Genomic DNA, 54,803 nt, shown 5'->3' with positions numbered 1-54,803 from the left:
GTCGTACATCTTAGTAGTTCTATAAAAGTAGCTAATGCAAAGCCCTTCTAATGTCAAACCACGCGCCAAGCTATTTCCGCCAACTGCTATAACTCTCAATCCATGCTCTTTGTATGCACTATAATCTAGGCTTGCCGGTCCGCTTTTCTGGTTTACAGATATAGTCTGGATTGGCAAGGTTGAGGCTATAAGCTGAGATTGAACTTGTTTCCAAGATATCTCTAGATCTGAAAAATGGCGTTGAAATTCATTGTAAAGTTTTTTTATGGATTGATTTTTTATTGCGTCATCGAAAGGCAGGGAGGCGTAATTTCTAATGTCTCCCTGTAATAGTCGAACTTGGTGGTCTAAAATGTCTCGAACTTGATCTTGTAATGATGTGAAGTGACTTACATTTATCAGCATGGAACGATGCTTAGGCATGTCAATGCGAATATCCATAAGTGCGTTAACCAAAAAGAAACAAATGACAGCATCTATTAATGATGGAGGGAGTTCCTCCACAATGCTGTCAGAGGTTTGGCCTCTAGGAAAGTATTCTTCTGCGTCATTTATTATCTCTAGACATTTAAGGTCGGCGCCATCGCCGAAAATTCGGCTTGCACCAACGTAGTTTGTTGGAGCATCTAAAGTATAAATAAAGTCGCGGGGGAATAAATCATCTCCTTCTATATCATTTGTCGTTTCGGGGTTGATGAATACGTTCGCAAAAGGGGTCGCCGTGAATCCAACGTAACTGGATCTCGGAAAAACTTTTAATAGTCCGCGAATGCCAGAATTTATAGCGGTCGCTTTTTTAGGGTTTGTATTTATGGACGCGTTATCTGCTTCGTCATCGATCAGTAGTAAGGGGATGTCGATACTTCCACCCACACTCGCGTTGTAGTTAACTAGCCAGTCTGCAAGGTTTTCGAGAATTCGCTTGTTCTTTTTTACCACAAGAAGAACAGGCTCTCTGTAGTCACGCAGCCTAAATCCTAACTGATTTACTGTTGTGGCTTTGAAGTCACCTACTGTAGATGTAAAAACACCAGCTGACCGCGCGGCATTAATTAGTCCTACACCTATTTCTTTTCGATGACGTTTCCTGTTATTTACGACCCCTGAGCTATCAAGACCAACAAAGCCTGCGTCTAAACGCTCTTGGGTCTGTCGTCTCAAGCTTTCTAATGTCCCCGTCAAAAGAATGACTAACTTATATCCTGCATCTGCGGCTTTACAGATTAGGCCAGTGTAGTTTGATGTTTTTCCAGATTGCACATCGCCCATAACCAAGCCTCTGCGAGGCCACCCTACACGACCAGACGGATCACCCATTAAGTCTAGGATTTCATCCGTAACCTTATCTAGAGAGTTAACAACCTTGGGGCCCCAGCCTTGCTTCAAAAGATCTGTTTGATACCGACTCCAATAAAATGGGTCAATTTCAGATTTTTTCGCTCTTAGCCAAGGATTGTGTTCATCGTAGACACAGTCCCCTAACCCCATATCAACTGTAAGGGCCTCGTGAAGTCTCTTAATGATGATTTTAAATTCTTCATCTGTAACGGTATAAGGTGGAATTACTCTTAAGGTCGATGCCAGATCAAAAATTGCACCTTCAGTTGGAACTCCATCTACTGTTAATGCTGTAATTACTCCTAACTCCAAGCGTCGAGCATTTGCTGATAATTTTATTTTGATTGATTCATTCATGACTCATACTCTTCAATAATTTTTTTTGTCAGCGCTGGATATAGATTGAATGGTTCAATTAAATGGAGAGACATTAAAAGCTGTCTTTTTGCTGATGAGTCATTTGGCATGTTTCTCATGAGGTCCGCGATCATTTTATTAATATTTTCGATCGCGCTATCGCTGGCAAAATCTGGTCTTACGTCACTCGCCATTCTGTTATAGAGGGCGTCTGCGGGAAATGAGCTTTCAATAATTCCGAGGATTAAGTTAAATCTTGATTTTTCCTCATTTTCAAGAGAACTGGAGAATTCTGATATGATTGGGTGGTTTCGGTTTATGTCAAATCGGACACCTGCTCTATCGACAACCTCATTCCAACCTGGAGTTGCTTCAGAGTCGGATATTTTTCGACCTTTAAAAGAAATTGTTCGCCCGCTTACAGCTCTAATTCTATCGACTGTTCGCTTTAAATTTAACCGAACTACTTCTGGGGGATGAGCTGCAGATTTCTTGATGTCTAAGGTCCAAAGATGGTCAAGTGCGTTCGGGATATCAACCCGTACGCGAGCGAGCTTGCTAAGCTCATCCTTTCGCGCTAAGCGAAACCAAGTTCCCCAAATAATTAACCGTCTATTTCTATAGATATAGAAGCCTTGTTGGCTTCTAACTCCCTCACTTCCACCAATTGTTTTTAGATCGTCGTTATTAAGCTTGCTAATGTGTGGCAAAATAAAAGGTTTTACGACGACTTTTTTACCTTCAACTGTGAAAGTTTCCTCGTCCAAAGGTTGAGTTGCTTTATGATTGACGAGGAAGGGGTCAAATGGCGAAACTGCGGAGCCATTTATATTCATTAGAACTTTAGCTTTACCGGTTTCTTTCACTAGAAAACGATGAAAAACGAGCGATAGGTGCTTGCGAGCCTCCAGCATTTTTGCACCCAAAGCACTTTCTGGGTCCGCCTCTCCAACGAGCAACTTGTCGAGGTTTTGCCATAATACGAGCGTTCCAGATTTTTGTGACAAAAGTTGCCTAAAGTGAGGTAGTGCTTGGCAGTCTGACTCTTCCAGTTGGAGCATTACCCAAGCCCCCTTTTCGATGACGATATCAAGATCCCAACAAAAGGCGCTTATACTTGCATTTTGCTTTGATATGACGGTCATCCGCCGGCATTGAGATATAGAGGCGGTCTTTAGTCCTAAGCCATAGCGGCCCATATCGTCACCCCCCCTTTCCATAAGGGGGTTTCTGCTCCCATGCCGCATCGCGCACTGCAATGCTTCATGCGACATTCCTTTTCCGTCGTCTATGATCGCTATATAAGGGTTATTGGTAGGGCGAAATTCGATATGGATTTCTTTTGCGTGGGCGGAGATGCTGTTATCTATTAAGTCCGCCAAAGCAGAGTCCAGCGTGTATCCAATTGATCGCATTGACTCGAGCAACGATGCAGCGTGGGGAGGGTGCTGGACCTCTCTCATCGTGTCTGCTTCCCATCATGATGGACGCTAGTCAAAACGGTCTCAAACAAAAGCATCCTTGCCACCTGCGATCTGACGTTGATTCCTTACTTCCTGCCACCTGTTGTGTAGCAGGACTGTCGATCAGAAAAGTCGGTAAGGAATGATATTTATTGGCCACTATTCTCAGCACAAATTGACGTTTGTAGCAAGCCTGAATTATCGCCTGTATTAATGCTATTACTAGACTTTAGCTGATCGTGGACGCCATCTCCTCTGAGTGATGCAGATCAGAGGATTCTCCCTTAATGATTCGTTCAACCACTTTAGCAATTTTTCTCGCAAGAAGAGGAGGAACAGCGTTACCAACTTGATGGTATTGCTGTGTGCGGTTGCCCAAGAAGAAGTAATTATCTGGAAAAGTTTGTAATCTTGCAGCTTCTCTAACGGTCAAGCTACGGCATTGATTAGGGTCGTAGTGAATGAAATAGTGGCCATCTTTCGATATATGGCTTGTAATTGTAGAGGCGTGTTGGTTGTCAAGTTGAACCCTGAAGCGATCGCTAAATTTACCGCTTTCCCAGTTCTTGTGTTGAGGCGCTAACCCCGGAAGGTTGAACTCTTGGTGGCCTTTGGGAGAATAGTGATGGGCTTGCGCAAAAACAGAAGCATAAATATATCGCTTAAGATCTGTGCTCATATGGCTTCTTGCTTCATGGTTAAGCCAAACCCCTAATTTTTCGTCTAAAAGCCATGAATTCAGCTCTTCCGACTGTACAGTTCCAAGCCAAGAGTCTGTTTTTCTAACACGTAATCCACCATTGTTTAATCGGCCGCCTGAGAAGGAGTCTCGAAATATTTTCAATTTAATTTCGAGATTAATATCTTTTTTTCCAGAGGCGAGCAGATCTGAATGTAGTGACTCTAGATGTTTTAGTATTTCAGCGCACCACTGATCCGGAGTGTCGTTTCCCCTAGAAAGTGTACTGCGTAGCGGAGGTAGATTTCCGAGAACCTCTCCAACCGTAACTGGTCGGGTGGTTTCTAACTTGTGCTCGCTTATCCTATCTACATAGTCCTCTGAAACACCAACCAAAATAACTCTGTGACGGCCTTGGGGGATACCGTAATCTTCAGCGCGTATTACAAAGTTACTAAAGTCTATAGAATTTGGCTCCATGCCTGATTCATAAATATCATCCGAGACTAAAGAGCATATTTTATATTTCGTACCAGGCCCGTCCTTGATTCCTAGGGCCGCGTCAGGATCAGCGAGGTCTTGGAGGATCTGGGGGAAAATTTGCTTGCCGCCAACTTTCGAGGAAAGAATGCCTTTAACATTTTCCATGACAAATACTGCAGGGCGTTTGCTTTGAATTATTCGAAGATATTCGCGGTAAAGAAAATGACGATGATCATCCTCAGCTTTATACTCTGAATTTCCTTTGTTTCGTGCGCGTCCTACAATTGAATAAGCTTGGCAAGGTGGGCCGCCAATTAACACCCAAGGCTTGCTGGTATCTAGTCGGCCTTCTAAGATGCGATCTAGGTCAGCATTTCCTTCTGCACTTCCGAGTTTTATCTGACGAGCTTCTGTGTCCGCATGTTGCCATTCCTTATAGCTATTCGACGTCCAAGGTTGTGAGGCACCTGCTGTTTCGCAGTAATAATAATAGTCGTCAAGGGCTGCTGGGTTGTACTTTTTCAACGCACGATAAAATGCACGGAGTCTTAGCGTAGACCGAGCGAACGGATCCACCTCTGCGGAGACTAGTACATCAAAGCTATTGCCCTCATTGAGTGAGGAGAACCCTTCACCTAGCCCACCTGGGCCGGCGAAGAGGTCCACGACCTGTAAGGGGTTGCTACAATTCATGAGTTACATCTGCCAAAGGTCAACGAAAGTGGATGTTGTAGATAAAGCAACAAGATCAAGGATGATGGCTGCGATAACGGGGAAAAATACTCAGCCTGAACTTGCGTTGCGTCGTTTTCTTCACTCTATGGGCTACCGATTCCGTCTGCACCGCAAGGACCTCCCTGGAAAGCCAGATATTGTAATGCCCAAGCTACGTACCTGTATATTTGTACATGGGTGTTTTTGGCATCGCCACGCGGGGTGCCGATACGCTACTACACCTAGGACTCGGAACGAATTCTGGGCAGCGAAATTTCTCAGGAATGTGGAGAGAGATCGAGAAAATGTTTATGCACTGGAGTCCTTAGGTTGGAGGGTCGTGGTCGTCTGGGAATGTGAGATCAAGCAAGGCATCGAATTTCTGTCTGGGCTGCATCAAACCCTTCAAAATCAGGAATTGGATCTCCATGAAGGCCCCTAAGCTCAAACGAGGACTGATTCCCGAGTTCCGTTGCTAGCTAGCCTCGGGAGCTCTACGCTGCTTTGGATGCAAATTTGTTATGGCACTTTGCTCGTATGTAAACGATGAGTAGATCTCTTCGTGTTTAGTCGAGCCTTGGTCTGTAGCACAGTGGAGCTTTCCAATGTTTTTCATGCTTCTCCCTGACATTGTCCTGTTACTTTTTGTGGTGGACTTTAGGTTAAAGCAGGGCTCCTAAGAATTCGAAGTAGGTCGTCAATTAAGAGTTGTCAAAGCGAAAATAATCATGTGTGTGCGCCTATTTTTGTTGGTATAAGCCGGCCTATGGCCGGCTTTTTTGGTTGAAAATCAACCGCTGACAGCTCTTGTCCCAATTACCTCCATGACATCTCGCACATCTTGAAGTAGCAACCGGACAGTATTGGTCACAGTGCCAAGGTCCTTGTCGCTGGTATCTCGCAACGTAGCGCAGGCCATCAGATTCAGATAATCGAGCGCAGTCACTAAACGCTCACTCGCACACGCATGCAAATCCACCAACGGCGCCTGGCTGTCTACAAACAGCACCGGCCCATCGCTGGCGATTGGGGTCATGGGAATAAATCGTTCGGATAGATCTTGAGTATTCATGGTGTCGTTTCTTCCAAGAAAATGAAAAATCGCCACCTGTTGCTGCGAATCAACTGGGTGGCAGCTGTACGCGGGTTCGCAGACCGAGGAAAGAAACAAACCCGGCAGACCCGAAGGTCTCCCACGCACAGCTGCCATAAACGAAACGCAGGCGAAGTTTGCCTGAGTTGGCAGTGACTGTGTTGCTTGAATCTTTCTGTTGGGCTGCGAAACCCTGCCGCTGACAAAATTCAGCGAACGAGAAAACTATAGGGACAGGGCAGGTCCGGGACAATGGCGCTTCTGTAGGAACGGTCTCTATTGCGAGTAAGGACCGGCTGAACGCTCCAGGGAATTCATATCCGCTATGCCTGACCCATAACTGTATGGGCCTTTCAGCTTGGTAATCGGCAGCAGAGTGGGGCCCCCACGGCAATTGTCCAACAGCCTGTTGGACCATTTCAGATTCGGGCCAGGCCTCGGCAAATCCATCTGACCTTCAATCGATTTTGCTATCCTGCGCCCCTTTTCCCCACCGCAAGGAACGCAGGCATGACCCAGCCCATTGGCAGCAGTTCACAAACAAGGGCTGGCCAACAGCGTCACCTGCCACACCTCCTGTTCCGCCTGACCGCAGCACTCTTGCTCGGCCTCGGGCTAATCACCCCAACCGCCCAAGCCAACCCCACCACCACCTACCGCGGCACCCTCGGCGACACTCCGGTTGAACTGGCGCTCACCTACGACTCCCAATACGGCGGCGGTATGTCCGGCTACTGGTTCTCCGAATCCGAGCGCCTGCCCATGGCGTTGGAATCCACGCCTTTCCATCCCGGCTCCGCGCTCTTGATCAACATCATGGACAACCCGACTCTGCCGGCGACGGCGGTGTCGTTGCAGCCGTTCGCCGAGGGGGCGCAGGCGCTGCAGGGCAGTCTGGTGGATCTGCGCACGGGCACGCAGCAGCCGTTGCAGTTGCAGCGGGTGACGCGTTTTGGCGGCAGTCAGCGGGAGGCGTTTGAGGGGGAGTTGCTGCAGCCGGTGTTCGATCGGGATTTCTATTTCAGTGTGCATGCCGCGCGCAAGGCCGGGGAGGAGGTGGCGCGGGTGGACAGTATTCGGGTGATGAGCCGCACCACCGGGCGGCGGGTGCAGGAGATCAGTGGGCAGTGGTGCCTGTCGCCGGTCGGTACCAGGACGCTGACTTTCGGGCATTTCCAGGCCGAGGCGCGGATTGATTTTCAGGCTCAGAATTATCGCCTGGCGGAGTCGGATGGCCGGCTGTGGTGCTCGCCCACTCAGTACTACCTGTACAACCGTGAGCGCCGGGAATACTTGCGCCATCCGCAGTTGGAGCAGTTCGCGGTGGAGGGGGATCTGCGCTTTTCCCCCGGTGGCCAGATGGAGTTCAGCAAGCAGGATTTCATCAATTACGACCAGCGCACTCGGCGTTGGGATTATTACCGGGTGATCAGCCCTGATCGGCTGGAATATCTGTCGTCGGGCGAGGAGCGTTTCTGATGCGCGGGTTTGATGTTGCTCGGGGGCTGGTGGTGCTGGTGTTGGCGCTGTGGCTGTTGCCAGCGCAGGCGTCCCACGGGGTGTATGAGGGCACGGTGGGCAAGCTGGCGGTTGTCTTGACCCTGGGCAGCCAGAATGCGGTCTACCAGGGCACCTATGCCTATCAGCGCTATCGCACGCCGATCCGCCTCAAGCCGACCTTCAGCTACAGCAACAAGACGCTGGCCATGGATGAGCTGGACGAGCAGGGCTTGCCGGTGGCGCGTCTGCAGTTCAATGACTTGATGAACTCCCGCCAGCAGGAGCAGGTGCGCGGCACCTGGACCAGTTATCGCACGGGCAAGACCTTGCCCATTGCGCTGAAGCTGGTGGGCCTGGTGGATTCGGATCGCTCGTGGCCGCAGCCGGTCACCACGCTGCTGCAGAGTGCTTCCACTAAACGCTGGTATTTCCAGGTGCCGATGCCGGGCAATGATCAGCGGATCACGACGGTGGAGGTGATGGACAAGGCCAATGGCAAGTTGTTGCAGAGCCTGGCGGTTGCGGCGCCGGGGTGTCGCAACCTGGGGGTGGATACCTTGCAGGTGCAGGCTGAGGGGGAGCAACTGCGGATTGGCTTTCAGGACTGCACGTTGCCGGGGTTTGCGTGGAATGCGGGCAGTGGGCGTTTTGAGCCGTTGCCCTGAGGCAGGGGATGGAAGCGCTGGGTAGCAGGACAAGGGTCAGGTGTTGAACGTGGAAACTGTGGAGCCCCGTATGGACGACAAGCAATCCCCTGTGCTGATTCAGGTGTACATGGCCGATGACGATGGCGCCGTTCGCGAGGAGCTGCTGGCGCGGCAGATTGATGAGCATACCTACGAGTTGCTCTCCTCACCGGGTCTGGCGCAGAACCTGGCGCGGGGCGATATCGTTTCCATCCGCAATCCCGATGCGCCGGCGCAAGTGCTGAAGCGGGGCGGGAATTTCTGCATTCAGATCTATGCCGATTACATTGATCCGGCGGTGATCAGTGCGCTTGAAAACGAGGTCGCTGGTGAACTGGGCGGAACCCTGGATGGGCTGTTCGAGGGGAACCTGTCATTCACTGTTCCCGCGAGGAATGGCATGGACCGTATCAACGCGGTGTTCGATCGCTTCCGCGAGCAAACCGGGATCCAGTGGTACTACGCCAATGTCTATAAAAACCTCGATGACGATGAGGACGAGACGCTGTTGAACTGGTGGTTGGACGTTTGATCATCCTTGGAGCTGGAGCCAGAGCGACCAAGTAACCGATCAAGCAGGTTGGCAGCTTCGAGTCATTGCAGAGTGACGCGCCTTGGTTTACCACGGCTCTCTTGAGGACACCTTCGCCGGTAAATCGGCTCCGAGCCTGTAAGGCAAATCTGTATTTTCGGTAAGCAGTGGCTGCCCTCGATGATTGCGGCCACCCTCGGTGATGAGTAGATCAAACGTCCACCCCTTGCGATGCCTGGTTGCGGCAGGGGTATTGGTCTTTCCAGCGCCAGCAGGTTGTGTCGGACGAATGCCTGTCTGTTCGTCTGTACGGCCTTGCCGTAGATGGTGGAGCCATGTATACCGTTATCGAAACCGAGGTCTTCAAGCGCTACGCCGAGCCTATATGGAATGACGCCGAGCGCTTGGAATTCATCACCTGGTTGGTCGCAGACCCATGGGTTGGAGACGTCATCCCCGGTACCGGAGGGCTGCGCAAGGTGCGCTGGTCTTGCAGTGGCATCGGCAAGCGCGGCGGCACACGAGTCATCTACTACAACCTGCTTTCGGAAGGTCTTATTTGGTTGCTGATCGTCTACACCAAGGCGAAGTTAGACAATCTGCCCATCGGCTTTCTGAATCAATTGAAAGAGGGAATCAGTCATGGACCATGAACTGCAGCAGTTTCAGAAGGATTTGCTGACTTCGGTGGGCCAGATGAAAGCCGGCAAGGCGGCGCGTGCAACGGTGGTAAAACTGTCCGGGGCGGCAGAGGCCCGGGCTAAGGTGGGGCTCTCTCAGAGTGCGTTTGCCACGCTGTTGGGGGTCAGCCTGCGTACACTGCAGGATTGGGAGCAAGGCCGGCGCCAGCCGACAGGCGCGGCTCAAACGCTGCTGCGTGTGGCCAGCCAGTACCCTGAAGCCTTGCGGGCTTTGCAGCCGGTTTGATGGCGAGTAGACCAGGCGCTGACAAGTCGGTCTTGATGACCGGCTTTTTTGTGCATGCCTGACAGATTCGCATAGTCACTGGTTTGCCAGCGAAGGTGTCCTTGAGACCGCCTTCGCCGGCAAGCCGGCTCCTACAATACAGCGGCTAACTTGAGAGGCGTATTCTCGCTGGGCAGTTGGCGCTGCATCAGAAATTCACCGAAGCACTCAACCGAGCCGTCAGCGGCGCGCCCTGGAACAGGTAGTCGTCGCCCATGTATTCCCCGGTGTCGCGCCAGTAGCGCTTGTCGAACAGGTTGTCCACGGTCAGGCGAAACACGGTGTCGTAACCGTTGATGCGCGTGCTGTAGCGGCTGCCGATGTTGAAGATGGCGTAGGCGCCGGTGGCGACGTTGCCCTGGCGGTCGGCGTATTGGCTGCCGCTGTATTGCATGCCGCCCAGCAGGGCCAAGCCGTCGAGCCAGGGCAGGGCGTAGTCGCCCTGCAGGCTGGCTCGCAGGCGCGGGACGTTGAGGGTCTGGTGCCCCTCGTAGGCCGGGGTACCGGTGCCCTCCACCCGGGAGCGGATCGCCGCGACGCTGGCGGCAATCTGCAGGCGCTGGGTGGCCCAGCCGTTGGCGGAGAGCTCCAGGCCAGTGTTCTTTTGCTGGCCTTGCTGGACGTAGGTGAAACCGCCGGAGGCATCGGGGCGCGAGTACTGGTAGGCCTGGCGCATCTGGAACAGGGCGGCGGTAAAGCTCATGCGCTGCCAGTCGTACTTGACCCCGGCTTCGATCTGCCGGGAGACGGTGGGGGCGAGGGTCTCGCCATTGTTGCTGGCGAACCAGGGGGCCTGGCCACCCAGGGACAAGCCTTTGCTGTACTGGGTGTACAGCGAAATGTTGTTGATCGGTTTGTAGATCAGCGCGGCCTGGGGCAGGAACACATAGCGTTGGGTGTGGCGATCGCGCACGCCGTCCTTGTCGAAGCTCTCTTCGTCGAGGCGTACTTCGCGCCCGCCGAGGACGGTCTGCCACTGTTCGTTGAAGCGGATGCGGTCGCTGAGGAACAGGCCGTATTGGCGGCTGTCCAGGCGTCGATGAGAGTCGCCGAGCGGGCCGTCGTAGGGGGCAAAGTGCTCGGGTTCGCTGCCGATATTGCCACTGCCGTTGCCGTTGTCGACGCGGTGCATGATCTGATCGCGATTATCCACTACCCGACGAAACGCACTGGTCCCCACGCTCAACTCATGGCCCAGGCCAGCGGCGTCGAAGCGGCCATTGAGCACCGCCTGCACTTCATCGTTGCGCCGGGTGTCGTCGGGGCTGCGGAAGTCGTAGATGTCGTAGTTGCCTTCGGGGCTGAAGTAGTTGCCGTTGGCATTGATGCAGCCGGTGGTACAGCCGCCCCAGGCAAACGAACTGTAGTCATCGATCACCACCTTGCTGCGCGACGCACTGAGGTTGCCCTTCCAGTCATCGTTGAAGCGGTACTCGAAGTTGCCGCCGATGTTCAGCGATTCATTGGTCACCGGCTTTGACCCGCTCTGGTGCCCCAGGAGTCTTTTCGGCGAGGCGTGGTGGGGCAGGCTGGAGCCCCCCAGCAGTTGATAGCCCGGTGCCGAGCGCTGCTGCTTGTTCTGGTATTCGATGTCCAGTTGCAGCAGGGCGTCGGGGCTGATGTTCCAGTCCAGGGCCAGGGAGGCGAAGTCGCGCTGGCCATTGGTGTGCTCGACGTAGGAGTGCAGGTCTTCATGGGCCAGGTTGGCACGCAGGCCGAACTGCTGTTCGCTGCCGAACCAGCCGCCGACATCGGTGGCCAGGTAGCCGCTGCCGCGGTCGTCGGTGGAAACGGTCACCGAACGAATGTCCGTGGGCCGCTTGGTCACGTAGTTGATCAGCCCGCCGGGCTCGCTGACCCCGCTTTGCAGGCCGGAAAGGCCCTTGAGCAATTCCACCCGCTGCTTGTTTTCCAGGGCGACGTTCTGCTCGCCGGTGATGGTGCGGTTGTTGATTTTGTAGCTGCTGGCGGCATTCAGCGAGAAGCCGCGCACCTCGAAGTTTTCGTAGTAGCCCACCGGCGCGTAGCTCTGGCCCACCGAGGCATCGTTCTTCAGCACGTCGCTGAGCAGCCGGGCCTGCTGGTCGAGGATCATGTCTTCATTGATCACGCTGATGGAGGCCGGGGTATCCAGCAAGGGCGCTTCGCTGAAACCACCCACCGAGGCGCTGTCGACGCGATAGCCGTAGGGCTCTTCGCCGCTGACGGTCTGGGTCGGCAACTGGGTGCCCGCGGCGTTGGCCACGGCGCTGCTGCCGGCCAGCAGCAGGCCCAGGGTCAGGCGGTTGAGGGGCAAAGCTGAGCTGCAGGTGCGCGCGGGGGCAGTCGGGTGAATCCGGCTCATGAGCAATCCTAGAAGGCGACGCGGCCCCATGGCAGAAGCCGAGGGAGGTTCCTGGGAAGGCTAGGAGCGTCGACCTGCGTGTGTAGTGAGGAACAGCGGGGGAGCCCTGCGAGCATCAGGCCGGGGCCTGGCGGTTGCCGCTGGGTACTGTCGGGCAGGCGCCATCATACAAGCTGCAGCGAGGGGGTAAAGGCGGGAAAGGTAGAAGATCGCGTGGCGGGAGTGGCCGCTTCAAGTCCTTGCGTAACACGGCGGTGGGCAATCCTGCTCGGGCTCCGGGTGGCCCATCTGCAGGTACTTGATCCGCTCCTCCATGGAATCGACCTTGCGCAGCAGCAGGCTGATGAGCTTCTCATTCATCTCGCGGGTTTCATCGACGACCAGGGATTTTTCCAGGCGGTCGACGATTTCATTGTTCATGCTGCGGTTTTCTCGTTTGGCAATGTGTTTGAGCTGGTTGTGCAGGTCGCCTGGAAGACGAACGATGAACTTTTGCAGGGAGGAGCACATAGCGGACCTCAGAGTAATGCCAAAGAGCAGCATCATAAGAATGAGGCAGGCTTGCTTGCTTCAAGAAAATTCTTAAAAGAATGAAAAAAACGGCGCTTTTTCATTAGGAAGGTTCTGATTCGCACTAGAACCGGCCTCTAATCCGATTAAAAAGCGGACCTGATCCAGGTCCGTTTTACACCGGGGTCGTTCAGCCTATGATGTGGCCACCGAGCCTCAACGGCGATCCAGCCACACCGTCTGCGCATTGCAGAATTCGCGTACGCCAAAGTGCGACAGCTCGCGCCCGAAGCCGCTTTTTTTCACTCCGCCAAAGGTCACCCGGGGGTCGCTGGCGCTGTAGCCGTTGATGAACACGCCGCCGGTTTCCAGCTCGTCGGTCATCTGCCGGGCCCGTTCCAGGTCCTGGGTGAAGATCGTGGCGGTGAGGCCGAACTCGCTGTCGTTGGCCAGTTCCAGGGCGTGTTGCGCATCCCGGGCGCTGATGATGGCGGCCACCGGGCCGAACAGTTCCTGCTTGAAGGCGGTCATCTGCTCGGTGACGTTGGCCAGCACCGTGGGTTGGTAATAGTTGCCTGCGCCTTCGACCTTGTCGCCGCCCAGCAGCAGGGTGGCGCCTTCGGCCAGGGTCGCCTGGACCTGCTGGTGCAGCTCGTCACGCAGGTCGAAGCGGGCCATGGGGCCGATGTAGGTGTCGCTGGCCAGCGGGTCGCCCATGACCAGGGCGCGGGTGGCTTCGACGAATTTGCGGGTGAAGGCCTCCACCACCCCGTGCTCGATGATCAGGCGCTTGGCGGCGGCGCAGACCTGGCCGGTGTTCTGGTAGCGGCCGATCACCGCGGCCTTGACCGCTTCGTCGAGGTCGGCGTCGTTGAGCACGATAAAGGGGTCGGAACCGCCCAGTTCCAGCACGCACTTCTTCAGCGCGGCGCCGGCCTGGGCGCCGATGGCGATGCCGGCGCGCACGCTGCCGGTGAGGGTCACGGCGGCGATGCGGCGGTCGGCGATGGCGCTGGATACGCCTTCCGGGGTGACGTTGAGCAGCTCGAACACGCCCTCAGGGAAACCGGAGCGCTGCATGGCGTCCAGCAGCAGGTAGGCGCTGCCCATGACATTCGGGGCGTGCTTGAGCACGTAGGTGTTGCCCGCCAGCAGCGCCGGCACCGCGCCGCGCAGCACCTGCCAGATCGGGAAGTTCCACGGCATTACCGCGAGGATCGGGCCCAGTGGCCGGTACTCGATGCGTGCCTTGTCGTTTTCTACCAGGGTCGCTTCCGGGGCCAGCATGGCCGGGCCGTGCTCGGCGTACCACAGGCACAGCTGGGCGCACTTTTCGATTTCGCCCCGGGCCTGGGGCAGGGGCTTGCCCATTTCCAGGCTGATCATGCGGGCCATGGCCTCGCTGTTGTCCCGCAGGGCCTGGGCCAGTGCGTTCAGGCGGCTGGCGCGCTCGGCGATGCTCTGGCGTTTCCACTGGGCGAAACCAGCGGCGGCACGGCTCAGCGCGGCGTCCTGCTCAGCCTCGGACTGGTAGGGGTAGGCGCCGATCTGCTCGCCAGTGGCGGGGTTGATCGACAAGGCGTGGGTGTGGCTGGAAACAAGGCTCATGGCACCGTCCTGCTCGGGTGGGAATGGCAGCAGGTTACGGTGCTGGATCTTTGCTGAAAACTGAATAATATTGAGCAAGTCGTTCACGTTTGGAGAATGCCGTGGATCTGGTCCAGCTGGAAATTTTCAAGGCCGTTGCCGAGCAGGGCAGCATCAGCGCCGCCGCGCAGCTGATCCACAGGGTGCCGTCGAACCTGACCACCAGGATCAAGCAACTGGAGCAGGACCTGGGGGTGGAGCTGTTTATCCGCGAGAAGAGCCGCATGCGCCTGTCACCCGCCGGCTGGAATTTCCTCGACTACGCCCGGCGCATTCTCGACCTGGTGGCCGAGGCGCGCCTGACCGTGGCCGGCGAGGAGCCCCAGGGACCGTTCGCCCTGGGCTCGCTGGAAAGCACGGCGGCGGTACGCATCCCGGCGCTGCTCGCGGCCTACAACCAGCAGTACGCCAAGGTGGAACTGGACCTGTCCACCGGCCCCTCCGGGACCATGATCGACGGCGTGCTGTCTGGCCGCCTGGTGGCCGCCTTCGTCGACGGCCCGGTGCGCCACCCGGCTCTGGAAGGGCTGCCGGTGTTCGAGGAGGAAATGGTGCTGATCGCCCCGCTGGGCCATGCGCCGATTACTCGGGCGCGGGAGGTCAACGGCGAAAGCATCTACGCCTTTCGCGCCAATTGCTCCTACCGTCATCACTTCGAAAGCTGGTTCACCCAGGACGCCGCGGTGCCGGGCAAGATCCATGAAATGGAGTCCTACCACGGCATGCTGGCCTGCGTCAGCGCCGGCGCCGGGCTGGCGCTGATGCCACGCAGCATGCTGGAAAGCATGCCCGGCTGCGCCACGGTCAGCGTCTGGCCGTTGTCCCCGCGTTTTCGCTTCCTGCGCACCTGGCTGGTCTGGCGGCGCGGCACCGTGTCCCAGAGTTTGAGCAGTTTCGTGAAGCTGCTGGAGGAGCGTGGGGCGGTGCTGGCTGAGGTTTGAGGGGAGCGATGTTCAGCGCCTGCTCAAGGCCAATCGAGCGGCAAACAGTACGAAGATCATCCCTGTGGTGCGGTCCATCCACTGGATCACCTTTTCCCGCTGCAGCACACCGGCCAGGGGCCGGGTGGCGGCGATCAGCAGTAGCGACCAGACCAGCCCCAGTACCACGTGAATGCTCACCAGGCCGAAGGTCCAGGCCACCAACGGCTGGCCCTGGGGAATGAACTGCGGCAGAAAGGACACGTAGAACACTCCCACCTTGGGGTTGAGCACATTGCCCAGCATGCCCTTGAGAAACCAGTTGGTGCCGGGGTCGCTGTTCGCGCCTGTGGGAGCAAACGAGTGGCGCGGGCGCAGCAGCATGTTCAGTCCCAGCCAGGCGAGGTAGGCGGCGCCGCAGTACTTCAACAGGTTGAAGGCCAGTTCCGACACCGCGATCAAGGCCCCCAGGCCGAAGGCCACAGCCGCGCCCCAGATCAGGCAGCCGGCATTGATGCCCAACGCCGCGCGCAGCGCCTGCCGCCGGCCTTCCACCGTGGCGGTGCGCAGCACCAGGGCGGTGTCCAGGCCCGGGGTCAGGGTCAGCAGCGTGGCGGCCAGGGTGAAGGCCAGGAGATTCTCAGTGATGGACATGGGGCAGGGTTTCAAGCTTTGGGGTTGGCGAACGTTAGCACAGCCGTGGGGTGCCAATGCGCGCCACGGGTGCGGGTGATCACGGAAGGGGCGGTGAATCTGTAGGAGCGAGCTTGCTCGCGATGATTTCCAAAGCGCCGCCTGTTCCCTGCAAGTGCGCGTTATCGTTGACGTCCTTCGCGAGCAAGCTCGCTCCTACGAGAGGGCGGCGGTCAATAGGGGCCGCGGGGTTCAGGAATGCCCAGCTGCTGTTGCCGGGCGTCGAGCTGTTTGTCCACGGCGCGTTTGCCACTGAGCAGCTTGAGGTGCTGCACGCTGGCCGGTAGGTGGCTGTCGATCAGTGTCAGCAGATCCAACTGTGGGGCCTTGATGATGCGCAGGTCAGCGATGTTCGAGGTTTTCAGGCCGCTGAGTTCCCCCAGGGTCTTGAGGTTGATCAGGCTCATCTTGCGCAACTGCGGCGCCCCGCCAAGGTCCAGTTGGCTCAATTGCGCCTGGTCCTCGATCTTCAACACTTCAAGCAGGGGAAAGCCATCCAGGTCCAGGCGGTTGAGGCCGCGCACCCGCATGATCTCCAGTTCCTTGACCTGGGGATTGCGCAGCTCCGGCATCTGCTCACGGCTGCCGAAAGTCACCGAGAGGCTGTGCAGGCCGGTCATGCCGGCGACCATGCCCAGGGGCGTCTTGGCCGGCATGCGGTGCAGGTCCAGGTGGCGGATGCCCGGGCACTGGCTCAGTACGTCCAGGTGATGGCTTTGCACGCTGAGGGACAGGGTGTGCAGTTCGGCCATGGTGGCCAGGGGCGCCAGGTCTATGGCCGGGCCTTTGTCCAGGGACAGGCGCAGCGTTCGCAGCCCCCTCAAGTTGGGCAGGGCCAAGAGGCCCGGCAGGTCGGCGCTGATGACTTGCAGGGCGAAATCCTTGAGCTTGTGCAGGCTGCCAATGGTTTCGAAGTGTTCCAGAGTGTCCAGGCAATCCAGGCTCAGGGAGTGGACATTGGGCAGGGCGAGCAAGGTGCGGCCGTCAAACGCGCTGCCCGGATAGTGGCTGTAGAAACGCACATTGAGGCGCTCGCCGAAACGGGCGCAGAGCGTGTCGAGCTGATTCAGCAGTTCGTCGTCGTACTGTTCGGCCTTGGCGAACTGGACGATGACCCGGGCCTGGTCATCGGCCTCCAGCCGGGCGCTAACCTGCAGTTCCAGGTCGGCCTGGCTGGGGGCTTGAATTCGATGGGGAAACATCAGCGGTCCTTGATGATTTTCGCCGCGGCATCATGCCATTGCGCGATCTTCACCGCCATCTGCGCGCAGGCCCGGCCAGCCGCCGGGCCGCCTTGCAGGAAAGGCTACGGGTCGACCTGGCCCATCAGCTCGGCCACCGATTCCGGGCGCTTGGCGTAGCGCTGGGCCAGCACCGCGCAGACCATCAGCTGGATCTGGTGGAACAGCATCAGGGGCAGAATAAGCACGCCCATGGTGCTGCCGGCAAACAGCACCTGGGCCATGGGCACGCCGGTGGCCAGGCTCTTTTTCGAGCCGCAGAAGAGGATGGTGATGCGGTCTTCCTGGTCGAAGCCGAACAGCTTGCCGAGAAAGCTCGACGCCAGCAGCACCAGCGCCAGGAGGACGCAGCAGGCCACCACCAGGCCGGCCAGTTCCCACAGCGGGATCTGGTGCCAGATGCCTTCGTTCACCGCTTCGCTGAAGGCGCCGTAGACCACCAGCAGGATCGAGCCCTGGTCGACGAAGCGCAGCCAGTTCTTGTTGCGCCCGACCCAGGCGCCGATCCAGCGTCGGGCGATCTGCCCGGCGATAAAGGGCAGCAGCAACTGCACGCTGATCTTGAGGATGGCGTCCAGGGTCGAGCCGCCTTCGCCGTGCACGTTCAGCAGCAGGGTCACCAAGAGCGGGGTGAGGAAGATCCCGAACAGGCTCGACGCCGCGGCGCTGCAGATGGCCGCCGGGATATTGCCCCGGGCCAGGGAGGTGAAGGCGATCGCCGATTGCACCGTGGCCGGCAGGGCGCACAGATACAGCATGCCCATGTACAGGTCGTTGCCCACCAGCGGTGACAGCAGCGGCTTGAGCGCCAGGCCCAACACGGGAAAGAGGATGAAGGTCAGGCTGAACACCAGCAGGTGCAGGCGCCAGTGGCCGGCCCCGGCAATGATCGCCTCGCGCGAGAGCTTGGCGCCGTGGAGGAAGAACAGCAGGCCGATGGCGATGTTGGTCAGCCAGCCGAAACCTATGGCCACCTGGCCGCTGGCCGGCAGGAAACTGGCCAGCAGCACCACGCCGATCAGGGTCAGGGTGAAGTTGTCGGGCAAAAGACGCGAGCGAGTCATAGCGGGATCATCCGGGGGTTGCCAAGTGCGGTGGGGCGACTCTAACGTGGCTGCGTTTTACCGACTAACGCCAAGGAGCCAGTTAATGCCGCCTAAAGGACATGAAAAGATCGTCCGGCGCAGTATTCCCGGTTTGCCCAGCCTGCCGCGGCCGGTGTACGGGCGCACCGAATCCTTGCCCAATCGCGCCTTGACCCGGCGCCACAGCCACCCGTGGGTGCAATTGTCCTACGCCATTGCCGGGGTGCTGGAGATCCAGACCAGCGGCGGGCGCTTTATCGCCCCGCCGCAACGGGCGGTGTGGATTCCCGCCGGGGTGCCGCACCGGGTGTTCAGCTCGCCGCGCACCGAGATGCGCAGCCTGTATCTCGATTGCAGCGTTACCACCTGGGCGGCGCCGGACAGCTGCCAGGTGCTGGCGGTCAGCAGCCTGCTGCGGGAGTTGATCCGCGCCTTCAGTGAATTGCCTGTGGAATATGTCGAGGACAGCGCCGACGGGCGCCTGGCCCAGGTGCTGCTGGACCAGTTGGCCGCCGCGCCGCAGCTGGACCTGATGCTGCCGCTGCCCCACGACGTGCGCCTGCGGGCGATCTACCGCAGCCTGCAGGCGCACCCGGAGCAGGCCACGACGCTGGGCCAGTGGAGCCAGAAGCTCGGGGTGACGGAGAAGACCCTCAGCCGCCTGTTCCTCAAGGACACCGGGCTGACCTTCCGTGCCTGGCGCCAGCGCCTGCGCCTGCTGGGCGCCCTGACTCCCCTGGAGCAGGGCGAGCGGGTCACTGATGTGGCGCTGGCCTGTGGTTATGACTCGACCTCGGCATTTATCGCCGCCTTTCGCCAGCAGTTCGACGCCACCCCGGGGGAGTTCTTCCGCGACCTCTGACACCCCGAGCTTCCTGTAGCCGCTGCCCCAGGCTGCGATGGGCTGCGCAGCAGACCCGAACCGGGTTCCTGGCCCTGCGCGGCGCCCGCCCGGCGGTCGCTGCGCGACCGTTCGCAGCCTGCGGCAGCGGCTACAGGGGGCGGTGGTGGGGCCAGGTGCGATAGGTGCGGCAGGTCAGGTTCTTGGTGGGCGCAGCAGTTCGATGCGCTCCGGCGGCACCAGGGTGCGCAGGGTCTTGTACAGGGCCCGGGTCTCCAGCAGGTTCCAGATCCGCAGCAGGGTTTCCAGGGCATCCAGGGGCTTGCTGATGAAGTCCCGGGCGCCCAGGGCCAGCGCCCGCAGGCGGGTGTCGCGGGTGGCGTCGGCGGTGAGTACCAGGATCGGCAGGTAGTCGTTGGCCGGGATCCGTCGGTTGAGCTGTTCCAGTACCGCAAAGCCATCGAACTCGGGCATGTGCAGGTCGAGGATCACCAGGTCCGGCTCGAAGCTGTTGAACAGCTCCAGGCTGCGCAGCGGCTGGGTGCTGCTGAGGACGTTGTGCAGCCCTTCGCGGGCCAGCAGCTGTTCCATCAGGTCGAGGTTGGGGCGCTGGTCATCGATGATGAGGATGCGCAGATCGGCAGTCATGGGAGCTCCGGGAGACAGGCATCGAGGTGGGCGAAGAACACCGGGATGTGGATGGGCTTGGTCAGGATCGCCGTGGCCCCGGCGTCGAGCAGGGCGCGCCGGGTCGGTTCGCTGGCGTCGGCGGTGATCATCAGGATCGGGGTGTCGGCCGTGGCGCTGGAGGCCCGCAGGCGTTGCAGCACCTCCAGGCCGGGCAGGTCCGGCAGGCTGACGTCCAGCAGGATCATCTGCGGCGCGTGCTGGCGGGCCAGGTCCAGGCCCATCTGGCCTTGCATGCTCGACAGCAGCCGGATGCCCGGGCGCCGTTGCAGCAGGGTTTCGATCAGCGCCAGGCTTTGCAGGTTGTCTTCGATGCACAGCACCTTGCCCTGGTAGCGGCTTGCGGGCTGTGGCGCCGGCACGTTCAGCGCCGGGGCGTTGCAGGGCGCCACGGCGGCTGCAGCGGCCAGGCGCACGAAGGGCAGCTCCAGGGTGAAGCAACTGCCGCTGCCCGGGGTGCTCTGTACGCCCAGGCTGCCGTCCATCATTTCCAGCAGGCTCCTGCTCAGGGCCAGTCCCAGGCCGGTGCCTTCGACCCTGGGGTCGGCGTTCAGGCGTTCGAAGGGCTTGAACAGGCGCTCCAGGCGCTCGGCGGTGATGCCGGCGCCGGTGTCGAGCACGCTCAGGCGCAGGCGCGATGCCTCGATCGCCACGTCGATGCTGACCCGGCCACCCGCGCGGTTGTACTTGATGGCGTTGGACAGCAGGTTGAGCAGCACCTGGATCAGGCGCTGGCGGTCGGCGATCACGCCGCTGTCCGCCGCCAGTTCCGGCAGCGGCGCCAGGGTGATGCCGGCGTCCGCGGCCATGGGTGACACCAGGGTCAGGGCTTCGTGCAGCACCGCCGCCAGGGCCATGGGCTCGACGTTCAGCGGCAGGCGCCCGGCCTCGATACGGGCAATGTCCAGCACCTCGTTGATCAGCCCCAGCAGGTGCTGCCCGGCCCGCAGGATATGCCCGACCTGGGGCCGCTGGCCGGCACTGGAATCCATGTCCAGCAGTTGGGCGAAGCCGAGGATGGCGTTCAGCGGCGTGCGCAGTTCGTGGCTCATGCGCGAGAGAAATTCGCTCTTGGCGCGGCTGGCGCTTTCCGCTTCCTCGCGGGCGGTGCCCAGGGCGATTTCCGCGGCACGGCGATCGGTGATGTCCCGGGTGATCTTGGAAAAACCGCGCAGGGCGCCGCTGGCGTCGTACTGCGCGGTGATCACCACGCTGGCCCAGAAGCGGCTGCCGTCCTTGCGACAGCGCCAGGCCTCTTCCATGTAGTGGCCGTGGGCGGTGGCCTCGCGCAGGGCCATGTCCGGGTGCTGGGGGCACTCTTCGGGCAGGTAGAACAGGGAAAAATGCCGGCCGATGATTTCCTGCTCGCTGTAGCCCTTGATCCGTTCCGCGCCGACGTTCCAGGTGGTAACCCGGCCTGCGGTGTCCAGGGCGAAGATCCCGTAGTCCTTGACCCCGTCGATGATCAGCCGCAGGCGTTCCTCGTTGTCGCGCAGGGCCCGTTCGCGCTCGGCCAGCAGTTGCCCTGCCTCCACCAGGCGCGTGCCCAGCTGGCCGATTTCATCCTGTTCCGGCGCTTGCGGGCGCAGCGGCTGGCCCAGGGCCAGGCGCTGGGCATTGCCCTGTACCTGCTGCACCCGGGTGACGATGCCCCGGGACAGCAACAGCACCGCGACGATGGCGCCGAACAGCCCGCAGCCGGCGGCCAGCAAGGTGGCGAACAGCAGGCGCATGCGGGTTGCCGCGGCGGCTGCGCTACGTTCGGCCAGCAGCGCATCCTCGCGCACGCGCATGGCGCTGATCTGCTCGCGCAGCACATCCAGTACCTGCTTGTTGTCGATCAGGATCGCGGTCACCGTGGCGGCGTCGTCGCGGCTGCCGTTGCGCAGGGCCACCAGGCCGTCGAGCTTGGTGCGGATCAGCGGGGTGATGGTCTGCAGGTAGTCGCGCATGCGCGGGTCCTGGACATTCTGGTCCAGGCGTTGCAGCGCGGCCTCGATCTGCGGCCGGGCCTGGAGGTAGGCGGGTAAAAAGTCCTCGCGCCGGGTCAGCAGGTAGCCACGCACGCTGGCGGCGGCCTCGGCCAGGAGGGTGTGCACCGCCTGGATATCGCCCTGCACCAGCAGCACCCGGCGCACGTCCTCCTCGGCGCGGGCGGTCTGGCGCTCGGTGCTGTAGATCAGCACCAGCGACAGCAGCAGGATCACCAGCGGCAGGGAGATCACCACCAGCGCCTTGCCCCGCAGCGGCAGGTCGGCCCAGCGCCGGGCGCTGAGCAGGTTCACGGCCACTGCCCGGCAGGTTGCGCCACCAGCCCCAGGGCCATGCCGCGCACCGCGGCCTGGGTGCGGTCGGCGGCGCCGAGCTTGCCGATTACCCGTTCCACATGGGCCTTGGCGGTGCCGGTGGTGATGCCCAGCTTTTCACCGATCTCGCGGTTGCTGAAGCCGCCGGCCACCAGCCCCAGCACCTGGCGCTCGCGGGCAGTCAGGGCCTGAGCCTGGGGCGCCTGGCCGTTGCCGCGCTCGCTCATGCGCCGCAGCAGGCGGGCGCTGACCGCACTGTTGAGCGCCTCTTCGCCGCGGGCCACGCGCTGCAGGGCGTCGAGCACCTCTTCGCGGCTGGCGTCCTTGAGCAGGTAGCCCACGGCGCCGGCGGCCATGGCGGCTTCCAGGTGATCGGGGCTGTCGTCCATGGTGAAGATCACCACCTTGACCTCGGGCTGGCGCTGTTGCAGCAGGCGCGCGGCCCCCAGGCCGTTGAGCAGGGGCATGCGGATATCGAGGATGGCCAGGTCCGGGCGCAGTTGCTCGCACAGGGCCAGGGCTTGCTCGCCATCCCTGGCTTGCCCCACCACCTCGAACTCCGGGTTGCCCGCCAGCAGGGCAATGAAGCCGGTGCGGGTGACTTCATGATCGTCCGCCAGGACCAGGCGTATCACCGCTGTCATACCGCGTGCTCCAGGGAGGGGACGGGGACGCGGGCGAGAATCCGGGTGCCGCTGCCGGGCCGGCTGTGGCAGGTGAAACGCCCGCCCAGCAAATGGGCGCGTTCCTGCATGGCCACCTGGCCCAACTGTTCGATGCCCTGGCCGGATGCCGGCTGGAAACCTGCGCCGTCGTCGCTGATGCCGAGCACCGCCTGGCCTGCTTCCAGGGCCAGGTTCAGGCTGACGCTGTGGGCCCGGGCATGCTTGAGGATGTTGTTGATGGCTTCCTGGGCGATGCGGAACAGGGCGATTTCCAGGGCCGCCGGCAGGCGCTCCGGGTAGCGCTGCTGCCAGTGCACCGCCAGCCCGGCGTCGCGCAGGCGGTCGGCCTCGCGGTCGATGGCCCGCAACAGGCCGAAGTCGTCCAGCACATGGGGGCGCAGGCCGCCGATCAGTTGCCGGCCTTCGCCGACGCAGCCCTGGGCCAGCTGCAGGATGGTCTGCAGTTCATCGTGCAGGGGCTCAGGCAGCGGCGGGCAGCGCCCGGCGAAACCCTGCAGGCGCTGGTGCAGCCCGGCCAGGGTTTGCGCCAGGCCGTCGTGCAGGTCGTAGGCGACGCGCTTGCGCTCATCCTCCTGGGCGCTGAACAGGCGCTGCACCAGCTCCGACATGCTGCGCTCCCGGGCTTGCAGGTCCTGCAGCAGGCGCTGGTTTTCCAGGTGCGTGGCCAACAGCGTGGCCAGCAGTTGCAGGGATTCCAGGTCTTCGCTGTCCGGCGCGCTGATGGGCACACTGTTGGCCAGCAGCAGGGCGCCGAAGGGCTGGCCGTCGGCGCGGTGCAGCAGTACGCGCAGCACCCCGGTTTGCGCAAGCGGGCGCTCCAGCCACTGGGCCTGCCCGGCCACGGCGCGCAGGGCTTGCAGGCATTCGCCGTGGCCCTGTTCGGCGCTGGCATGGGCCACGCCGTCGCGGCTCCATTCCAGCAACAGCCCCTGGTCCATGGCGACAAAGGCGCAGGCCCGCTGCACCACCCGCTGGCGCATCTGTCCGGGGGGCAGTTGCAGCAGCTCCTGGCCGGTGTCCACCAGCAGCCGCAGGCGCGCGGCGCGGCTTTGCGACTGCCGGTACTGGCTGCGCAGGGCCAGGGCGCTGGCGGGATCGAGGGGCGGGCTGGGCATCGGGAAACTCCAGGGTGGGGGCGGTGCAGTGGCTCGGGGCAGGGTATTAGACCCCCGTGCCCGGTATCGCGCCTATCTGCCAAATGGCATAGGCCGCAGGCTCCAGTTGGCCGATGGCAGGGGCGACGGCCCGGGGCACAGTGGGGCTCATTGAAACCCACTGGAGTCCGTGAATGAAACTGAAAAGCACCGCCCTGGCCCTGTTCTTCGTGCTGAGCACGCCACTGGCTCAGGCCCTGGAAGCCACCCCTTACGTGTACCGCACCGTGGCCGAGCAGCCGCAGAACCTGCAGGACCGGGAAATCGCCGGTCTCTTCGACCGCTGGAACAGCGCCCTGCAGACCGGCAACCCGCAAGCCGTGGTCAGCCTCTATGCGGCCAATGCAGTGCTGCAACCCACGGTCTCCAACCAGGTGCGCAGCACCCACGCGCAGATCCAGGACTACTTCGAGCACTTCATGGCCTCGCGGCCGGTGGGCCAGATCAACTACCGGGAGATTCGTCACCTGGGCCCGGATGCGGCCATGGACAGCGGCGTCTACACCTTCACCCTGACTGCCGCCGACGGCAAGAAACAGCAGGTCCAGGCCCGTTACACCTTTCTCTACGAGCGCCTGGGCGGGCAGTGGAAAATCCTCAACCACCACTCTTCGGCCATGCCGCAAGTGCAGCCGCAGTTGCAAGCCAGCCACTGATCCAGGCTCCTGTCACCTTGCGCCGAGCCTTTGCTCGGCGCTGCTGTCACTGCTCGCGGTAGCGCCCCGGGGTCATGCCGAACCAGCGCAGGCAGGCCTTGTGAAAGCTGCTCTGGTCGCGAAAGCCCAACAGGGCGCCGATGTACTTGACGCTGCGCATGGAGTTGCGCAGAAAACTGTGGGCCAGCATCAGCCGCGCCTCGTCCTGCAGCGCCGAAAAGTGCACGTCTTCATGGCCCAGGCTGCGTTGCAGGCTGCGGGTGCTGACCCCCACTGCCTGGGCGATATGCGGCAGGTCGCTGGGCGCGCCCTGGGCCAGGGATTCGGACAGGGCGCGGCGCACCCGCGCAGTCATCGAGCCGCTGAGCAGCACATTGAGGCGGTTGCGGGCGTATTCCATGTGCAGCACATCCAGCGCCGGGTCGGCGGTGGGCAGGGCGATGGCGCAGTCCTGGCTGCTGAAGGTCAGGCTGTTGTGGGGCGCGCAGAACTGCAGGTTGTCGCCCATCAGCCGGCGCAGCATGCGCGTGTCCGCAGGCTCGGGGTAGGTGAAGGCCGCCACCAGCGGCCGCGGCTTGTGCTGGGGCAGCAGCCAGTGCAGCAGGCCCAGGGTCTGGGCGGCGCCGGCGTCGATCACCGCCCGGGGGATCAGCGAAGGCTCGGCGGTGACGTCGAAACCGATCAGTTGCAACGCGTCGGGCTTGCGTTCCAGGCACATGCAGAAGCCGTTGCTGGTCAGCGCCTGGTAATCCACCAGGCGCTGCAGCGCTGCCCCCAGGGTCGCGCAAGACATCACCGCATAGCCCAGGGCCTCCAGGTTGGCCGGATGGGCCTTGCTGTAGGCCAGCAGCCCGAGGTCCGGGTTGCCGGTGCGGCGGGTGGCTTCGCGCATTACTTGATAGACCAGTTCCAGCCTCACGCCCTTGGGATTTTCCTCAACGTCCTGGATGCTGCTGGCGAAGGTTCTGAGCAGGGCGTCGACATTCGCGCCGCCTTCTCTCATGACATCGGCAAGCACCCGAAAGCTGGCGCTGGTCATTCTGTGCATAGGTCTTCCTGGACTAGTGGCTAAATGATATCGATGAGGCCTTTTGCATGATTGCAATAAACAAAAGGCCACAGACGAATAAGCACCGGCCCAGGTTTCCGAGGACAAGCGAAAGGTATCCGGGAACACTTCCGGGTGGCCCGGGCAGGGTCGATCATGGTTGGGCAGGGACCCTTGGGCGAGTGCGGCGGCGGGCTCGTCGTACCACGCTCGAGGGTGCGTCGTTGGCTTGCCTATGGATCTGTCATGCAAAGCATCAAAGACTTTTATCGTGAATTGGCCGAGGGCCATTTGATGCTGGCATTCCAGCCGGTGGTGTGGCTGCCCGACAGCAGCCGGGTGCTCTACCACGAAGGGTTGCTGCGCCATGTCGATGCCCAGGGCGGGGATGTCTACCCCCTGGCGCTGCTGGAAAAGCACCAGGTGATGCGCGAGCTGGACCGCAGCGTGGTGCTCTGTGTGATCGACAGCCTGCAACGGGACGAACGCCTGCGCCTGGGGTGCAATATCTCGGCCCAGAGCGCGATCATCGATTCATTCTGGTACCCCATTGTCCAGCAGTTGCGGGACTTTCCCGGCGTGGCCGCGCGGCTGGTCATCGAGATCACCGAAAGCGCCACGCCACCGAGCATCGAGGCGGCCAGCGAGTTTGTCCTGTGCCTGCGCGAACTGGGCTGCCGGGTGGCCATCGACGATTTCGGCGCGGGCCTGGGCACCCTGGAGTTCATCCGCCAGACCCGGCCGGACATCGTCAAGATCGACAAGGGCTACATCCAGCGCGCCCGCAGCGAACTCAACAGCGCCCAGACCCTCAGCCACCTGGTGCAACTGTGCAAGACCCTGGCGCCCTGCGTGATCATCGAAGGGGTGGAGACTGCCACCGACCAGGGCCTGGCCACGGCCTGTGGTGGCGAGTGGGGGCAGGGCTACCTGTTCGGCCGCCCCCAGGTGGATCGCCTGGGGCGACGTTGCCGCCTGGCGCAGCGGGTGCCCCAGCTGTGCACGCCGGATCAGGCGTAGCCCGGGTGCATGCCCGCCTGAAGGGGTTCAATCAGCCTGCGGGGTGATGGGCGGGGTGTGGGCCGTCGGGTCTTGCACCTCGGCACTGATGGGCAATGCCTGCAGGTCTTGCTCGGGAATCTCCTTCCTATCCACGTGCATGTTGCGCTTGGGCCGCTCCGGCTGGAGCGCGTCGTAGGGCAGCAGCACGGTGTCGAGCGCCGCGTCCAGGGGCAGGCTGGCGATCATCAGGATCGGGCACACCACCATCACCCAGCAGCCGCCGGTGATCATGCGTGCGTAGCCCATGTCATAGCCGGTGAGCACTTGGGCGTTGGTCTTGACGCTGCGGTAGTAGCGGTCGTCGCGAAAGTCCAGGGCATTGCCGCGAGTCATGTAGGTGCCGCAGCCGGACAGCAGCAGGGTGTTGAGCAGCAACAGGTAATTGATGATTCGGATGATCGCTCTTCCATTCAGGCCATTGGCAGGGGGCGCGAATCAGTGATTCATCGCGTCATAGGGCAGCAGCGCGGTGTCGGCCACGGCGTCCACCGGCAGGCTGACGATGGCCACCACCGGGCAGACAATGCTCATCCAGCAGAACAGCGTGACGTAGCCGTCGTAGCCGCTGGCTCCGCGCATGGTCAGCAGTTCGATATTGGCCTGGGTGCCTTTGTAGTAGTCGTAGCTGGTATGGGAATTGGGGGTGCGGGCGATCAGGGTGCCGCAGCCCACCAGGGACAGCAGGGACACAACGAACAGAGCATTGAGGGCTTTGATGGCGCCATTCCTTAGCAAGCGGGTTTTTCCGCGCGCATGGTCGCAGAAGCCCGCTGCAGACGCTAGATTGGGCGCTGAATAAATACTGGGCGCAGTGCCGGGAGGGTTCGATGGAGGGAGAGCGCAGCGTCGCACGGCTGTTCGCGGAGGAACCGCTGTCTTGGGGGCTACGGGGGGACCCCTATCTGTGGCGAGCCATGGCCACGCATCTGGCCCACACGCCCTGGCCGGCCACGGCGCAGCAGTTGGAGGCCCTGATCGTCCAGGCCTTCGAGCAACTGACCGGCAAGGCCTGGAGCTCGGCAGGGCATTTCTTCGTCGAGGCCTTTGCCCATGGCGGCATGTCCAGCGGCGGGATTTCCATGGGCTTCTGGCACGAGCGCGGCCTGCCCCTGTTGCGCGCCCGTTGGGCTCAAGCCTGATCAGATATCGCTGGGTATCAGCATAAGCAGGTCGGTATCGCCGATATCCACCCCGGCCTGGGTCAGCAGGGTGCCGGCCTGGCCGCGGTGGTGGGTCTGGTGGTTGAAGAAATGCACCAGCAGGCTATAGACATTGCGCTCGGCGACCACGCCCCGGGTGTTGGTGTAAGGCAGGCTGCTGTCCAGGTCGGCGTCGCTCAGGGACTGGCTGAAATCGAGGATCAACTGGTCCAGCCACTGACGCTGCTGCCAGAGCCCGCCCAGGTTTGGGAACAGCAGGGTCTTGAGGTCCTGTGGCAGGGCCACCTGCTGCAGCGGCGCCAGGGCCGCAAACCGCGCCGGGTGCTGGGCAAAGCGCTTGAGCCAGATGGTGTCGCCGGCCAGCAAATGATTGAGGGTGCCGAGGATCGAGCCGAAAAAGGCCTGCCGGTCCAGAGCCAGTTGCGCATCGGACAGGCCCATGGCGGCGCTGTAGAGCTTGCTGTTCATCCACTGGTTGTAGCGAGCCATCAGGCACAGGTGCTCGGTGCGGTTCATTGCGGTTCCTTTCGGGGTTTGCGGGCTGGCGCGCAGCAGCTTCGCAAGCCCCGGTGCCGCAATGCAAGAGGTGTCACAAAAGCCTCGTGCGCAGGCCGTTTGCAGGGCTGTGCAGCCATTAAAAAAACCGCCCCTTTGGCCCCGATAACATCGTTTCTCGGGGCTTGGGCTTTTCTCTATATTGGCCACCAGATCCAGCGCGGCAACAGGCCGCGCACCCTTTATGGTGAGCCGTTGCAATGAATAAAAAACCTGAACGCACAGGGCTGGAAAACCCCGGAACCGCTACCCGGGTGGTCTGGGGCGGAGAGCAAGTCCGTCATCCCTACAACGCCACGCAACCCCCGATTGTCGCCAGCGCCGCCTATGGCTACGACGACATCGACCAGTGGTACGACGTGGCCCTGGGCAAGGCCCCGGGCTTTATCTACAGCCGCATGAGCAACCCCACGGTGCAAACCCTGGAAGCCAAGCTGCAGGATCTGGAAAACGCCGAATCGGCGGTGGCCTTCAGCAGCGGCATGGCAGCCATCAGCGGCGTGCTCTACAGCTTCCTGCGCCACGGCCAGCGGGTGGTGTCGACCAAGGACAGCTACGGTGGTACCAACAAGATCTTCGAGGAATTCCTGCCGCGCATGGGCGTGGCCGTGACCCTCTGCGAAACCTTCGACCAGCAGCAGATCGAGGCCGAGATCGCCAAGGGCTGCGACCTGCTGTACCTGGAGACGCCGACCAACCCGACCCTGAAGATCGTCGATATCCAGCGTCTGGTCGCCGCGGCGAAACAGGTCGGCGCCCTGGTGGTGGCGGACAACACCTTCGCTACGCCGCTGAATCAGAACCCCCTGGCGCTGGGCGTGGATGTGGTGATCCACAGCGCTACCAAGTTCCTCAGCGGTCACGGCGATGTGCTTGGTGGCGTGGCCTGCGGCAGCGAAGCGCTGATGAGCCAGGTGCGTCACTACCGGGAAATCAACGGTGCCAGCCTCGATCCGTTCTCGGCCTACCTGATCATTCGCGGGATCAAGACCCTGGCCCTGCGCATGCGCCAGCAACAGCACAGCGCCGCGCAGCTGGCGCAGTTCCTGCTCAATGAGCCGTTGGTGGAAGCCGTGAACTACCCGGGCCTGCCCAACCACCCGAACCACGCCGTGGCCTGTGCGCAGATGCGCGGTTTCGGCGCCATCGTCAGCTTTGTCCTGGGGGGTGGCATGGACAGCGTCAAGCAGCTGTTGCCACGCCTGCGCTATGCCCACTGCGCCGGCAACCTGGGGGCGGTGGAAACCATCTACGGCCCGGCGCGCACTACCAGCCATGTGGAGAACACCCTGGAAGAGCGCCAGGCCCTGGGCATTTCCGAAGGCCTGGTGCGGATTTCGGTGGGCATCGAAGACACCGATGACCTGCTGGCCGACCTGCAGCAGGCCTTCGCCTGGCTGCGCCAATCCCTCAAGCAGAATGCGGCGCCTGGCGCCATCCCATCCCAGGACCCGCGGGCCGAGGTCGCCCACTGAAAAGAGCGCGCAACACCCCCACAGCAAGGCAGCCAGTGGGGGCTTCATGAAGAGGAATAACAATAAAAACCTGGTGGCATCCGATTTGTTTTCTGCCCATTTCCACAGTCGCAGAAATTGAGACTTGCCCTGACAACTTTCATGAGAACCATCATGTCCCTACAAGAACAACAGACCGACTTGCGCGGCGGCTTCAAGCAAGAAATGCAGACCCGGCACATTGTCATGCTCGCCCTGGGCGGGGTGATAGGCACCGGGCTGTTCCTCACGTCCGGCTACACGGTGAACCAGGCCGGCCCGCTGGGCGCGGTGATCGCCTACATCATCGGCGCGCTGATGGTGTACCTGGTGATGATGTGCCTCGGCGAGCTGGCGGTGCAGATGCCCGAGACCGGCTCCTTCAGCACCTACGCCACGCGCTTTCTCGGCCCAGGCACCGGCTACACCGTGGCCTGGCTGTACTGGCTGACCTGGACCGTGGCCATCGGCTCGGAATTCACCGCCGCCGGGATCCTCATGGCCCGCTGGTTCCCCGAGACCCCGGTGTGGATCTGGAGCGCGTTGTTCGCCATGGTGGTGTTCTTGTCCAACGTGGTGTCGGTGCGGCTGTTCGCCGAGACCGAGTTCTGGCTGTCGCTGGTCAAGGTGATCACCGTGCTGGCATTTTTGGTGGTGGGCGGCGGGGCGATTCTCGGTCTTCTGCACATCGACCAGGCCCACAGCATCGGCCTGAGCAACTTCACCCGTGAGGGGCTATTCCCCACCGGCTTCATGCCGATCGCCATGACCCTACTGGCGGTGGCCTTCGCTTTCTCCGGCACCGAACTGATCGGCATCGCCGCTGGCGAAACCCGTGACCCGCAACGCAATGTGCCACGGGCGATCCGCACCACGGTGCTGCGCCTGGCGATCTTCTTTGTCGGCACCATCTTCGTCCTCGCCACCCTATTGCCCCGGGAGCAGGCCGGCCTGGTGGAAAGCCCGTTCGTCACGGTGTTCACCTACATCGGCATTCCGTACTCGGCCGACATCATGAACTTCGTGATCATCAGCGCGTTGCTGTCCGCCGCCAACTCCGGGCTGTACGCCGCCTCGCGGATGCTCTGGACCCTGAGTGACCAGGGGCACCTGCCCAAGCAGTTCTCGGCCCTGACCCGCATGGGCACGCCGCTCAACGCGATCATCGTGAGCATGGCTGGTGGCGCCGCCTCGCTGCTCAGCAGCGTGTTCGCCCCGGACACCATCTACCTGGCCCTGGTGTCGATTTCCGGGCTGGCGGTGGTGGTGGTGTGGATGAGCATCGCCGCCAGCCAGATCGCCTTTCGCCGGCACTTCGTGGCCAACGGTGGTGACGTGCGCGACTTGAAATTCCGTGTTCGTGGCTACCCCTGGGTGCCGTTGGGGGCGCTGTTGTGCTGCGCCCTGGCCTGTGTCGGCATCGGTTTCGACCCCGAGCAGCGCGTGGCCCTGTACTTCGGCCTGCCCTTCATCGCCTGGTGCTACCTGGTGTATTACATTACCCGCAGTAGCCGCCAGCGGCGCCTGTCCCTGGCAGCCCTGGCTCGGCCCTCCGATGCCCTGCAGGGTTGACGGGTGCGCCCGGCGCCCAGGGTGTCCATGAGAGCCAGGCCATGAAGCAGAAAAGCTTGCCCCCGCTGAACTGGCTGCGCGCCTTCGAGGTGTCCGCCCGTTGCCTTAACTTCACCCACGCCGCCGAGGAACTGTTCCTCACCCAGGGCGCGGTCAGCCAACAGATCCGCCAGCTGGAAAGCCACCTCGGGGTGGCGCTGTTCAAGCGCCTGCCCCGCGGCCTGGACCTGACCGAGGAGGGCCGCTCCTACCTGCCGGTGGTGCAGGACGCGATCACCCGGTTGGCGGTGGGCACCAACGAAATTTTCGGCCAGCACAAGCGCCGGCCGATCAAGGTGCGCGGCAGCCTGGCGTTTTTCGTCCACTGGCTGGCGCCCAAGCTGGCGGATTTTCAGCACAGGCACCCGCTGGTGGATATCCGCTACATCAGCAATATCTGGGTCAAGGAGCTGGATGGCGAAGACGACCTGGAAATTCGTTGGGGCCACGGCCACTGGCCGGGGCTGGTGGCCCAGCGCCTGACTTGGGACACGCTGTTCCCGGTGTGCGCCCCGGCCTTGCTGGACAAGGCGCCGCTAGAGGTGCCGGCGGACCTGGCCCGGCACCCGCTGCTGCATGTGCTGGGCTACGAAGAGGGCTGGGGCTACTGGCTGCAGCGGGCCGGCGCCGAGCAAGTGGATTCGTCCCGGGGGATGCAGTTCGACACCCTGATTTCCACCTTGCGCATGGCCGAACTGGGCCTGGGCGTGGCCCTGGCCCGTTCCTCCATGGTCGACCAGATGCTCGCCGACGGGCGCTTGCTGGAGCCTTTCAGTCAGCGCATCGAGGCCAGCGAATCCTTTTACCTGGTGCGTGGCGCCGGGGCCGATCCACACCCCGATGCGCTGGAATTTTCCACCTGGCTGGTGGAGCAGGCCCATCGCCATAAATGACTGGCCGGAGCCAAACATGCGTTATGTGAGTACCCGCAGTACCGCCGAGCAGGTGGATTTCGAAAGCGTGGTGTTATCCGGCGTGGCCGCCGATGGCGGGCTGTACGTGCCTGCCGAGCTGCCACGCTTCAGCCCCCAGGAGATCGCCAATTGGTCGACCCTGGATTACCCCGAACTGGCCTTCCGGGTGCTCAGCCCCTTTGTGGGCGACTGCCTGCCCGAGGCGGACTTCAAGGCCTTGCTCAGCCGCGCCTACAGCGGCTTTGGCCACCGCGCGGTGGCGCCCCTGCGACAGATCGACCGCAATGAATGGGTGCTGGAACTGTTCCATGGGCCCACAGGCTCGGCCAAGGATTTTGCCGCGCGGTTGCAGGCGCAACTGGTGGGCTATTTCCTCCAGCGCCGGCAGCGCCACGGGGTGCTGGTGGGGGCCAGCAACGGCGATACCGCGCTGGCGGCTATCGACGCCTTCAAGGACTGCCCGCAGACCCAGGTGCTGGTGTTCTATCCGCAGCACGGCGTGCCCGAGCAGCAAGGGCAGCAGTTGCAGGCGGCACACAACCCCGGGCTGTGGCGCTTTGCCGTGCAGGGCAGCTTCGACGACTGCCAGACCCTGGTGGCCCGCCTGCTGCGCCAATGGCCCCTGGCCGAGCGCGAGGTGATCGGCTTCAACTCCAGCAATTGGGTCGGGGTCATGGCCCAGCTGGTGCTGTATTTCCATGCCGTGCTGCAACTGGGGGGCGGCCAGCGGCCCATCGGTTTCAGCGTGCCGGCGGCCAGCTTCGCCGAGGTCTATGCCGGCTATATCGTGCAGAAGATGGGCCTGCCCATCACCCAGATGATTGTCGCCACCAACCGCAACGACGCCCTGCACCAGCTGTTCCTGAAGAACCGCTATTGTCGCGCCGAGGCCAGCCAGAGCCTGTCGCCGGCCATGGACCTGTCGCTGTTCGCCAACCTGGAGCGCTTTGTCTGGGAGCTCTATGGCCAGGACCCGCATGCGGTGGCGGGCCTGATGCAGCGCTTTGAAGGCAGTGGCGAGATGACCCTGGGCAACGAGTTCTGGCTGCAGGCGCGGATGATCATCGACTCCTACTCGGTGAGCGATGAAGAGACCGGCAAGGAGATCAGCAGCCTCTATCGGGACACCGGCTACATCATCGACCCCCATGCTGCCATCGGTGTCCTGGCGGCGCGCCTGTACCGCCGCAGCCTGGTGGCGCCCATGGTCACCCTGGGGGAGATCGCGCCGGCCAAGTCGGCTCGGTTGCTGGGCTCGCTGGGTATTCCCGGGCTGGCACCGCAGCCACTCGCGGCGCCTTCCACGGCGCAGTGGCAGGCACTGGCGGCGGATGATTTTGCCGCCGTACTGCACTGCCTGAAGGCACTGTGATGGGCACCGCGAAGGAGGCTTCATGAAGCGGATCCTGGATCCACTGGACGAACGCATCATCGCCGAGCTGACCCGCAATGCCCGGGCGGCTCATGCCGAGCTGGCGGCCAAGGTCAACCTGTCGCGCAACGCGGTGCGCCAGCGCATCGAACGCCTGGAGCGCGACGGAGCGATCCAGGGCTACACCATTCGCCTGGGCGAAGGGCGCGGGGCGGATACCCGGATCAATGCGCTGATCTTCGTCTACCGCTACGACCGCATGCGCGGGGCCGATGTATTGCAGGCGCTGCGCGCGATGCCGGAGATCATCCAGTGCGAAGTGCTCAGCGGCGAGTTCGATGTGCTGGTGCGGGTCAGCGCCGCCAGCGTAGAGCGGGTGCACCGGGTGTGGAATGACATCGCCGCCTTGCCCGGGGTGGAAAACACCGTGACGTCCTTTGTCTTGTCCTCTGTGGCCTGAGCGCAGAGCCGGATCTTCTGGCCTTCTGTAGCCGCTGACGCAGCCTGCGAAAAGGCCCGAAGGGGCTTCAGCGTTGGTGGGGTCGTTGCGTGCCCAAGGCCCGTTCGCAGCCTTCGGCAGCGGCTACAGGGGCAGTCTTGGTTGCGGGTTTTGCGTAGCCAGCGCCTGTGAGCGCAGCCTTCGGCAGTGGTCACCGGCGCTGGGCAAAATGCTCAGCAAATACAGCAAAACGGCATATTTCACTGCCCGGTCCCGCCCCCTAACCTTGTGTCCATCAGCTTCTCAACCCGGATGGAACACAACAAAAATGACTGAATACAACATCGCCCTGGTGGGCTTCGGCGGGGTCAACCGGGCCCTGGCGCAACTGATTGCCGAGCGCAATCAGGCGTGGAAAAAACAACTGGGTTTCAGCTTGAAGATCGTTGGCATCAGCGATCTGTTCCTGGGCTCCATCGTCGCTCCCCAGGGGCTGGATGCCGGTCTGCTGAGCAAGCTGCCGGCAACCAAGGGCGCCTTGGCGCAACTGCCGGGCGGCCAGGTGGAGGCGCTCAACGAACAGGTGATCAAGGACTCCGGCGCCGACATCATTGCCGAGGCCACTTTCACCAACCCGGTGGACGGCGAGCCAGCGAGTACCTTCTGCCGTTGGGCCCTGGAGCAGGGCAAGCACGTGGTGACCACCAACAAGGGCCCCATTGCCCTGCACAGCGCCGAGCTCAAGGCCCTGGCCCAGCGCAATCTGGCGGCCTTCGAATACGAAGGCGCGGTGATGAGCGGCACCCCGGTGATCCGCATGGCCAAGCAGTCCCTGGCCGGCAGTGGGCTACTGGGGTTCGAGGGCATTCTCAATGGCACCTCCAACTTTGTGCTGACCCGCATGGAGGCCGGCCTGGGCTTTGCCGAAGCGGTGGCCGAGGCCCAGGCCCTGGGGTATGCCGAGGCCGATCCGAGCGCGGATGTCGAAGGCTTTGACGTGCGCTTGAAGGTGGTGATCCTGGCCAACGAATTGCTCGACGCGCAGTTGACCGTCAGTGATGTCAGTTGCCGGGGTATCTCCGGCCTGACGGTCAAGGACCTGGAGCAGGCCCGTGCCGAGGGCGCGCGCTGGAAGCTGATTGGTTCGGCCCAACGCCTGGCCGATGGCTCGCTGCAAGCCAGTGTCGAGCCGCGCCTGTTGCCCCTGGCCCATCCGCTGGCGGGCATTGGCGGGGCGATCAACGCGGTGTCGTTCAACACCGAACTGCTGGGCGCGGTGACGGTGTCCGGGCCGGGCGCTGGGCGCATCGAGACCGCCTTTGCCTTGCTCTCGGACATCATTCACATCCACCAGTCGCGCTTGGCCCGCTAGGAGCATGCCCATGAACCTGTCACGTCTGGCGCTGGCCGCCGATTCGATTGATGTCTGCAGCCCCTTCGATGGTCGGCTGATCGGGACAGTGCCACGCCTTGAGGCCTGTGCCGTGCCCTACCTGTTGCAGCAAGCCCGCCAGGGTGTCAGCGACTGCGCGGCGCTGCCGCGCTATCAGCGGGCACGGATTCTGGAGCGGGCGGCCCTGAACATCGAGCGCGACGCCGAACATTTCGCCCGGTTGATCGTCGATGAAGCGGGCAAGACCCTGAAACAGGCGCAGAAAGAGGTCAAGCGCTGCATCAACACCCTCAAGCTGTCGGCCGAAGAGGCCAAGCGCAATGCCGGCGAGGTGCTGCCGTTTGATGCCTATGAAGGTTCGGAAAACCGCCAGGGCTGGTTTTCGCGCGAGCCCTTGGGGCTGATCCTGGCGATCACGCCTTACAACGATCCGTTGAACCTGGTGGCGCACAAGCTGGGCCCGGCCATCGCCGGGGGCAACGGGGTGATTCTCAAGCCCTCGGAGCTGGCGCCGCTGTCGGCGATCAAGCTGGTGGACTACTTGCGCGATGCCGGCCTGCCGACCTCGGTGGTGACCCTGGCCACCGGTGGTGCGGACCTGGGCAAGGCCCTGGTGGAAGCCCGTGAGGTGCGCATGGTGTCGTTCACCGGCGGCTTCGTCACCGGGGAGCAGATCGCCCGCAGCGCCGGGTTGAAAAAGCTGGCCATGGACCTGGGAGGCAATGCGCCGGTGATCGTGATGGCCGACTGTGACCTGGCGGCGACGGTGGAAAGCTGCGTGTCCGGGGCCTTCTGGGCGGCGGGGCAGAACTGCATCGGCACCCAGCGCCTGCTGGTCCAGGCCTCGATCTATGAGGCGTTTCGAGAGGCTTTTGTGCGCCTGGCTCGGGAGCAGGTCAGTGGCGACCCGCTGGCCAGCAGCACGGACATCGGGCCGATGATCAGCCTGCAGGCGGCGCAGAACGCGCAGAAGGTCGTGGATGAAGCGCTGCAACAGGGCGCGCGTTTGCTCTGTGGGCATCAGCGCCGGGGTTCCTGTTACGCCGCCACGGTGCTGGAGAATGTCGACCACGGCAGTCGCCTGTGGCAGGACGAGGTCTTTGCGCCAGTGGTGGTCTTGCAACCGTTCGACGATCTGGATCAGGCCATCGCTTTGGCCAATCAGCCCGAATACAGCCTGCATGCAGGGATCTTCACCAATGACCTGCGTATCGCTATGGACGCTGCGCGGCGGATCGAGGCGGGTGGGGTGATGATCAACGACTCTTCCGATTACCGTTTCGATGCCATGCCCTTTGGCGGCTTCAAGTACGGCAGCCTGGGCCGAGAAGGGGTGCGTTTCGCCTATGAGGAAATGACCCAGCCCAAGGTGGTGTGCCTCAACCGCCTGGGCTGAGGCTGATTGCAGCAACACGACAGGTCGCCGGGTACCGGGCAGGTTTGGTCACCTGCCCGGTGTTTTTTTGCTGGCGGTGAGGTGCGGTGAATCGGTCGCGGTACGGGCAGTGGTAAAGTTCGCCGCTTCAGGATGAACGATGCGGGAAGCGGGCCGATGATCAAGGTGTGGTTGCAACAAGGGCGTGGCCTGTGGCTGGCGCTGTTTCTCGGGCTGCTGTCGCCGGCCCTGGTGCACGCCGAGGAGGCGCCGCCGGGGCTGGTGAAGGTGCCCCTGGACCGGCGGGTGATCGACCTGACCGCGACCTTGGATAGCGCCACCCAGGAGCGGATGGTGCACAAGCTGGAGGCGCTGGAGCAGCGCCGCGGCGCGCAGATCGCGGTGATGCTGGTGCCCAACCTGGGCCAGCAGAGCATCGAGGCCCTGAGCAACCAGTTGTTTCGCGCTTGGAAGCTGGGGCGCAAGGGGGTAGACGACGGCATCCTGCTGCTGGTGGCGAAGAACGACCACAAGGTGCGGATCGAGGTCGGTTATGGCCTGGAACCGGTGGTCACCGACCTGCTGGCCGGGCAGATCATCGCCCAGGACCTGACCCCGGCCTTTCGTCAGGGCGACTTTGCCGGCGGTATTGACCGTGCCCTGGATGACTTGATCCTGCTGGTGGACGGGGGCTCGTTGCCCGAGCCTGCGGGGCTGGCGGTGCCGCTCGAAGCCTATGCCTTGCTGCTGGCGTTCGTTTTCGGCTCGGTGGCGGGGGTGATGCTGGCCGCCGGCTGGAACTGGCGCCGGGTGCTGGGGGGCGCAGTGGTGCTGATGGCGGTGCTGGTGGGAGCCGTGGGCGGCCATGAGTGGCTGGCGCAGTTGTTCCTGGTGCCGCTGTGCATGTTGATCGGCGGTGCGACCTTCGCCGGGCTGTGGCAGGCGCGGCGGGTGTTCTACGGGGTGCTGGGGCTGCTGCTGTACATCGGCCTGCTGACCCTGGTCAGCCAGTATCTGGGCCGTTTGACTTTCCTCTACGGCCTGGCCTGGCCGGCGGGGGTGTTGCTGGTGCTGGGCGGCCATTGGCTGCTGTACTGGATGATGCGCAACAGCTGGCGCAAGAGCCCCCGGGGCTTTTTATGGCGCTTTGCCGTGTTGCTGACGCTGGTTCTGCTGATGGGCCTGGGTGTGGATGCCTGGCAGGCGGCTCAGCGTTGGCTGCGGGTCGTGCCGTTCGCCTATTTCCTGAGTTTCATACTGTTTGCCGGCGGCAGTGGCTTTCGCTGGAGCAGTGGCGGTGGTGGCAGCAGTGGCGGCCGCTCAAGCTCGGGTGGCGGTTTCTCCGGGGGCGGCGGTTCCAGTGGCGGCGGCGGGGCGTCGGGCAGTTGGTGAGGCTGGGCGCGGTAATGATCACGCAGCTGTCCTGCTCTCCCAAGCCTGCGGGACCGGGCAACGGGCCGATGGCGGCGCAGAGAATCGTTGAGCGGTCAGGTTGGCGGAAATTGATGGTTGATAATAATTCTCATTGGTGAATATGATATGTTATTACATTAATTTCAGTCCCAAGGAAGCGTTGCCATGAAAGTCCTGTCGTCCCTCAAAGAAGCCAAGAATCGTCACCGCGACTGCCAGATCGTCAAGCGTCGCGGTCGCATCTATGTGATCTGCAAATCCAATCCGCGCTTCAAGGCTCGCCAGGGCGGGGCGAAGAACCGGAACAAGGGGTGAGTGCGGGGGCGGTCGGGAGTGACAAGGCGCTGCTGGAGCGAGCCACTCCCGACAGCACCCAGGCATGGGGGGCAGGTTTTTCAGTCGTGCAGCAGGGTCGAGCCGTACTCGTTGAAGCTGTTGCCCAATGCGCTGTTGCCGTTGAGATTCAGATTGCTCACGCCACCGCCAAGCCGGCACTTGTCCGAATAGCAGGGGTGGGTGGTCGCGCTGGAGCAGGCGCCCAGTAGAAGGGTGGCGCCGATCAGCAACACCTTGAGGCAGTTCAACTTCATTTTCAGCATCTCCAGAGCAGGGTCAGGGATAGAGCGAACCGGAGCCTCATCCTACGCCGTTACATGTCGATACACATTGCCAATCAGGCGGGCCCGGAAAAAATATCTGCCGTGCTTGCAGGATGCCGCCTTGGCACGGGGCTGCTCAGCGCCGCGGGGGCAATTGTGTCCTCGGGCCAGACCCGGTAGAAAGGCGCAACGCATTCAGAAAACAGATACCAGCATGAGCGACATTGAGAAACCCAATAGCCGCCTGTTCGACCTCGACTTGCTGCGGGCCATTGTCACGGTGGCCGACTGCGGCAGTTTCACCACGGCCGCCACCCGCCTGCATTCCACCCAATCCACCATCAGCCAGAAGATTCGCCGCCTGGAGGAGATGGTCGGGCAGCGCCTGCTTGAGCGCGGCAATCGCGATGTGTTGCCCACCGATGCCGGCGAGACCCTGCTGGGATATGCCCGGCGCCTGCTGGCACTGAACGATGAAATGTTCGAGGCGCTGTCCGGGGCCACGGTGGTGCTGACGGTGCGTATCGGCGTGCCGGACGACTTCGCTGCCGGCCGCACCACCGAGCAACTGGCTGCGTTCAACCGGCGCTATCCCCAGGTCAAGCTGGAGGTCACCAGCGGCATGAGTCGCGACCTCAACGCCAGTTATGACCGTGGCGAACTGGACCTGGTGGTGCTCAAGCAACTGCGCAACAGCCGCGAGGCACTGGCCTGCTGGCCGGAGAAGACCCGATGGGTGGATAGCGCGAAAAACCCCTGCATCGATCTCGACCCGCTGCCTATCGTTACCTTCCCGCCGCGCGGGGTGTACCGCGATGCCATGATCAATGCCCTGGAGGCGGTGGGCCGGCGCTGGCATATCAGCTTCACCAGCTCCAGCCTCAGCGGCCTGCAGTCGGCCATTGCCGATGGCATGGGCATAGGCCTGCTGCCATTGCGTGCGGTCACGGCTGGCCACCAGGTCCTGTCCAAAAGCACCGGGCTACCCTCGGTGGACGTGTTCGAGGTGGCGTTGCTGCACCGCCCGGCGGCAGATCCCATGGTCAAGGAGCTGGCGCGAGTCTTGTCGCGGGTGCTGGCCCAGGACACTCAGGGCTGAAGTCGCGCGGCATTCGATAAATGAATATGGCGGATTCCAGTATTTAATTTGTGCATGTGCGTAACGCTGGATATCGTGGTGGCCAGCAGCGGTCCGCGCCGCTTCCCTGGCGCGTCGACCCGCAGGTTTGTTCACCCTGGCGGCGTTGCCGCGCGGGGCAGCAAAACAACAATGAGGAGAGTCTCCATGTCCAAAACCACCTATTACGCGCCTCACGGCGGGCACCCGGCACAGACCGAACTGCTCACCGACCGCGCAATGTTCACCGAAGCCTACGCCGTGATCCCCAAGGGCGTGATGCGCGACATCGTCACCAGCCACCTGCCGCACTGGGACAACATGCGCATGTGGGTCATCGCTCGTCCGCTGTCGGGTTTCGCCGAAACCTTTTCCCAGTACATCGTTGAAGTCGGCGCCAATGGCGGTAGCGACAAGCCCGAGCAGGACCCCAACGCCGAAGCGGTACTGTTCGTCGTCGAAGGCGAGGTCAACCTGACCCTGCAAGGCCAGGTGCACGTCCTCAAGCCCGGCGGCTATGCCTTTATCCCACCGGCTGCCGACTGGAAGCTGCGCAACACCAGCGGCACCGAGGCGCGTTTCCACTGGATCCGCAAGCACTACCAGAAAGTTGATGGCGTGCCATACCCGGACGCTTTCGTCACCAACGAGCAGGACATCGAGCCGCGGGTCATGCCCGATACCGAAGGCCGCTGGAGCACCACGCGTTTTGTCGACATGAGCGACATGCGCCATGACATGCACGTCAACATCGTCAACTTCGAGCCGGGCGGCGTGATTCCGTTCGCCGAGACCCATGTCATGGAGCATGGCCTGTACGTCCTGGAAGGCAAGGCGGTGTATCGCCTGAACCAGGATTGGGTCGAGGTCGAGGCCGGTGACTTCATGTGGCTGCGCGCCTTCTGCCCACAGGCCTGCTACTCCGGCGGCCCGGGTCGTTTCCGCTACCTGCTGTACAAGGATGTGAACCGCCAGATGCGCCTGACCCTCAACGCAGCGCATTGATCCGACGGCAGTGCAGGGGCCGTTCTGGCCTCCGCACTGCTGAACGGCGAGTGACAGGAGCCGGCGATCATTCGCCGGTTTTCTTTTGTCTGAGGGGCAGGGTTGCTGCCTATGCCTAGGACTCTCGCTGACCGAGCCGCGCGATCAAACCTTCAAGGGCCGGACGCTTGTCCTGCCACTCCTGGCGAGTAATGCCTAGCAGCACTACGTCGATTCGCTCGCCGTCTTTCAGAATGTTCTGGCGCCGCAGGCCTTCCTGTACGAATCCAAATTTCAGGTGCAGCCTGATCACCGCTGTGTTGCTTGCGAGCACCTCGCAGTTGAGTTTGTCCAGAGCGGCTTGATTGAAGGCATAGTCGAGCAACCAGAACTCCATGAGACTGCCCAGGCCTTTGCCTTGAAGCTCGGCGTCCAGGTAGAACGCCCAGTCGGCAGTTTTCTGCAGGGCATTGATGGCGTTCAGGGACACGACCCCCAAGGCTTGCCCGGCATCGACCGCGACAAACACCTCCTGACGCGGGTTGCCTTGAAGGCTGCTCAGCCAGTTTGCATGCTCCTGTTCGCTGATTTCATGGGAGGTGTACATGTATTTGCGCACCTCCTGCTGGTTGCGCAGCGCGCGCACTTGGGCTTGAACGGTGGGGCTGCTAGCAAGCAAAGGAATGAGCTGCATGGGAGGGTCCTGGATTGGAGGCGAGCCTGAGGTGCGATCTTCAGGCGCGAAGATTCTTTCAGACTAGAGATTATTCGGCCAGCAAGCTTGCTGCAGGTGTCGGGAGATGCTGGAGGTTCGCTTCAAGCGAGGTGGGATCGGCCTGGGCGGCCAGTGCCGGTTTATGTGAGGGCTGGGTGTAATCAGGGAGGGAGCGCTGTTGCGCTGCCCTCACATCTCGATGGTTGGAATGGTGGTCTTGCCGCAGCTTATAAGTTGCCCTGCGGTTACCTGGAGCCCATTGCTGGGCTTGATGCTGTAGCCGATAAGGACGCCTGCCATTACCAAGGCCATGTATAGAGCCGTTTTTCTCAAGATCATGCCGGTGCCCACTGAATGATTGATCGGAAAGCGTGCAGCACTGATTGCCATTCCGGAAAAAGGTTCCTGCTACAGGTGAGTAACGGATACAGCGTGTGGCATTGGCCAGGGTTGTCGATTGGCTCGCCTTATCGGTAAAGTCCCAGCGCGTCGTCAGCGTGCTTGTCAGTCGTCCCAATCCACCTGCGGACACAGCCCATGGTTCATTCAGACCACCTTGCCAGCTACGTCAGTGCGAGCCTGGGAGTTGCATCGCCTCGCACCGCGCTACTTGACAACGCGAGTCAGGAAAGCCGGCTCGATCAGGGGGACACCGTCACCGCCGACGATGACAGGGCACTCATCAAGCGGCTAGCAGAGCAGGGCGGTTTCCCAGCGATGCAGCCTGCGTCGAAGGCTGGATCTGCCATGAGGGGGTTCGCCAACCTCTCGACAAAATCATCCGCCCTGCTCACATCAGCTTCACCAATGAATGCCGGGATGCTTATTGGCTCAAGTACTTCTCTGCTTAACCGCCGATTCTCTATAGCGCCGAGATATCTGCTCGAGTCGTTTCGCCGACGCTGCAGGATCAGTACTTCCATGGAGCCACGAAATGCTTGAAGAGCCGTTTTTTCCTTACCAGAGCCTGGCGTCCGACTTGCTCGCTTTCCTGCCTGAGGACAGCACGGACGGCTCTCACGATCTTTCTCATATTCATCGGGTCTGGATGAATGTTCGGCACCTGCAGGACAAGGAAGGTGGGGACCTGGAGGCGTTGCTTGCCGCAACCCTCTTGCACGATTGCGTGGCCGTCGAGAAAAACTCGCCATTGCGGTCGCAGGCATCCACTCTTTCGGCCAATAAAGCAGCGTCTATTCTGCAGCGCATGGGCTGGCCTGCCCCGCGTATTGAGCTTGTTGCCCACGCGGTCCAGGCTCATAGCTTCTCCGCGGGCGTCGAACCCCTCACCCTGGAAGCCAGGATCCTTCAGGACAGCGACCGCCTGGACGCCATCGGCATGATCGGAGTCGCCCGTTGTTTCTACATCGCTGGGCGAATGGGCTCTGCGCTGTACGACATCACAAACCCCACCGCCATCGGCAGGCCCTATCAAGACAAGCGTTTTACCATTGAGCACTTCCACACCAAGCTACTCTCCCTTGCCTCGGGATTTCAGACGGTCGAAGGGGCGCGGTTGGCGGCAGTCAGGCATGCGCGCCTGAAGGATTTCCTGGACGGATTCATGGAGGAGATCGGAGCCCCCGATTAATCGTCAGGCCGTAGGCCTGACGCGGAAGGCCAGGAACACCGGGCCGAATGGGAAGGTGCTGACTTCCAGCTCATCCAGGGGATTGAGCGTGCGCGTGCGGCCCCCTGCGTTGCTGTAGATCATGTGGCTGCTCGATACCGCGATGTTGATCTTGCCTGCCGCAGCCTGGATCAGAGTGGCCTTGAACCCTTCAGTCATATCGTCACCTATCGTGAGCGTGACGTCGGTGTCGCTAATGACCAGGATCGACTTACCTGAATCCGCCATGGTCAGAGGCCTGCTGCCGGTGATCGAGACATTGGGGTGCACATGGCCCCCAGCGTGGTAGCTGACCATCCTGGGGTCGGCGAAGACGCGGGCGAAGGAGCCGACATAATTGACACTGGCGCGCATGTCATCGAATTGTTCGACCACATAGGTGCCGATGCTGCCCGAGACTTCGCCGTTGGGGTCCATGACCCATTTGCGTCCGACCATCAGCCCGATCTGGGTGTTGGCCCGTACACCGGCACGCATCTCCTCGAGAAACAGCTGGCTGATCTGGCCGCCGCCTTTGCCCTGGACATAGGTAAAGCGTGCTATGGAGTGGCTGTCCCCGGTAGGGCTGCCTTGGGCTGTATCGACTCGGTAGTCGACAAAGTCCGCTGATACCGTGGTGGTCGTGGTGTTGGCGTTAGGTGCCCAGGTGAAATCCAAGACCCTTCCGGTTTTCACCTGCTCCAGCGATGTGGTGGTCTGAGAGGTTGTAGTAGAGCCTGACTGCTTCAAATCATCGTTCATGCTGCTCATCCTTAAGTGAAGTGCGTGCTTGAGTGCGGGCTGAACTGGCCCGACGCCTAAGCTTGTAGAGCATGACTCATGCGGTGCTCGTCGGTAATGGGTTTCCATTGCATCGAAATACGCTCAACCTCCTTCGTGTCATTGCGCACAGTGAGCTTGCGTACGGCGACGTCGTGAATCTTCTTTAGCTCTTGCGCTGACTGAGCGCCGGCCATGGTCTCGATTACCAATTTGAGATAGTCCAGGCGCTCCTGTTTCTGGCGATCCAGCTCGGCCTGCTCGATCCTCTCCTCGTCCTTCAGCGGGGCTGGATACTCGGTGTCATCGAACATCCTCAGAAACACGTCAGCACTGAAGCCGAGCATCGACAGGGACTTCTTGATTGCATCGGTTAGCGACTTCTCGGGTGCTTCGCCGTCGGTGGTGGCACCGTACTTCGACTTATAGAGGTATCTCAATCGCGAAGAACTCAAACATCGTGTCCGAATTCATCGTTAGCACCGACAACGCAGGGTACTGCCCGCGCTTCAATCTCTTGCGCTCGCGTGGTTCTGTCGCGGTGCCAACAGCTGTTGCCGATACCAACCTTCATCGGGGGCTTTTCAGTTTGTTGGGTATTCAGGGACAGCCTTCAACATGGCCTCGTCTGTGAGCTCTGCTGTTGACGGCACGCCTTCGTCCGGCGTAGTTCTGCCTCGATTCAGTTTTGTACGACGGGAGCAAACAGTGGAGCAATGCGTTGGCAGGTTCGAGCGATCGGTGATTTCCAGCCGGGAGCAGACAATCGCTACGACATTGGCGGAGCGGGTATCAGTCCCAGGACTCTATGGGCGGCGACTGGTACTGGCGAGAAGTGACCGTCAGCTACTGGCGGCACAAAGATACTTGAGCAGCGTCGCGCTTAGGTTCAGTGTTTGGTTATGTTTTGGGAAGGCTAAGCAGAACACCAATCATCGGGCGGTCACCCCAACCCCCGATAATCTTCGCCTTCGTCTGTAGCCTCCAAGCTCCAGTAATGCCCATTGAGTCAATCTGCCTAACAAAGTCTGCGGCAGCGCTGCGAGATAGGTAGCCCACTTTTGAACCGTCTATGTAGACAGCGCATGCATTACCGTCGTGGGGGTTGTTTGGCTCAGCCACGATGTCTGCGATGAAGTTGTTGTCTACAGCGATATGCTGATTATTGCGTAGTTTTCGAAGTGCAGGCTGGTAGTGTGATTCACCCACTACCTCAAATTCGCATGGGTGGCCACCAGTGATCCTGCCGGTTAGAGGCGGAAGATTAGCCTGATCAAGCGGCATGGTTCGCTTCTCCAATTGTGCCCTTTATAGGCTCCCTTGTTTTTCGTTTGGTCCGTTCAAAGGAATCCACGGACCTTTGGGCTCCACCGCATCTAGCCAGTGCATGGTGAGAACACCTGCATAGTAGCTTCCTGGTACACCGGGGAAGCCTACTTTGTCGCCGTCTTTGAACTGGCCATCGTAGACTTGAACAGTCTCTCCACTTAGTGGTGCAAGAGATACTGAGACTCGGCCTGATGACCGGCAATGAATAGTCACTACAGCATTTGTGCGGTGCCCATTCGGTGATGCATCAAAGACCCGAACTATGTCGTACCCTCCAGGCTTCTGGCAGCTCTTCGACGGTATAGTCGCAGACATGCCTTCTGCCCAAGGCTCATCACCTGATGCGGTGGGAATATAAAACATCAAGTTAAGACCAATCAGTGCATTATTTGGTAGAGGAGATGCCCAGTCTTCTAGCGTATTTCTGGTACTGATCAGTGCCGGCTCGAAATTCTTCTTGAGAAGGTCTGTCGAGGCTTCGAGGAGAGCTCCCCCTACTGCGGCGGATACAGCTAGAAGGCCGCTGGAAAGATATTTTCTGAGTGAGGGCATTGCTTCGCGTCCTTGCGGATGGTGGCGGGCGAGCCCGCGAAAGTCAGGCGATAATGAGTGGTTTTTGGTCAGGCTGGGGGTGCTATTTCTTCTTCAGAGAACTGTCGAAATGCTGCTGAATAATCTAGGTAATGATGATGCTTTTGTCGTCTGTACCGCTCTTCAGGGGATTTCTGATTTTCTCTTCCCTTTCGTCGTGTCACCCTTTCAATGAGTATATTTTCTTCAGCTGAGCTGGTGTGAGTGGACGAAGTTTCTGCGTCCTGCTTACGTCGATCCGCTTCTTCTCAGGCTTCACGCCTGGTGGATAATAATTCGCGAAATACTCAAAGTTTCCTTCGCATGTCTGCACAAGCCATGCGCCAAAGCGTACGCCGTTGTTTCCGAAGGTGGATAGGTACTCATCCAACCGACTCACACAACCGTCTTGGAAGTCCGCTTTTATCAGATGCTCCCATTCTTGGGAGACTTCGTCATTGGCAGCGCCGGCAGTTGAGGCCAGCAGAAAGATGAGGGCAAGAGCTACTTGGCTCGGCGAGGGCATGACGGCAAGTCCTTTGCGTCTAAAAGGGGAGGCAGGCGTCCATTTAACAACAGGTTTCCAGCGACGCAAAGCCAGCCTCCCGCTCGGCTTTTTCGTTTCCAACCCCTGGATGCTATCGTCTGCCGATCTCACAGGGAGCGAAAATATGCGGATTTTGATTGCGGGGGTGGCGGTGGCGCTGTTGGCGGGGTGCTCTTCGAATGCCATAACCGTTCAACAAGCTGTGCCAGCGCCTAAGGATGAGGTGTATGCATTTCAGGTTCGGCCAGCTGGAGCCTATGGCACGATAACTGTGGTAAGGGATGGCGGAATCAATGCTTCAGCTTGCGACTTTGTGATCTACATTGACGGCAAGAGGGCGGCAAAACTTGGTTCAGGTCAAAAGGCCTCCTTCTTCGTTAAGGCCGGATCATTGAATCTTGGTGCAGGGTTGGCGGGAACAGGCCTTTGCATGGGGCATGCGGACTTCGCAGCCTGACCTTGAGTCGTCAGAAGCTGCGCTGAAAAGCTCTTCTCGTGCGTGGACCTTGTCGAAGCAAAAGCCATTTGAGATGGCCTTCTATTTCAACAAGATCAAAACCCAGTACGTTCCCTTTGAGATGAACGTCTACTGAAGTTTGTTGCTCGGTTGAAAAGGAAATCCAAAGGACCTTGGGTTTCTTTGGTGTTTAGATTCTGGAGAGTTATCGGTGTTACAGACGTTGTGGGTCTTGCTCAATTGGGAAGACTGGGAGTCATTTGCAATAGCTTCTATCCCTTTTCAGCTATATGTCTGGGTTGGGTCGGCGCTTACAGTACTGATCCTGCGTTTCCGTGGCCGCATTCCTATCTTTTGGGCCAGTCTTTTGGCGGGCGGGGTAGCGGGTTTGGCAGCTGCGCAGGTTTGTATGATGTCGGCACCTTATGCGCTTGATTACAAGGCTTACCGCGAGAGCGTTCGGCAGTTGGAAGCTCAGGAGCGCCTACAGCGACAACGGGAGTCGCCAGATGGTAATGCGCAGCCTGTTGAGTTGGCAGGAGGGATGGCAGGACTGGAGTCAATGAAGATTTTTATGGCACTGGTTTCATACCGAGCTAATTCCAAACAGCCCCAAGAGAGTGACCAGCAACCTGAAGATAAGGAATTCTTACAGACTCAAAAAACATCGCAGACTGTTGACGTTCAATCTGAAAGCAATCCTGAGAATGCTCTAGGAGAGGTTTCAGATTCTTCAGGACGGCGATAACAGTTTTTTTAAAAGAGCCTCGCACAAGCGGGGCTTTTTTATGCGCGGAGTTTACCCCTAATGAAATTAAACCCTGTTGTTGCCCAGTTGCGTGCGACCTGTCCGACCTTTGCCCAAAGGGTCACGGGCGGTATTGATTGGGATGCCGTGGCAGAAAGCGCGAAGTTGGATTTGCCTGCCGCCTACGTGATCGCATCCGCCGATGCGGCAGACGATAACCAGGCACAGAACACAGTGCTTCAGCGAATCACGGACCAGTTCGCTGTTGTTGTCGTTCTTGAGGCCACGGACGAACGAGGGCAGGAAGCCAACGACCTGTTGCACGACATCAGGGCCGAATTGTGGCGCTCGCTGATTGGCTGGAAGCCGGCGCCCGAGTACACGCCTCTGGAGTACGGCAAGGGCGCCTTGCTCCACATCAGCCGCGCTCGGGTCGTGTATCAGATGACCTTCGTCGCGGCCTTCCAGCTTGGCCGCAACCTTCCCCAGGAACCTGCCGAAACCTGGGCCGAGCTGGCGGCGGACGGTTTGGTGCCGTTTGAGGGGGCGACTTTCAACATGGACTGCATCGATCCGGCGGATCCCAACCTGCGCCAGCCCGGCCCGGATGGGCGCATTGAAGTCAAATTTTCAGGAGACGCAACACCATGACCCAGCGCATCACAGTGGTACCGGCCCCGGGCCGTGCAGTGCCTGACCCAGAAGCCGGCGATCTGTTGCCGGCTGAGGGGCGGGAAGTTCCGGATAACGCTTGGTGGCGCCGTCGCCTGTTGGATGACGACGTGACGCTCAAGCCAACCAAACCCGCCAAGGCCGTCGCCGCGGCGACTCAAGAGGGGCCGAAGTAATGGCTATCGGATTCAGCAACATCCCCGCGGATATCCGCGTTCCGCTGTTCTATGCGGAAATGGACAACTCCGCAGCAAATACCGCGGCCTCGGCCATGCGCCGCTTGATCGTCGCCCAGGTGAACGACAACGCACCCAGCGAAGGCGTCGGCAAGCTGGTGCTGGTGCCCAGCGTGGCATTGGCGAAAAGCATCGGCGGCCAAGGTTCGATGCTCGCCGCGATGTACGACACCTGGCGCAAGGCTGACCCCATTGGCGAGATCTGGTGTCTGCCGCTGCTGAGTACCGAGGGGGTCAAGGCAGCGGCTACCACATACGTCAAGGTCGATGGGGCGCAGTTCACTGTCACGGGAGGGGCCGAGGCTCCGTTGATGACGGTGAAGCGAGAGACGGTCGCGCCGGGGTTCTACAAGGAAGAAGACTTGCCGGCATACCTGAAGATGACCGCTATCCTGGCCCCGGATCTGGACTTCAAGAAGATTGCTAACGGGCGTGACATGACGGTCACCTGCGAGTTCAAGAACGGCAAGGTGTACGTATTGGCGGGGGCCTACCTCTGCAGTTCGGGCTGCAGTCGAGGCGCAATTGCGTGATCTGCATGCGCGGGAGGCGGCCCTGGGTGAGCCCCTTTTGCTAACTCACATCGCCGAGGCCATCAGCGGATCCGCTGGTGAATGGGACCACCAACTGGTGGCGCCCGTTGCTGATGTAACAGCGAAGCCTAACGAGTTGCTGACGTATGGAGGCTGCCTATGGCTGGCTTAAGAACGGCGCAGCAGTACCGCGCCCAGTTGAGGGCGTTGCTCCCCGCGGGCCCAGCCTGGGAGCCTGAGCGCGTCCCTGAGCTGACGTTAGTGCTGACGGGCTTGTCGCAGAGCTGGCGCGCATCGAGGCCCGGGCCTTCGCCCTGCTGAATGAGATGGATGCCGGCGGCGTGAATGAACTGGTGCCTGACTGGGAGCGCGTCATGGGGCTGCCAGATCCCTGCATCGGGCTTGAACCGGTATTTGAGGACCGCCGTCTGGCGGTGCGTCAACGGCTGACGGCTGTCGGCGGGCAAGGGCTATGCACAAGCCCTGTCCGATGCTGGTCTGATCACCCTACAAGAAGACGGCATCATCAGCTGCCAGCTGTTAGAAACCTTTCTGTTGGCCACTCGGCGTCTAGTGGACGCCGGAGAACAAGCGTAACCATAAGCGCCCGTTACGGTGACGGCGAGCCCGGCGACCTGGGCGACTACTTGTTTCCGGCGGTCCTGCAGGACGCGGCAGGCGATCACTCAGGCGCCCCACCAGCAGTTGATCCACGCCTAACTGGCCAAGGGGCTTGCCGTCCTCGATCATCGGTAGCCCAGTGCGGCCGCCACCACCACCGCACGGCTTTAACCTCAGGGCTGTGAAGAAGTCGCGGATGCCGCTGTATTGCGAAAGTCGTCCGCATATAACCCGCCCGCCTATCAGATTTCTCCTACCTGAAATTGACCGCAAGTCATCCGCAAAGTTGACTGTATATTCGTACAGTTATAAGAAGTCGTGCGTCATGAGTTATGTCATTTTAGGTCCTGTTTCCGAAGGCGGCCTCAAGCTGCCCCTTTGTCTATTCCAGGTGCCCGCTGGTTTTCCTTCTCCTGCAGCGGATCACATCGAGGCACATAACCGAGTTGGCTCCTATCAAGGAGGCGATTACCACTTACATGATGAGAGCCTCCGAAAAGCTACGGGCTCAGAACTTATTGTGTAAGAAAATCCGCGTCAGCATTCGCACAGGCATGTTTAACCCCGAGGAAGCCAAGTATGCAAACGGTGTCCTGGTAGAACTGCCGTATCCAACCAATGATGTCAGGCTCATGACAAAAATGGCTGTGGAAGCGCTGGACCGCGTTTTCAGGGCGGGTTTCAAATACAGTAAGGCCGAGGTCTTGTTGTTGAATCTATGCCAACCAAGCGAGTACACCGGCGATCTCTTCGCAGTGGCGCAACCGGCGGAAACCGACAAGGTGATGAAGGTTCTGGACCAGATCAACAGTCGCTGGGGGAGGGGCACACTCCGTGCTGCCAGCGTCCCTACCAATCCCGTTTGGGGTATGCGGCGGGAGATGATGAGCCAGAGTTGCACGACGAAGCTTGATCAGCTTTGGAAGGTGTCCTGCAACTGAGGGTACCCTGGGACAAGCTGCCATTCATCACCGGCAGCACACGGCCAAAAGCGGCCTACCGTTGAGCGCGGTTCCTCCCCCGTTTGAGCACCAGCAGATGCATACAGCCGTTAGCCCCTCGAAGGCTAGGCGCGTTGCTACTCCATCCTCAGCCCTGGCATCCTGAGTAGCCTCTGCACTGACGCCAACCAGTCGCGAGCTAATATGGTAAACAAGACGAAGGGCAGTTCTTTATTACCAAGCGCTATCATGAATAACGGAAGTTCAGCCATGAATGAAGAGTGGATTCTCCAAACCAAGGAAACTCGCAGAGTATTTTCTAACGCGGCATGGGTTCCTTTGAGAGCGTCTGTAGAAGACAAGAAAGGAGATATGAAAGAGATAGGTCATGTCAGTGAGTATTTTGGATGTGGCTCCGTTGCATTCCCGCCAGAACATCGAGTTTTTGTCGAAGAACGCCTTGGCTGGAGCGACATAGGAATAGGACGCACGGTCGCTCCGTATGCGTACGAGGATGGATATTATTCGTCAATCGATCAATATCAATATAACGATAAAGAGCCAATAGGCTTTAACTTAGTTTACGTGCAACCGCAGCCCGTCATAGGTGGCAACAAATGGATATTGAGTCCGGATCTCATCGTGGCGCTGGGCCTCATCAAAGAAGGTGATAATTGGGTTAGACCTGAAGAAAACTTCGTAGTAGTAGCTCGCGAAACCTTCGGCGCGAACGGCGAACATCGTCTTATTGAAATAAAAAGGGAGTTTCTAATTGATTATTTGGCAGCTAGAAATTTGTCGCTTCGTCTATCGTATTATCGACAGAGAGTGGAAAATGTTGCCGCTTTGCAGAACAGTGCTTATTCAAATTTGCAAACACGAAGCGAGGAAAGAGATAACGGTAGGTTCGAGCTAATCGTTAGGGGGCTCAATGACGTGTTCGGAGGAAGCTGGGCGATGTTTCGTACTTGGAGGACGGACGCCGATGAGGAAGAAGATGCTCCGGTCATGGGGCCTGAAAATGATACGAACACAGGTCATGAAAGCTCCAATGGGCAGCGTGGAGGCTATGCAGGTGTTCGGGTCGAGGGTGAGTTTTGGCGGGATGAGTGGGTCGACCACCAATCAAAAAGCCAGCGCGTTCGTGGAGATACTGATCAGAACCTCCCTCAATTCATCGTGCAAACTGATGGGACTCGAATGCCATCACGGGCACTTAGGAACGAGGACATCGGTCGTTGGTTATGGTTTCGGGCGAGCGTTGTCACTGAGCTTCTGACTAATCGCGGCTTTAAGTTGACCTGGTACACTGGCGAAACTGGGGCCATTCAGTCCACATCAGGATATAAAACTCACTTTGGGATCAATAGCTCTGACCTGATTACTGTCTATGCCTATGACGTCGCACGCTTGGCCTCCTGGGAACAACATATTTGGGCAGCACATAACACTGCTCCAGAAGGGAAAGTCTCAAGCGAGTTGCTAGAATCGCATGTTAAGGCAAAACCAGCATCTACACATGCGGTTGAAGAACTATTCTTTGGAAGCATGAGGCTTCTAGAAGATGGGTTTCGGGAAAGATTTAATATATCCTTATTTACCCATGACATTGATGATGCCGAGGCAGGGCAACAAATATCTAGATTTGCAAGCAAGGATAGACCAACCCTACTCAGATTGGCTAAAGATATTATCCGAGTATTCTCGGACAGACTCAACGTGCGCGAACTACGCAAACTTTCTACACACGCGGAGAAAGATAGGCTTGGCTCGAATAAATTGCTACAAAGTATTCTGGCTCAGAGTATTGGAATCGACGGCGCCCAACAGGTTTTTGCTGAAATTGCCGGTGCTTATGACATGCGAGTGGGAGATGCGCATCCTACTGGTTCGAAGGTTACAGATGCGATCCAGCTCGCGGGGGTCAATGAAGATAACTCGCCCTTGCGGCAAGGAGAGCAGCTCATTCACAACGTTGGGCGGTCGATTTGGTATACAGGAAAATACTTGTTTGGTGAGCCGGATGGTCAAGACGAGTAGCAGTCAAGGACGCTGGTACGATTATTTCTTCCCCTCGGCTCGCCTGGCACTCGTCCGCGAAGCCGCTCGCCAGTTTAGCGCAGCGGCTTCGCGCGCAGCGATGGCAATGCCAACGTTGCGCTGGTCGAAAGCTGCCTGCCGTGACCAGTGTGCATTTCCCGAAGTAGTTATTGGCTAGTGAGGCGCGGTAGTGGGGCAAAAATGGGGCAATCTGTACGCCAATCAATGCCATTTAATACCAAGCGGCTTCATATACAGCTGTATCTAAAAAGCCCTACAGCCCTTGTTATTCGGGGGTGTAGGGCTTTTTTGCGTCAATACCCGAGCACAATCGGCGTGTGATTGCCTTCTTTGGACCCATAGCAGCCTCTAGCGAAGGACAGTTAGCGGCCAAAAGCTGATGAATGCAGCCCTGGTCGTTATCCTGCTGACGCTAACGCCTGTTTGCCAGCTCTGAAATTGCAGGTAGATGGTCTGAGCTTGGTCGTGGGCTATACCAAGTTTGTTGCGCATAACGGTATAGATGTCAAGACAGGTGAAGATCACCTAGTCATTCCTTTCCGAATTCACCATAAGCGCAACCAGGAGGTTGGATTACTTTGTCCTGTATGATGACGATGTGATTTGGCTAGCCTACACAGTTAATTACGGATTTTAAATCGAGGTAGTCATTGTGAATCTTAAGTAAGGAATAGAATTGACATCACATTATCGATAACGGCGAACAATATCACCCCGTATTTCCCACTCTGCCTACGGCAGATTGCGAAGGCTAAGTGAGTGTTTTGGCTGATGGCGGCGGTAAGAAAATACCTTTACGGAGTCTATAGATTTACCTATCGATTTTCCAAAACTTGTGATTTTTATCCAGATAAACTACATAGAATACGCCGCTCTCTAAGAAGCCCGCCACACGGGCCTTTTGGCCGCCAATATTCCGTATGACTGCCCAAGAATCGTCTGCTCTCAGGCTTGATGGACACCTGAAATCGGTATTGTCTGCACTCGGAAACTTTCGGTAGTTGGTAATGCTGCCTTGGCTCTGTAGAGTGGTTGAATCGGTTTTAGATATATGAACAAGCTTCTCGAATAAAGCAGGCAGTAGTCCAGAGTCATGCCAGTCTGCGATACTTTGGCCGTTAGCGTCATTGTTTTGAAAAAATTTGAAGCTAATGCTGAAAAAATTTGAGTGGCTAGTAGGCTTGGAATCCCTAGTGTTACTCTTCCGTTTTGCAGAACTTGCTGGGGCACTCCTGTCTTTACTTGCCATCTTTGCTTTCCATTAGCTTTTCAATGTCTTCATGATTATCAAACAAAGGTATTGCCCCATATGCTCCGCTCAGATATTCCTCACCAAAATGGCGCCGTATCGCCCGATTTTTCTCCTTGTACTCAACCAGAGAGTAAAGCGAGCTACCACCTTCCGCATCTTTATCTACGAACCATATCTGATCCCTTCGAAAACATGCCGGATCCATTAAGTTGACGTCTTGGACAGCTGCAACTATTTGGCTCTTAAAATTACTTTCTTTATGAAAAATTGAAAAAACATATTTGGTTAGGAGAGTATGGAATTTTGAGTCCATTTCATCCACAAGAAGAACGTTTCCATTTTTCATTGAGTCATATATCGGGCCAAGCATGTAAATTATCTTCTTGGTTCCTTCTGACTCCATAGCTATCGGAAACTCAACTTCCACTCCATTCATGCGCTTTACTACAAAGATGTCAGCGGTCTTGATGGGTTTCGCAAAACTCTTTAGAGACTCGATAAACTGTTGGGCGACTTCGATTGGTGCCTTTATAGAGTTAATGTGGTTTTCCACTGGAGACTCTTTTATATTTATCCCGTGAATTTGAAAGTTAAGCAGAAACCCCAGAATCCAGGT

At 59.9% G+C, this 54,803-nt stretch carries 55 protein-coding genes and 6 pseudogenes (2 of these 61 only partly in view); 34 read left to right on the top strand and 27 right to left on the bottom strand.

All coding sequences use genetic code 11. The features are described 5' to 3' along the window. The 3 genes from AC07R1_RS08795 to AC07R1_RS08785 form a co-directional block, all read right to left on the bottom strand. Window positions 1-1,695, bottom strand: partial view of a Z1 domain-containing protein gene (locus AC07R1_RS08795; protein ID WP_495110428.1) — the 5' portion only. The gene continues 1,032 nt to the left of window position 1, outside the view; 1,695 of the gene's 2,727 nt are visible here — the first part of the coding sequence; the start codon lies at window positions 1,693-1,695; the stop codon falls past the left edge of the window. Further along, window positions 1,692-3,110: an ATP-binding protein gene (locus AC07R1_RS08790; protein WP_495110513.1), complete on the bottom strand. Its 1,419-nt coding sequence runs from the start codon at window positions 3,108-3,110 to the stop codon at window positions 1,692-1,694. The genes AC07R1_RS08795 and AC07R1_RS08790 overlap by 4 nt, the downstream gene beginning before the upstream one ends. 277 nt (window positions 3,111-3,387) lie before the next feature. Further along, entirely contained in the window at window positions 3,388-5,013 is a 1,626-nt protein-coding gene (locus tag AC07R1_RS08785) for a DNA cytosine methyltransferase (RefSeq protein WP_495110427.1), read from the bottom strand. 28 nt (window positions 5,014-5,041) lie between these two features. Here AC07R1_RS08785 and AC07R1_RS08780 point away from each other — a divergent pair, with 28 nt between their 5' ends. Then, complete coding sequence (locus AC07R1_RS08780; RefSeq protein WP_495110512.1) at window positions 5,042-5,476, top strand: very short patch repair endonuclease; 435 nt, start codon at window positions 5,042-5,044, stop codon at window positions 5,474-5,476. 348 nt (window positions 5,477-5,824) lie between these two features. Here the strand turns inward: AC07R1_RS08780 and AC07R1_RS08775 are convergent, their stop codons facing one another. Next, complete coding sequence (locus tag AC07R1_RS08775; RefSeq protein ID WP_495110426.1) at window positions 5,825-6,106, bottom strand: fructose-bisphosphate aldolase; 282 nt, start codon at window positions 6,104-6,106, stop codon at window positions 5,825-5,827. A gap of 531 nt (window positions 6,107-6,637) precedes the next feature. On the opposite strand from AC07R1_RS08775, the gene AC07R1_RS08770 reads away from it, so the two are divergent. The 5 genes from AC07R1_RS08770 (at window position 6,638) to AC07R1_RS08750 (ending at window position 9,772) form a co-directional block, all read left to right on the top strand. Next, the gene (locus AC07R1_RS08770; protein WP_495110425.1) at window positions 6,638-7,606 is read left to right on the top strand and encodes a hypothetical protein; all 969 of its coding nucleotides are present in this window, start codon (window positions 6,638-6,640) and stop codon (window positions 7,604-7,606) included. Then, entirely contained in the window at window positions 7,606-8,292 is a 687-nt protein-coding gene (locus tag AC07R1_RS08765; protein ID WP_495110424.1) for a hypothetical protein, read from the top strand. Before AC07R1_RS08770 ends, AC07R1_RS08765 begins: the two co-directional genes overlap by 1 nt. Window positions 8,293-8,362: 70 nt before the next feature. Next, a complete protein-coding gene (locus AC07R1_RS08760) occupies window positions 8,363-8,845 on the top strand; it encodes a DUF4265 domain-containing protein (protein WP_495110423.1) in 483 nt (160 codons plus the stop codon). Window positions 8,846-9,180: 335 nt separating this feature from the next. Beyond that, window positions 9,181-9,498, top strand: coding sequence for a hypothetical protein (locus tag AC07R1_RS08755; protein ID WP_015636247.1), 318 nt, complete (start codon window positions 9,181-9,183; stop codon window positions 9,496-9,498). Then, entirely contained in the window at window positions 9,488-9,772 is a 285-nt protein-coding gene (locus AC07R1_RS08750; protein ID WP_015636246.1) for a helix-turn-helix domain-containing protein, read from the top strand. The genes AC07R1_RS08755 and AC07R1_RS08750 overlap by 11 nt, the downstream gene beginning before the upstream one ends. 187 nt (window positions 9,773-9,959) lie before the next feature. Here the strand turns inward: AC07R1_RS08750 and AC07R1_RS08745 are convergent, their stop codons facing one another. From AC07R1_RS08745 to AC07R1_RS08735, 3 genes are all read right to left on the bottom strand, one after another. After that, window positions 9,960-12,155 (bottom strand): TonB-dependent siderophore receptor, encoded by a 2,196-nt coding sequence (locus tag AC07R1_RS08745; RefSeq protein WP_495110422.1) that lies wholly within the window; start codon window positions 12,153-12,155, stop codon window positions 9,960-9,962. A 231-nt stretch (window positions 12,156-12,386) separates the two neighbouring features. Beyond that, complete coding sequence (locus AC07R1_RS08740; protein WP_065363278.1) at window positions 12,387-12,665, bottom strand: Arc family DNA-binding protein; 279 nt, start codon at window positions 12,663-12,665, stop codon at window positions 12,387-12,389. Window positions 12,666-12,881: 216 nt separating this feature from the next. Next, window positions 12,882-14,273 (bottom strand): aldehyde dehydrogenase family protein, encoded by a 1,392-nt coding sequence (locus AC07R1_RS08735; protein WP_495110421.1) that lies wholly within the window; start codon window positions 14,271-14,273, stop codon window positions 12,882-12,884. A gap of 101 nt (window positions 14,274-14,374) precedes the next feature. Here AC07R1_RS08735 and ptrR point away from each other — a divergent pair, with 101 nt between their 5' ends. Then, complete coding sequence (ptrR, locus tag AC07R1_RS08730) at window positions 14,375-15,253, top strand: putrescine utilization regulator PtrR (RefSeq protein WP_011062118.1); 879 nt, start codon at window positions 14,375-14,377, stop codon at window positions 15,251-15,253. Between the two features lie 12 nt (window positions 15,254-15,265). Here the strand turns inward: ptrR and AC07R1_RS08725 are convergent, their stop codons facing one another. The 3 genes from AC07R1_RS08725 to AC07R1_RS08715 form a co-directional block, all read right to left on the bottom strand. After that, a complete protein-coding gene (locus AC07R1_RS08725; protein WP_011062117.1) occupies window positions 15,266-15,886 on the bottom strand; it encodes a LysE family translocator in 621 nt (206 codons plus the stop codon). A 212-nt stretch (window positions 15,887-16,098) separates the two neighbouring features. Next, a complete protein-coding gene (locus AC07R1_RS08720; RefSeq protein WP_495110420.1) occupies window positions 16,099-17,127 on the bottom strand; it encodes a hypothetical protein in 1,029 nt (342 codons plus the stop codon). Window positions 17,128-17,231: 104 nt separating this feature from the next. Next, window positions 17,232-18,230 carry a bile acid:sodium symporter family protein gene (locus tag AC07R1_RS08715; RefSeq protein WP_015636235.1) on the bottom strand — a complete coding sequence of 333 codons (999 nt, stop codon included), beginning with the start codon at window positions 18,228-18,230 and terminating at the stop codon, window positions 17,232-17,234. 85 nt (window positions 18,231-18,315) lie between these two features. On the opposite strand from AC07R1_RS08715, the gene AC07R1_RS08710 reads away from it, so the two are divergent. Then, the gene (locus AC07R1_RS08710; protein WP_015636234.1) at window positions 18,316-19,113 is read left to right on the top strand and encodes an AraC family transcriptional regulator; all 798 of its coding nucleotides are present in this window, start codon (window positions 18,316-18,318) and stop codon (window positions 19,111-19,113) included. A 174-nt stretch (window positions 19,114-19,287) separates the two neighbouring features. On the opposite strand, the gene AC07R1_RS08705 is transcribed toward AC07R1_RS08710, so the two are convergent. The 4 genes from AC07R1_RS08705 to AC07R1_RS08690 are packed head-to-tail and all read right to left on the bottom strand — an operon-like array spanning window position 19,288 to window position 23,886. Continuing rightward, window positions 19,288-19,740, bottom strand: a complete 453-nt coding sequence (locus tag AC07R1_RS08705; RefSeq protein ID WP_015636233.1) for a response regulator — start codon at window positions 19,738-19,740, stop codon at window positions 19,288-19,290. Next, window positions 19,737-22,064: an ATP-binding protein gene (locus AC07R1_RS08700; RefSeq protein ID WP_401335979.1), complete on the bottom strand. Its 2,328-nt coding sequence runs from the start codon at window positions 22,062-22,064 to the stop codon at window positions 19,737-19,739. Before AC07R1_RS08700 ends, AC07R1_RS08705 begins: the two co-directional genes overlap by 4 nt. Then, window positions 22,061-22,729: a response regulator gene (locus AC07R1_RS08695; protein WP_011062112.1), complete on the bottom strand. Its 669-nt coding sequence runs from the start codon at window positions 22,727-22,729 to the stop codon at window positions 22,061-22,063. Before AC07R1_RS08695 ends, AC07R1_RS08700 begins: the two co-directional genes overlap by 4 nt. Next, window positions 22,726-23,886 carry a sensor histidine kinase gene (locus AC07R1_RS08690; RefSeq protein ID WP_065363281.1) on the bottom strand — a complete coding sequence of 387 codons (1,161 nt, stop codon included), beginning with the start codon at window positions 23,884-23,886 and terminating at the stop codon, window positions 22,726-22,728. The genes AC07R1_RS08695 and AC07R1_RS08690 overlap by 4 nt, the downstream gene beginning before the upstream one ends. Before the next feature lie 173 nt (window positions 23,887-24,059). On the opposite strand from AC07R1_RS08690, the gene AC07R1_RS08685 reads away from it, so the two are divergent. Continuing rightward, window positions 24,060-24,581 (top strand): SgcJ/EcaC family oxidoreductase, encoded by a 522-nt coding sequence (locus AC07R1_RS08685; RefSeq protein ID WP_011062110.1) that lies wholly within the window; start codon window positions 24,060-24,062, stop codon window positions 24,579-24,581. Between the two features lie 46 nt (window positions 24,582-24,627). Here AC07R1_RS08685 and AC07R1_RS08680 read toward each other — a convergent pair whose 3' ends face one another. Continuing rightward, window positions 24,628-25,629, bottom strand: a complete 1,002-nt coding sequence (locus AC07R1_RS08680) for an AraC family transcriptional regulator (RefSeq protein WP_495110419.1) — start codon at window positions 25,627-25,629, stop codon at window positions 24,628-24,630. Window positions 25,630-25,875: 246 nt separating this feature from the next. On the opposite strand from AC07R1_RS08680, the gene AC07R1_RS08675 reads away from it, so the two are divergent. Then, entirely contained in the window at window positions 25,876-26,649 is a 774-nt protein-coding gene (locus AC07R1_RS08675) for an EAL domain-containing protein (RefSeq protein ID WP_011062108.1), read from the top strand. 27 nt (window positions 26,650-26,676) lie between these two features. Here the strand turns inward: AC07R1_RS08675 and AC07R1_RS08670 are convergent, their stop codons facing one another. Both AC07R1_RS08670 and AC07R1_RS08665 read right to left on the bottom strand, forming a co-directional pair. Continuing rightward, the gene (locus tag AC07R1_RS08670; protein WP_041118989.1) at window positions 26,677-27,066 is read right to left on the bottom strand and encodes a YceK/YidQ family lipoprotein; all 390 of its coding nucleotides are present in this window, start codon (window positions 27,064-27,066) and stop codon (window positions 26,677-26,679) included. Between the two features lie 60 nt (window positions 27,067-27,126). Continuing rightward, window positions 27,127-27,426, bottom strand: coding sequence for a YceK/YidQ family lipoprotein (locus tag AC07R1_RS08665; protein WP_011062106.1), 300 nt, complete (start codon window positions 27,424-27,426; stop codon window positions 27,127-27,129). Between the two features lie 179 nt (window positions 27,427-27,605). On the opposite strand from AC07R1_RS08665, the gene AC07R1_RS08660 reads away from it, so the two are divergent. Further along, window positions 27,606-27,830, top strand: coding sequence for a hypothetical protein (locus AC07R1_RS08660; RefSeq protein WP_495110418.1), 225 nt, complete (start codon window positions 27,606-27,608; stop codon window positions 27,828-27,830). Here AC07R1_RS08660 and AC07R1_RS08655 read toward each other — a convergent pair whose 3' ends face one another. Continuing rightward, entirely contained in the window at window positions 27,831-28,367 is a 537-nt protein-coding gene (locus tag AC07R1_RS08655) for a DinB family protein (protein WP_495110417.1), read from the bottom strand. A 239-nt stretch (window positions 28,368-28,606) separates the two neighbouring features. On the opposite strand from AC07R1_RS08655, the gene AC07R1_RS08650 reads away from it, so the two are divergent. From AC07R1_RS08650 to ykgO, 9 genes are all read left to right on the top strand, one after another. After that, window positions 28,607-29,881 (top strand): cystathionine gamma-synthase family protein, encoded by a 1,275-nt coding sequence (locus AC07R1_RS08650; RefSeq protein ID WP_125063482.1) that lies wholly within the window; start codon window positions 28,607-28,609, stop codon window positions 29,879-29,881. A gap of 153 nt (window positions 29,882-30,034) precedes the next feature. Next, complete coding sequence (locus AC07R1_RS08645; RefSeq protein WP_011062102.1) at window positions 30,035-31,471, top strand: amino acid permease; 1,437 nt, start codon at window positions 30,035-30,037, stop codon at window positions 31,469-31,471. A gap of 41 nt (window positions 31,472-31,512) precedes the next feature. Then, entirely contained in the window at window positions 31,513-32,403 is an 891-nt protein-coding gene (locus AC07R1_RS08640) for a LysR substrate-binding domain-containing protein (RefSeq protein WP_011062101.1), read from the top strand. A 16-nt stretch (window positions 32,404-32,419) separates the two neighbouring features. After that, a complete protein-coding gene (thrC, locus tag AC07R1_RS08635; RefSeq protein WP_011062100.1) occupies window positions 32,420-33,796 on the top strand; it encodes a threonine synthase in 1,377 nt (458 codons plus the stop codon). Window positions 33,797-33,818: 22 nt separating this feature from the next. Next, window positions 33,819-34,256: an Lrp/AsnC family transcriptional regulator gene (locus AC07R1_RS08630; protein WP_065363285.1), complete on the top strand. Its 438-nt coding sequence runs from the start codon at window positions 33,819-33,821 to the stop codon at window positions 34,254-34,256. Window positions 34,257-34,563: 307 nt separating this feature from the next. Then, window positions 34,564-35,607, top strand: coding sequence for a homoserine dehydrogenase (locus AC07R1_RS08625; protein ID WP_220222902.1), 1,044 nt, complete (start codon window positions 34,564-34,566; stop codon window positions 35,605-35,607). Window positions 35,608-35,617: 10 nt separating this feature from the next. Then, window positions 35,618-37,024, top strand: a complete 1,407-nt coding sequence (locus AC07R1_RS08620) for an aldehyde dehydrogenase family protein (protein ID WP_011062097.1) — start codon at window positions 35,618-35,620, stop codon at window positions 37,022-37,024. A 156-nt stretch (window positions 37,025-37,180) separates the two neighbouring features. Beyond that, window positions 37,181-38,395 carry a TPM domain-containing protein gene (locus AC07R1_RS08615; protein ID WP_495110416.1) on the top strand — a complete coding sequence of 405 codons (1,215 nt, stop codon included), beginning with the start codon at window positions 37,181-37,183 and terminating at the stop codon, window positions 38,393-38,395. 186 nt (window positions 38,396-38,581) lie between these two features. Continuing rightward, window positions 38,582-38,731 (top strand): type B 50S ribosomal protein L36, encoded by a 150-nt coding sequence (ykgO, locus tag AC07R1_RS08610; protein WP_011062095.1) that lies wholly within the window; start codon window positions 38,582-38,584, stop codon window positions 38,729-38,731. 80 nt (window positions 38,732-38,811) lie between these two features. Here ykgO and AC07R1_RS08605 read toward each other — a convergent pair whose 3' ends face one another. After that, window positions 38,812-39,006 carry a hypothetical protein gene (locus AC07R1_RS08605; protein WP_011062094.1) on the bottom strand — a complete coding sequence of 65 codons (195 nt, stop codon included), beginning with the start codon at window positions 39,004-39,006 and terminating at the stop codon, window positions 38,812-38,814. Between the two features lie 223 nt (window positions 39,007-39,229). Here AC07R1_RS08605 and AC07R1_RS08600 point away from each other — a divergent pair, with 223 nt between their 5' ends. Next, the gene (locus tag AC07R1_RS08600; protein ID WP_011062093.1) at window positions 39,230-40,114 is read left to right on the top strand and encodes a LysR substrate-binding domain-containing protein; all 885 of its coding nucleotides are present in this window, start codon (window positions 39,230-39,232) and stop codon (window positions 40,112-40,114) included. A 186-nt stretch (window positions 40,115-40,300) separates the two neighbouring features. Then, window positions 40,301-41,137, top strand: a complete 837-nt coding sequence (locus tag AC07R1_RS08595) for a bifunctional allantoicase/(S)-ureidoglycine aminohydrolase (protein ID WP_011062092.1) — start codon at window positions 40,301-40,303, stop codon at window positions 41,135-41,137. A gap of 115 nt (window positions 41,138-41,252) precedes the next feature. Here AC07R1_RS08595 and pseH read toward each other — a convergent pair whose 3' ends face one another. Beyond that, window positions 41,253-41,810 (bottom strand): UDP-4-amino-4,6-dideoxy-N-acetyl-beta-L-altrosamine N-acetyltransferase, encoded by a 558-nt coding sequence (gene pseH / locus AC07R1_RS08590; protein ID WP_011062091.1) that lies wholly within the window; start codon window positions 41,808-41,810, stop codon window positions 41,253-41,255. A gap of 210 nt (window positions 41,811-42,020) precedes the next feature. Beyond that, window positions 42,021-42,221, bottom strand: a complete 201-nt coding sequence (locus AC07R1_RS08585) for a hypothetical protein (protein WP_019094218.1) — start codon at window positions 42,219-42,221, stop codon at window positions 42,021-42,023. A gap of 544 nt (window positions 42,222-42,765) precedes the next feature. On the opposite strand from AC07R1_RS08585, the gene AC07R1_RS08580 reads away from it, so the two are divergent. Continuing rightward, complete coding sequence (locus AC07R1_RS08580) at window positions 42,766-43,422, top strand: HD domain-containing protein (RefSeq protein WP_495110415.1); 657 nt, start codon at window positions 42,766-42,768, stop codon at window positions 43,420-43,422. Window positions 43,423-43,425: 3 nt separating this feature from the next. Here the strand turns inward: AC07R1_RS08580 and AC07R1_RS08575 are convergent, their stop codons facing one another. The 5 genes and pseudogenes from AC07R1_RS08575 to AC07R1_RS08555 all read right to left on the bottom strand — a co-directional run bounded on the left by AC07R1_RS08575 (window position 43,426) and on the right by AC07R1_RS08555 (window position 46,645). Beyond that, complete coding sequence (locus tag AC07R1_RS08575) at window positions 43,426-44,202, bottom strand: hypothetical protein (RefSeq protein ID WP_026020096.1); 777 nt, start codon at window positions 44,200-44,202, stop codon at window positions 43,426-43,428. 56 nt (window positions 44,203-44,258) lie between these two features. Continuing rightward, window positions 44,259-44,657, bottom strand: a pseudogene (locus tag AC07R1_RS08570) (hypothetical protein); the annotation flags it as partial. Between the two features lie 463 nt (window positions 44,658-45,120). Next, the gene (locus AC07R1_RS08565) at window positions 45,121-45,504 is read right to left on the bottom strand and encodes an HIRAN domain-containing protein (RefSeq protein ID WP_220222898.1); all 384 of its coding nucleotides are present in this window, start codon (window positions 45,502-45,504) and stop codon (window positions 45,121-45,123) included. 24 nt (window positions 45,505-45,528) lie between these two features. Then, the gene (locus AC07R1_RS08560; RefSeq protein WP_220222897.1) at window positions 45,529-46,101 is read right to left on the bottom strand and encodes a hypothetical protein; all 573 of its coding nucleotides are present in this window, start codon (window positions 46,099-46,101) and stop codon (window positions 45,529-45,531) included. Between the two features lie 199 nt (window positions 46,102-46,300). Then, on the bottom strand, window positions 46,301-46,645 hold the full coding sequence (locus AC07R1_RS08555) for a hypothetical protein (protein WP_220222896.1): 345 nt from the start codon (window positions 46,643-46,645) through the stop codon (window positions 46,301-46,303). Between the two features lie 145 nt (window positions 46,646-46,790). Here AC07R1_RS08555 and AC07R1_RS08550 point away from each other — a divergent pair, with 145 nt between their 5' ends. The 11 genes and pseudogenes from AC07R1_RS08550 (at window position 46,791) to AC07R1_RS08500 (ending at window position 52,914) form a co-directional block, all read left to right on the top strand. Beyond that, window positions 46,791-47,123, top strand: a complete 333-nt coding sequence (locus AC07R1_RS08550; RefSeq protein WP_220222895.1) for a hypothetical protein — start codon at window positions 46,791-46,793, stop codon at window positions 47,121-47,123. 211 nt (window positions 47,124-47,334) lie between these two features. Continuing rightward, a complete protein-coding gene (locus AC07R1_RS08545; protein ID WP_220222894.1) occupies window positions 47,335-47,871 on the top strand; it encodes a hypothetical protein in 537 nt (178 codons plus the stop codon). Between the two features lie 60 nt (window positions 47,872-47,931). After that, the gene (locus AC07R1_RS08540) at window positions 47,932-48,522 is read left to right on the top strand and encodes a phage tail terminator protein (RefSeq protein ID WP_093403677.1); all 591 of its coding nucleotides are present in this window, start codon (window positions 47,932-47,934) and stop codon (window positions 48,520-48,522) included. After that, window positions 48,519-48,719, top strand: a complete 201-nt coding sequence (locus AC07R1_RS08535) for a DUF2635 domain-containing protein (protein ID WP_123430628.1) — start codon at window positions 48,519-48,521, stop codon at window positions 48,717-48,719. Before AC07R1_RS08540 ends, AC07R1_RS08535 begins: the two co-directional genes overlap by 4 nt. Continuing rightward, window positions 48,719-49,013 (top strand): annotated as a pseudogene (locus AC07R1_RS08530) (phage tail sheath subtilisin-like domain-containing protein); the annotation flags it as partial. The gene AC07R1_RS08535 and the pseudogene AC07R1_RS08530, both read left to right, overlap by 1 nt. Then, complete coding sequence (locus AC07R1_RS08525; protein ID WP_374107869.1) at window positions 48,998-49,312, top strand: phage tail tube protein; 315 nt, start codon at window positions 48,998-49,000, stop codon at window positions 49,310-49,312. The pseudogene AC07R1_RS08530 and the gene AC07R1_RS08525, both read left to right, overlap by 16 nt. Continuing rightward, a pseudogene (locus AC07R1_RS08520) lies at window positions 49,272-49,484 on the top strand (baseplate J/gp47 family protein); the annotation flags it as partial. The gene AC07R1_RS08525 and the pseudogene AC07R1_RS08520, both read left to right, overlap by 41 nt. After that, a pseudogene (locus AC07R1_RS08515) lies at window positions 49,472-49,779 on the top strand (putative phage tail protein); the annotation flags it as partial. The pseudogenes AC07R1_RS08520 and AC07R1_RS08515, both read left to right, overlap by 13 nt. Window positions 49,780-50,258: 479 nt before the next feature. Beyond that, a pseudogene (locus tag AC07R1_RS08510) lies at window positions 50,259-50,372 on the top strand (peptidase S24); the annotation flags it as partial. Between the two features lies 1 nt (window position 50,373). Beyond that, window positions 50,374-50,874, top strand: a pseudogene (locus AC07R1_RS08505) (DUF4113 domain-containing protein); the annotation flags it as partial. 270 nt (window positions 50,875-51,144) lie between these two features. Then, window positions 51,145-52,914, top strand: a complete 1,770-nt coding sequence (locus tag AC07R1_RS08500; RefSeq protein WP_495110414.1) for a hypothetical protein — start codon at window positions 51,145-51,147, stop codon at window positions 52,912-52,914. A 1,259-nt stretch (window positions 52,915-54,173) separates the two neighbouring features. Here AC07R1_RS08500 and AC07R1_RS08495 read toward each other — a convergent pair. After that, window positions 54,174-54,803, bottom strand: the 3' portion of a protein-coding gene (locus AC07R1_RS08495; RefSeq protein WP_401025172.1) for an AAA family ATPase. 612 nt of this gene lie beyond the right edge of the window; 630 of the gene's 1,242 nt are visible here — the last part of the coding sequence; its start codon lies beyond the right edge, outside the window; it ends in the stop codon at window positions 54,174-54,176.

This window comes from Pseudomonas sp. GW821-FHT07F01 (assembly GCF_059418825.1).
This window is presented reverse-complemented; position numbering and strand designations above follow the sequence as displayed.

What these genes read in the sequence shown, in the direction of transcription:
- AC07R1_RS08790 (WP_495110513.1), bottom strand. Translation starts at nt 3,110, where the DNA reads ATGCGATCAATTGGATACACGCTGGACTCTGCTTTGGCGGACTTAATA.
- AC07R1_RS08785 (WP_495110427.1), bottom strand. Translation starts at nt 5,013, where the DNA reads ATGAATTGTAGCAACCCCTTACAGGTCGTGGACCTCTTCGCCGGCCCA.
- AC07R1_RS08775 (WP_495110426.1), bottom strand. Translation starts at nt 6,106, where the DNA reads ATGAATACTCAAGATCTATCCGAACGATTTATTCCCATGACCCCAATC.
- AC07R1_RS08770 (WP_495110425.1), top strand. Translation starts at nt 6,638, where the DNA reads ATGACCCAGCCCATTGGCAGCAGTTCACAAACAAGGGCTGGCCAACAG.
- AC07R1_RS08765 (WP_495110424.1), top strand. Translation starts at nt 7,606, where the DNA reads ATGCGCGGGTTTGATGTTGCTCGGGGGCTGGTGGTGCTGGTGTTGGCG.
- AC07R1_RS08760 (WP_495110423.1), top strand. Translation starts at nt 8,363, where the DNA reads ATGGACGACAAGCAATCCCCTGTGCTGATTCAGGTGTACATGGCCGAT.
- AC07R1_RS08755 (WP_015636247.1), top strand. Translation starts at nt 9,181, where the DNA reads ATGTATACCGTTATCGAAACCGAGGTCTTCAAGCGCTACGCCGAGCCT.
- AC07R1_RS08750 (WP_015636246.1), top strand. Translation starts at nt 9,488, where the DNA reads ATGGACCATGAACTGCAGCAGTTTCAGAAGGATTTGCTGACTTCGGTG.
- AC07R1_RS08745 (WP_495110422.1), bottom strand. Translation starts at nt 12,155, where the DNA reads ATGAGCCGGATTCACCCGACTGCCCCCGCGCGCACCTGCAGCTCAGCT.
- AC07R1_RS08740 (WP_065363278.1), bottom strand. Translation starts at nt 12,665, where the DNA reads ATGTGCTCCTCCCTGCAAAAGTTCATCGTTCGTCTTCCAGGCGACCTG.
- AC07R1_RS08735 (WP_495110421.1), bottom strand. Translation starts at nt 14,273, where the DNA reads ATGAGCCTTGTTTCCAGCCACACCCACGCCTTGTCGATCAACCCCGCC.
- AC07R1_RS08725 (WP_011062117.1), bottom strand. Translation starts at nt 15,886, where the DNA reads ATGTCCATCACTGAGAATCTCCTGGCCTTCACCCTGGCCGCCACGCTG.
- AC07R1_RS08720 (WP_495110420.1), bottom strand. Translation starts at nt 17,127, where the DNA reads ATGTTTCCCCATCGAATTCAAGCCCCCAGCCAGGCCGACCTGGAACTG.
- AC07R1_RS08715 (WP_015636235.1), bottom strand. Translation starts at nt 18,230, where the DNA reads ATGACTCGCTCGCGTCTTTTGCCCGACAACTTCACCCTGACCCTGATC.
- AC07R1_RS08710 (WP_015636234.1), top strand. Translation starts at nt 18,316, where the DNA reads ATGCCGCCTAAAGGACATGAAAAGATCGTCCGGCGCAGTATTCCCGGT.
- AC07R1_RS08705 (WP_015636233.1), bottom strand. Translation starts at nt 19,740, where the DNA reads ATGACTGCCGATCTGCGCATCCTCATCATCGATGACCAGCGCCCCAAC.
- AC07R1_RS08695 (WP_011062112.1), bottom strand. Translation starts at nt 22,729, where the DNA reads ATGACAGCGGTGATACGCCTGGTCCTGGCGGACGATCATGAAGTCACC.
- AC07R1_RS08690 (WP_065363281.1), bottom strand. Translation starts at nt 23,886, where the DNA reads ATGCCCAGCCCGCCCCTCGATCCCGCCAGCGCCCTGGCCCTGCGCAGC.
- AC07R1_RS08685 (WP_011062110.1), top strand. Translation starts at nt 24,060, where the DNA reads ATGAAACTGAAAAGCACCGCCCTGGCCCTGTTCTTCGTGCTGAGCACG.
- AC07R1_RS08680 (WP_495110419.1), bottom strand. Translation starts at nt 25,629, where the DNA reads ATGCACAGAATGACCAGCGCCAGCTTTCGGGTGCTTGCCGATGTCATG.
- AC07R1_RS08675 (WP_011062108.1), top strand. Translation starts at nt 25,876, where the DNA reads ATGCAAAGCATCAAAGACTTTTATCGTGAATTGGCCGAGGGCCATTTG.
- AC07R1_RS08660 (WP_495110418.1), top strand. Translation starts at nt 27,606, where the DNA reads ATGGCCACGCATCTGGCCCACACGCCCTGGCCGGCCACGGCGCAGCAG.
- AC07R1_RS08655 (WP_495110417.1), bottom strand. Translation starts at nt 28,367, where the DNA reads ATGAACCGCACCGAGCACCTGTGCCTGATGGCTCGCTACAACCAGTGG.
- AC07R1_RS08650 (WP_125063482.1), top strand. Translation starts at nt 28,607, where the DNA reads ATGAATAAAAAACCTGAACGCACAGGGCTGGAAAACCCCGGAACCGCT.
- AC07R1_RS08645 (WP_011062102.1), top strand. Translation starts at nt 30,035, where the DNA reads ATGTCCCTACAAGAACAACAGACCGACTTGCGCGGCGGCTTCAAGCAA.
- AC07R1_RS08640 (WP_011062101.1), top strand. Translation starts at nt 31,513, where the DNA reads ATGAAGCAGAAAAGCTTGCCCCCGCTGAACTGGCTGCGCGCCTTCGAG.
- thrC (WP_011062100.1), top strand. Translation starts at nt 32,420, where the DNA reads ATGCGTTATGTGAGTACCCGCAGTACCGCCGAGCAGGTGGATTTCGAA.
- AC07R1_RS08630 (WP_065363285.1), top strand. Translation starts at nt 33,819, where the DNA reads ATGAAGCGGATCCTGGATCCACTGGACGAACGCATCATCGCCGAGCTG.
- AC07R1_RS08625 (WP_220222902.1), top strand. Translation starts at nt 34,564, where the DNA reads ATGACTGAATACAACATCGCCCTGGTGGGCTTCGGCGGGGTCAACCGG.
- AC07R1_RS08620 (WP_011062097.1), top strand. Translation starts at nt 35,618, where the DNA reads ATGAACCTGTCACGTCTGGCGCTGGCCGCCGATTCGATTGATGTCTGC.
- AC07R1_RS08615 (WP_495110416.1), top strand. Translation starts at nt 37,181, where the DNA reads ATGATCAAGGTGTGGTTGCAACAAGGGCGTGGCCTGTGGCTGGCGCTG.
- ykgO (WP_011062095.1), top strand. Translation starts at nt 38,582, where the DNA reads ATGAAAGTCCTGTCGTCCCTCAAAGAAGCCAAGAATCGTCACCGCGAC.
- AC07R1_RS08605 (WP_011062094.1), bottom strand. Translation starts at nt 39,006, where the DNA reads ATGAAGTTGAACTGCCTCAAGGTGTTGCTGATCGGCGCCACCCTTCTA.
- AC07R1_RS08600 (WP_011062093.1), top strand. Translation starts at nt 39,230, where the DNA reads ATGAGCGACATTGAGAAACCCAATAGCCGCCTGTTCGACCTCGACTTG.
- AC07R1_RS08595 (WP_011062092.1), top strand. Translation starts at nt 40,301, where the DNA reads ATGTCCAAAACCACCTATTACGCGCCTCACGGCGGGCACCCGGCACAG.
- pseH (WP_011062091.1), bottom strand. Translation starts at nt 41,810, where the DNA reads ATGCAGCTCATTCCTTTGCTTGCTAGCAGCCCCACCGTTCAAGCCCAA.
- AC07R1_RS08585 (WP_019094218.1), bottom strand. Translation starts at nt 42,221, where the DNA reads ATGGCAATCAGTGCTGCACGCTTTCCGATCAATCATTCAGTGGGCACC.
- AC07R1_RS08580 (WP_495110415.1), top strand. Translation starts at nt 42,766, where the DNA reads ATGCTTGAAGAGCCGTTTTTTCCTTACCAGAGCCTGGCGTCCGACTTG.
- AC07R1_RS08575 (WP_026020096.1), bottom strand. Translation starts at nt 44,202, where the DNA reads ATGAACGATGATTTGAAGCAGTCAGGCTCTACTACAACCTCTCAGACC.
- AC07R1_RS08565 (WP_220222898.1), bottom strand. Translation starts at nt 45,504, where the DNA reads ATGCCGCTTGATCAGGCTAATCTTCCGCCTCTAACCGGCAGGATCACT.
- AC07R1_RS08560 (WP_220222897.1), bottom strand. Translation starts at nt 46,101, where the DNA reads ATGCCCTCACTCAGAAAATATCTTTCCAGCGGCCTTCTAGCTGTATCC.
- AC07R1_RS08555 (WP_220222896.1), bottom strand. Translation starts at nt 46,645, where the DNA reads ATGCCCTCGCCGAGCCAAGTAGCTCTTGCCCTCATCTTTCTGCTGGCC.
- AC07R1_RS08550 (WP_220222895.1), top strand. Translation starts at nt 46,791, where the DNA reads ATGCGGATTTTGATTGCGGGGGTGGCGGTGGCGCTGTTGGCGGGGTGC.
- AC07R1_RS08540 (WP_093403677.1), top strand. Translation starts at nt 47,932, where the DNA reads ATGAAATTAAACCCTGTTGTTGCCCAGTTGCGTGCGACCTGTCCGACC.
- AC07R1_RS08535 (WP_123430628.1), top strand. Translation starts at nt 48,519, where the DNA reads ATGACCCAGCGCATCACAGTGGTACCGGCCCCGGGCCGTGCAGTGCCT.
- AC07R1_RS08500 (WP_495110414.1), top strand. Translation starts at nt 51,145, where the DNA reads ATGAATGAAGAGTGGATTCTCCAAACCAAGGAAACTCGCAGAGTATTT.